The sequence below is a fragment of the Micromonospora sp. BQ11 genome, assembly GCF_052068135.1.
In the GTDB taxonomy this organism is placed as follows: domain Bacteria; phylum Actinomycetota; class Actinomycetes; order Mycobacteriales; family Micromonosporaceae; genus Micromonospora.
The window spans coordinates 55909-113175 of sequence record NZ_JBQHDB010000016.1; the positions used below are offsets into that span (position 1 = coordinate 55909).

Consider the following 57267-nt stretch of genomic DNA (forward strand, 5'->3'; position numbering starts at 1 on the left):
GCCGGTCGACCCCGTCCACCTCGTGCGGGCGACGGGGCCGGGTGGTGGCCGGTACCGGGACCCACACGGACGGAGAACGCGCCCGGACCGACTCGACGACACTCTCCCTGCCGGAACCCGAAGGTCCGGTGAGGACAGTGAGCCGAGCCGCCGGGCGCGCCCTGTCATCCGTGCTCACTGCTTGTTTCTACACGCTGCCGGCCTCAGTTGGCGGCGAACTCACCAAGCAGTGCCTTGCGCTGCTGCTCGCCGAGGCCACGCAGGCGACGGCTGTCAGCGATCTTGAGCTTCTCCATGATCTGGGTAGCCCGGATCTTGCCGATGCCCGGCATCGCCTGGAGGACGGCGGACACCTTGAGCTTGCCGACGACATCGTCGGACTCGGCACGCTCGAGGACGGCTCCGAGGGTGGTCTTGCCCTGCTTGAGCTGCTCCTTCAGCTCAGCACGGGCCTTGCGGATCTCCGCGGCCTTCTCAAGCGCGGCCGCGCGCTGCTCGGGGGTCAGTGACGGGAGCGGCACCAGTTCTCCTCAGGTCCCTATCGCGGCGGGCGGGGCGCACCGCCGCATCTGTGAAACGTGGTGTCGCTGTGAACCAAGGGGTCAATGGTTCCCAGCGCGGGGAAAACTAGCGGTCAACGGAGCTTTCGGCAACGTGGGCGCGCGTCGGTCGAACGAAAGTGACCGAGCCGTCAGTCAGTCAACGGGCAGCCAGAGCGGCCCGGCACTCGGTCAGGACGCGGTCCGCGGCGGCTCGCAGGGCGGCCGGATCCGGACCCGCGCCGAGCACCTCGCGGGAGTACGACGGCAGCACCGCGGGCAGGCTCGACCCGAACACGACGCGCAGGTCCGCAGCCGTGGCACCCTGCGCACCGAGGCCCGGTGCGAGCAGCGGACCGTTCACCCCGGTCAGGTCGTGACCGGTGTCTCCGACCGTCGCACCGACCACGAGACCCATGCTTCCCAGCGGCTGCGCACCCGCGTTGAGCTGCGAAATCTCGTCGATGACGGTCTGCGCGACGGTCCGCCCGTCGGCCGTCCGGGCACGCTGGACGGCCCCGCCCTCCGGGTTCGACGTCAATGCCAGCACGAAGACGCCGCCGCCGTGCCGGGCCGCCAGTTCGAACATCGGGGCGAGCGATCCGACCCCCAGGTACGGACTGGCGGTCACCGCGTCCACATACAGCGGACTCGATGGGTCGAGGTAGGCCGAGGCGTAGGCGGCGACGGTCGAGCCGATGTCCCCACGCTTGACGTCGGCGACAACGAGCGAGCCAGCGTTACGTAACTGTCGGATAGTTGACTCAAGGACCGCCACACCTCGGGATCCGAACCGTTCGAAAAAGGCCGACTGGGGCTTGACCACCGCGACCCGGTCACCGAGGGCTTCGGTGACGGTTCCGGCGAACCGGTCGAGCCCGCGTACGTCGTCGTCGAGGCCCCAGCGGGCCAGCAGACCCGGATGCGGGTCGATGCCGACGCAGAGCGGCCCCCGCTCGCTCATGGCCCGGTGCAGCCGGGCGCCGAAGGTCTCCATCGCAGTGCCTTTCCTCTCCGCGTACCCGGCGCAGGCCCGCCCGGGCACGGTGCTCGTGCGGGCGACGCACGCCGCCCGCGTACGGCCGCTCAGCCCGTTCTGGCGGCGGCGGCGACCCCGGCGGCGATCCTCGCCAGGTCGGCGTCGTCGGTGACGTACGGCGGCATGGTGTAGACCAGGTCCCGGAACGGCCGCAGCCAGACGCCCTCGCCGACGGCGGCGGCGGTGGCCGCCGCGATGTCCACCTCGTGGTCCAGCTGCACGACGCCGATCCCGCCGAGCACGCGTACGTCGCGCACGCCGGGCGCACCCCGCAGGGGCTCCAGGCCGGCCCGCAGCCCGGTCTCCAGCCGGGCCACCTGCCCCGACCAGTCCCCCGTCCGCAGCAGGCCGAGGGAGGCGCTGGCGACCGCACAGGCCAGCGGGTTGCCCATGAAGGTGGGGCCGTGCGCCAGCACACCGGCCGCGGAGATGCCCCGGGCGACCTCCGGTGTGCAGAGCGCGGCGGCCAGGGTGAGGTAGCCGCCGGTCAGCGCCTTGCCGACGCAGAGCACGTCCGGGGTGACCCCGGCGTGCTCGGCGGCGAACATCCGACCGGTCCGGCCGAAGCCGGTGGCGATCTCGTCGAAGATCAGCAGCACGCCGTGGGCGGCCGTCACCTCCCGCAGCACCCGCAGGTAGTGCGGATGGTGGAACCGCATCCCGCCGGCACCCTGCACCACCGGCTCGACGATCACCGCCGCCAGCTCGTGCGCGTGGCGCTCGACCGCCTCCACCAGCGCCGCGCAGTAGGACTCGTCCGGCTCCGCGTCGAAACCGGCCGGCGGCACCGGGGCGAAGATCTGCCGGGGCAGCACGTCTCCCCACAGGTGGTGCATCCCGCCCTCGGGGTCGCAGACGCTCATCGGGTGGAAGGTGTCGCCGTGGTAGCCGCCGCGCCACGTACCCAGCCGACGGCGTTCCGGACGGCCGGTGGCCCGCTGGTACTGCAGGCACATCTTCACCGCCACCTCGACGGACACCGACCCGGAGTCGGCCAGGAACACGTGCTCCAGGCCGTCCGGGGCCAGCTCGACCAGCGTGCGCGCCAGGGTGACCGCCGGGGCGTGGGTCAGCCCGCCGAACATCACGTGGCTCATCCGGCCGAGCTGGTCGGTCACCGCCGCGTCCAGCACCGGGTGCCGGTAGCCGTGGATCGCCGCCCACCAGGACGACATCCCGTCAACCAGCTCCCGGCCGTCGCCCAGGCGCAGCCGTACGCCCTGCGCCCCGTCCACCACGTACGGCGGTGACGCGGGTGGCAGCGCAGCGTACGGGTGCCACACGTGCGCCCGGTCCCCCGCCAGGATCTCCTCGGGTGTCATCCGCTCCGCGTCCTAGATCGACGCCGGGGTGGCCGGCGACGGGCGGGAGGTGGCCGCGGCGCGGGCGGCGGCGCGGACCAGCGCCGGACCCCGGTAGATGAACCCGGTGTAGAGCTGGACCAGGGCCGCTCCGGCGTCGAGCATCCGGGACGCGTCGTCCGGATCGAGGATCCCGCCCACGCCGATCACGGGCAGCCGGCCCGCGGTCTCGCGGTGCACGAAGGACACCACCTCGCGGGCACGCGCGGCCAGCGGCCGGCCGGACAGTCCGCCGGTCTCCGCGCCGCGCTCCCGGTCGGCCGGGGCCAGCCCGTCGCGGGCCAGCGTCGTGTTGGTGGCGATCACCCCGGCCGCGCCCCGCGCCAGGCAGACCTCCAGCAGCTCGGCGATGGCCGGCTCGGTCAGGTCCGGAGCGATCTTCACCAGCACCGGCTTCTCCCCCACCAGGGCGGCGAGCAGCGCGTCCAGGTGGGACTTGTCCTGCAACGAGCGCAGGCCGGGCGTGTTCGGTGAGGAGACGTTGACGGCGAAGTAGTCGCCGTGGTCACGCAACGCCCGGTACGAGGCCAGGTAGTCGGAGACCGCGTCCTCCAGCGGGGTCACCTTGGACTTGCCCAGCGAGATGCCCAGCGGCACCCCGATCGGGCGGGGCAGCGCCGCCAGGCGCACGGCCAGGGCCTGCGCACCGCCGTTGTTGAAGCCCATCCGGTTGACCACGGCCTCGCTGCCGCGCAGCCGGAACAGCCGGGGCCGGGGGTTGCCCGGCTGGGCGTGCGCGGTGACCGTGCCGACCTCGACGAACCCGAAGCCCAGCGCCGGCCAGGCCGGCAGCGCGACGCCGTCCTTGTCCATCCCGGCGGCGAGCCCCACCGGGTTCGGGAACTCCACCCCGAACACGGTGCGCGGGGCTCGCACCAGGTAGCGGGCCCGCAGCGCCGCGAGCGCCGCCGGGCGTGCGGACAGCGCCGCGAGCCGGTGCAGCGTCCACTCGTGCGCCGCCTCGGCGTCCCCGCCGCCGATCCGGAACAACCCCGGGCGTACGACCCGCTCGAAGAGCACGCTCGTCACTTCGCGGCCCGCAGGGCGGCGTGGAGGTCCTGGAGGGGACGGACCTGCATGTCGCCACGGATGCGCGCCTCGATGCCCATCACCGCCGCCGCCGCACCGGGAACCGTGGTGATGCACGGGATGTCGGCCGTCACGGCGGCGCTGCGGATCTCGTAGCCGTCCGAACGGGCGCTCGCGCCGGAACCCTGCGGGGTGTTCACCACCAGGGCGACGTCGCCGCCCAGGATCAGCGACACGGCGTCCTCGCCCGCGCCCGACTCGTAGTGCTTGCGGATCTGCTCGCACGCGATGCCGTGCCGGCGCAGCACCTCGGCCGTGCCGGTGGTGGCCACGATCTCGAAGCCCAGGTCGGCCAGCCGCTTGATCGGGAAGATCATGCCGCGCTTGTCCCGGTTGGCGACCGACACGAAGATCTTCCCACCGGTCGGCAGCGAGCCGTACGCGGCGGACTGCGACTTGGCGAAAGCGTGTCCGAAGGACGTGTCGATGCCCATCACCTCGCCGGTCGACTTCATCTCCGGGCCGAGCAGCGAGTCGATGCCCTTGCCGGAGCGGGTGCGGAACCGCTTGAACGGCAGCACCGCCTCCTTGACCGCGATCGGGGCGCTGTCCGGCAGCGAGCCGCCGTCCCCGGTGGCCGGGAGCAGCCCCTCGGCGCGCAGCTCGGCGATCGTGGCGCCCAGTGCGATCCGGGCCGCCGCCTTGGCCAGCGGCACCGCCGTGGCCTTGGAGACGAACGGGACCGTACGCGAGGCGCGCGGGTTGGCCTCCAGCACGTACAGCATGTCGTCCTTGAGGGCGTACTGGACGTTGAGCAGGCCCTTCACACCCACGCCGCGCGCGATCGCCTCGGTGTAGCGGCGCACCTGGGCCACGTGCGAGCCGGCCAGGGTGATCGGCGGCAGCGCGCACGACGAGTCGCCGGAGTGGATGCCGGCCTCCTCGATGTGCTCCATGACACCACCGAGGTAGACCTCACCGTCGGCGTCGCAGAGCGCGTCCACGTCGATCTCGATGGCGTCGTCGAGGAAGCGGTCCACCAGCACCGGGTGGTCCGGGCTGATGTCGGTGGCCCGGCCGATGTAGTCGCGCAGCGTGGCGTCGTCGTAGACGATCTCCATGCCCCGCCCGCCGAGCACGTACGACGGCCGGACCAGCACCGGGTAGCCGATCTCGTCGGCGATCGCCTTCGCGTCGTCGTACGAGGTGGCGGTGCCGTGCGCCGGGGCCCGCAGGCCGGCCCGCGCCAGCACCGCGCCGAACGCGCCGCGCTCCTCGGCCAGGTGGATCGACTCCGGGCTGGTGCCGACGACCGGCACGCCGGCGTTCTTGAGTCGCTGGGCGAGACCCAGCGGCGTCTGCCCGCCGAGCTGCACGATCACCCCGACCACGCCGGGACCGCCGGCCGCCCGGCCGGAGGTGTCCTCCGCGTGCCAGACCTCCAGCACGTCCTCGAAGGTCAGCGGCTCGAAGTAGAGCCGGTCGGCGGTGTCGTAGTCGGTGGACACCGTCTCCGGGTTGCAGTTGACCATCACGGTCTCATAGCCGGCGCCTTCGGTGCCGGAACCGGTCGCAGCGGCTCCGCGGATCGGCGCGCTTCGCAGCGCCTGGACCGCGTGCACGCACGAGTAGTCGAACTCGATGCCCTGCCCGATGCGGTTCGGTCCGGAGCCGAGGATCAGCACCTTCGGCCGGTCCGACCCGACGACCTCGGTCTCGGCGTCGTACGACGAGTAGTGGTACGGCGTGGTCGCCTCGAACTCGGCGGCGCAGGTGTCCACGGTCTTGTAGATCGGCCGGATGTCCAGCCGGTGCCGCAGCGTACGGACGCCGTCCTCGGCGGCCAGTTCTGGGCGCAGCGCGGCCAGCTGCCGGTCGGACAGGCCGGCCCGCTTCGCCCGGCGCAGCAGGTCCGCGTCGAGCACCGGGGCGTCCACGATCTCGGCGCGCAGCTCGACCAGGGCGGCGATCTGGTCCAGGAACCAGGGGTCGATGCCGCCGGAGGCGGCGGCGACCTCGGCGATCGACGCGCCCAGCCGCAGCGCCCGCTCCACCGTGTAGAGCCGGCCGTCGTGCGGCATCCGCAGCGCGGCGAGGGTGTTCTCCCTCGTCGCGTCGGCCGGGTCCGGCAGGGTCCAGAAACCGGCGGCCTTCGTCTCCATCGAGCGCATGGCCTTGTTCAGCGCCTCGGTGAAGTTGCGGCCCAGGCTCATCGCCTCGCCGACGGACTTCATCGTGGTGGTCAGCTCCGGATCCGCGCCGGGGAACTTCTCGAAGGCGAACCGGGGGATCTTCACCACCACGTAGTCCAGCGTCGGCTCGAACGCCGCCGGGGTCTTGAGGGTGATGTCGTTGGGGATCTCGTCCAGCGTGTAGCCGATGGCGAGCTTCGCGGCGATCTTCGCGATCGGGAAGCCGGTCGCCTTCGACGCCAGGGCGGAGGAGCGGGACACCCGCGGGTTCATCTCGATCACGACGATCCGGCCGTCGGCCGGGTTGACGGCGAACTGGATGTTGCAGCCGCCGGTGTCGACACCGACCTCGCGCAGCACCGCGATGCCCAGGTCGCGCAGGCGCTGGTACTCCCGGTCGGTCAGCGTCATGGCCGGCGCCACGGTGACGCTGTCGCCGGTGTGCACGCCCATCGGGTCGATGTTCTCGATCGAGCAGACCACCACGACGTTGTCGTGCCGGTCGCGCATCAGTTCGAGCTCGTACTCCTTCCAGCCGAGCACGCTCTCCTCGATGAGCACCTCGTGCACCGGGCTGGCGGCCAGGCCGTCGCCGGCGATGCGGGCCAGGTCCTCGGGAGTGTGCGCCATGCCCGAGCCGAGGCCGCCCATGGTGAACGACGGCCGGATCACCACCGGCAGGCCCAGCTCGGCGACGGTCGCCTCGACCTCCTCCATGGAGTGGCACACCCGCGAGCGCGGCACCAGGCCGGTCGGGTCCTCGACACCCAGGCGTACGCCGGCCTTGGCGACGATGTCCTTGAACAGCTGGCGGTCCTCGCCGCGGTTGATCGCGTCGATGTTCGCGCCGATCAGCTCCACGCCGTACTTCTCCAGCACGCCCGCCTCGTGCAGGGCCACCGCGGTGTTCAGCGCGGTCTGCCCGCCCAGGGTGGGCAGGATCGCGTCCGGACGCTCCTTGGCGATGACCAGCTCGACGAACTCCGGGGTGATCGGCTCGACGTACGTGGCGTCGGCGAACTCCGGGTCGGTCATGATCGTGGCCGGGTTGGAGTTGACCAGGCTGACCCGGATGCCCTCGCTGCGCAGCACCCGGCAGGCCTGGGTGCCGGAATAGTCGAACTCGCAGGCCTGACCGATGACGATCGGCCCGGAGCCGATGACGAGGATGTGCTTGAGATCCGTGCGCTTAGGCATTCTTTCCGCCCTCACTGTGGTTCCGGTCGAGGCCGCGGCCCTCGATCAGCTCGGCGAAGCGGTCGAAGAGGTAGTCCGCGTCGTGCGGGCCGGCCGCCGCCTCCGGGTGGTACTGGACGGTGAAGGCGGGCACGTCGGTGGCCCGCAGCCCCTCGACCACGTTGTCATTGAGGCAGACGTGCGACACCTGGACGCCGCCGAATTCGGTCTCGATCACCTGGTCGGGGACGACGGCGCCGTTCCCGGCGCCCGGCACCTGCACGGCGAAGCCGTGGTTGTGGCTGGTCACCTCGACCTTGCCGGTGGCCCGGTCGAGCACCGGCTGGTTGATGCCGCGGTGGCCGTAGCCGAGCTTGTAGGTGCCGAAGCCCAGTGCCCGGCCGAGGATCTGGCTGCCGAAGCAGATGCCGAACAGCGGCACCTTCCGGCTGAGCACCTCCCGGGCCAGCGCCACCGGACCGTCCGCGGTGGCCGGGTCGCCCGGGCCGGGCGAGAAGAACACCGCGTCCGCGCCGGTGGCCAGCAGGTCGTCGATGGTGGAGTGGGCGGGCAGTACATGGGTGGTGACCCCGCGCGCGGCGAGCCGGCGCGGCACGTTGCGCTTGATGCCCAGGTCCAGGGCGGCGACGGTGAACCGGTGCGCGCCCTCCGCCTCGACGACGTACGGCTTGTCGGTGGTCACCTCGGCGGACAGGTCCGCGCCGACCATCTGCGGCGACTGGCGGACCCGGGCCAGCAGCGCCCGGGGGTCGGTCTCGACGCTGGAGATCCCCACCCGCATCGCGCCGCGCTCGCGCAGGTGCCGCGTCAGCGCCCGGGTGTCCACGCCGCTGATGCCGACCACGCCCTCGGCGGCGAGCCGGTCCTCCAGGCCACCGGTGGCGCGCCAGTTGGAGCCGATCCGGGCCGGGTCGCGCACCACGTACCCGGCGACCCAGATCCGGCCGGACTCGTCGTCCTCGCCGTTGACGCCGGTGTTGCCGATGTGCGGCGCGGTCTGTACCACCACCTGCCGGTGGTAGGAGGGGTCGGTGAGGGTCTCCTGGTAGCCGGTCATGCCGGTGTTGAAGACCGCCTCACCGAAGGTCTCCCCGACGCTGCCGTACGCCTCGCCGTGGAACGTGCGCCCGTCCTCCAGGACGAGGATCGCGTTTCTCCGCTTCGCCATTTACTTGACAGCCTTTCCGTCCAGGACCGTCGGCTCGCCGCGCAGGAAGGTCGCCACGATGCGACCCGGCAGCGTCATGCGGGCGTACGGGGTGTTGCGACTGCGGCTGGCCAGCTCCGCGGGCTCGATGACCCGGCGGGCGGCCGGGTCGACCAGGGTCAGGTTGGCCGGCACGCCGGGCGCCGGGTCGACGCCGTGGCCGTCGAGGCCGGCGATCCGGGCCGGCGTGCGGGACATCCGCTCGGCGATCAGCTCCCACTCGGGACCCAGCACGTCCAGGGCGATCGACAGGGCCGTCTCCAGACCGAGCATGCCCGGCCGGGCGTACGCCCACTCGCACTCCTTGTCCTCCACGGCGTGCGGGGCGTGGTCGGTGGCGATGACGTCGATGACGCCGTCGGCGAGCGCGGCGCGCAGCGCGGCGATGTCGGTGGCGGTGCGCAGCGGCGGGTTGACCTTGAAGACCGGGTCGTAGGCGCCCGCTGGGCTCCAGTTGTTCGAGAGTGCGGGGCTCGCAAGCTCACTCATCCCGCTCACGACCTCGTCGGTCAGCAGCAGGTGGTGCGGGGTCACCTCGGCGGTCACCCGGACGCCGCGGGCCTTGGCCTGGCGCAGCACCTCGACACTGCCGGCGGTGGAGACGTGACAGACGTGCAGGCGGCTGCCGACGTGCTCGGCGAGCAGCACGTCCCGGGCGATGATCGCCTCCTCGGCGACCGCCGGCCAGCCGGTCAGCCCGAGGCGGGTCGACACCTCGCCCTCGTGCATCTGGGCGCCCTCGGTGAGGCGGGGCTCCTCGGCGTGCTGGGCGATGACCCCGTCGAACGCCTTGACGTACTCCAGGGCCCGGCGCATCAGCTTCGGGTCGGCGACGCAGTGCCCGTCGTCGGAGAAGATCCGTACCCGGGCGGCCGAGTCGGCCATCGCACCCAGTTCGGCCAGCCGCTCGCCGGCCAGGCCGACGGTGACCGCGCCGATCGGCTGCACGTCGACCAGCCCGGCCTCCCGGCCCAGCCGCCAGACCTGCTCGACCACGCCGGCGGTGTCGGCGACCGGCGAGGTGTTGGCCATCGCGCAGACGGCGGTGTAGCCGCCGAGCGCCGCCGCCCGCGACCCGGTCTCCACCGTCTCGGCGTCCTCCCGGCCCGGCTCGCGCAGGTGGGTGTGCAGGTCGACCAGGCCGGGCAGGGCGACCAGCCCGGTGGCGTCGACGACGGTGGCGGCCGGCGCGGTCAGGCCCGTGCCGGTCTCGGCGACGACGCCGTCGCGGATCAGCAGGTCGGTCGGCGCGGCGCCGACGACGCTCACGTTCTTGATCAGGTACGCGGTCACCGGTTGTTCCCTCCGAGCAGCAGGTAGAGGACGGCCATCCGCACGGAAACCCCGTTGGCGACCTGTTCGACGATGGTGGAGCGGGGCGAGTCGGCGACCTCGGGCGTGATTTCCATGCCTCGGTTCATCGGGCCGGGGTGCATGACGATCGCGTGCTCGGGCAGCCGGCGCATGCGCGAGCCGTCCAGCCCGTAGCGGCGCGCGTACTCGCGGGCGGACGGGAAGTAGGAGTCGTTCATCCGCTCCCGCTGCACCCGCAGCATCATCACCACGTCCGACTGCGGCAGCACCGCGTCCAGGTCGTAGGAGACGTCGGTGCCGGGCGCGAGCGCCGAGGCGATGTCCACCGGGATCAGCGTCGGCGGGCCGACCAGGGTGACCTTCGCGCCGAGGGTGGACAGCAGCAGGACGTTGGAGCGGGCCACCCGGCTGTGCAGCACGTCGCCCACCACCGCGACCGAGAGGCCGGCCAGTCGTCCCAGCCGGGAGCGCATCGTGTACGCGTCGAGCAGCGCCTGGGTCGGGTGCTCGTGGGTGCCGTCGCCGGCGTTGACCACCGACCCGTCGACCCAGTCGGCGAGCCGGTGCGGAGCTCCGGAGGCGGGGTGCCGGACGACGACCGCGTCGGCGCCCATGGCCTGGAGGGTGAGCGCGGTGTCCTTGAGGCTCTCGCCCTTGGCGACGCTGGAGCCCTTGGCGGAGAAGTTGATGACGTCGGCGGACAGCCGCTTCGCCGCCGCCTCGAACGAGATCCGGGTGCGGGTGGAGTCCTCGTAGAAGAGGTTCACCACGGTCCGCCCGCGCAGCGCGGGCAGCTTCTTGACCTCGCGGCCGGCGACGGTGGCCATCTCGGCGGCGGTGTCGAGGATCTCGGTGGCGGTCGCGGCGTCCAGGTCGGCGCCGGAGAGCAGGTGGCGGATCATGCGGCGGTCCCCCCGTACAGCTTGACCTCGTCGGCGTCGTCGGTCTCGGCGAGGGTGACCTTCACGCTCTCCGCGAGGGAGGTCGGGATGTTCTTGCCGACGTAGTCGGCGCGGATCGGCAACTCCCGGTGGCCGCGGTCGACCAGCACGGCGAGCTGCACGGACGCCGGGCGGCCGACGTCGTTGAGGGCGTCGAGGGCGGCCCGGACGGTACGGCCGGAGAAGAGCACGTCGTCGACGAGGATGACCCGCTTGCCGTCGATGCCGCCCGGGGGGAGCTGCGTCGGACCGACCGCGCGGGTGGCGTGCCGGCGCAGGTCGTCGCGGTAGAGGGTGATGTCGAGCACACCGACCGGTACGGCGACGTCCTCGAAGGCGCTGATCCGGGCGGCGAGGCGCCGCGCGAGCGGTGCGCCCCGGGTCGGGATGCCGAGCAGCACGGTCTGCTGGGCGCCCTGGGTCTTCTCCAGGATCTGGTGGGCGATGCGGTCGACCACGCGCTGGACGTCGGCGCTGGCGAGGATCACCTTCACCGAGGGTTGCCGCGCGGGCGGCGACTGGGCAGCCGGTGGGTAGGCCACGGCGGACCTCCTTCCCCGCCTCACGGGACGGGTCGTTAAAGGACGTCGGATGACCGGTGGCGGGCCGCGAGCGGCCCGGACCGGGGCTTCACGCCACGTTACCAGTGGTCACCGGGCCGCCCGTCGCCGGCCACTGATTCCCTGGTCAGCGCCATGAAGAGGGGACGAACGGCCCGGTGCGGCCCGATGGGAAGGTCATCACCACTTGACCACGTGTCGCAATCCCCGTACCGTCACGCTCCGTAGCGATCGACGGGAGAACCCCGAGCAGCACTGGGAGTGTCCGAATGCCCTCTGAATACGCCAAGTCTCTGGGCGCCCGCCTGCGCTCCATCCGCCAGCAGCAGGGCCTGTCCCTGCAGGGCGTGGAGGAGAAGTCGAACGGCCGCTGGAAGGCGGTGGTGGTCGGCTCGTACGAGCGCGGCGACCGCGCCGTCACCGTGTCCCGCCTGGCCGAGCTGGCCGACTTCTACCGTGTTCCCGTCTCGGAGCTGCTGCCCGACGGCAGCGGCGTGCGCCACGAGCCCACCAGCAAGATCGTGCTGGACCTGGAGCGGCTCTACGACGAGGCGTCCGAGGACCTGGCCTACGTGGCCCGGTACGCGCGCGCCATCCAGCAGCAGCGCGGCGACTACAACGGCCGGGTGCTCTCCATCCGCGCCGACGACCTGCGGGCCCTCGCGATCGTCTACGACGCCTCGCCGTCGGGCCTCATCGAGCGGCTGACCGAGCACGGCGTGCTGGTCGCCGACCCGCGGGCGTTCTTCGCCTCCTGATCCACCGAACGACGAGGGCCCGTGCCGGACGGCACGGGCCCTCGTCGTGGTTCCGGTCGTTCCCGCCGGCGTCCGGTCAGCGGGTGGCGTACTCGGCGATGCGGCCGAGGATGCCGTTGAGGAAGCGCGGCGAATCGTCGGTGGACATCTGCCGGGCCAGCTCCACGGCCTCGCTGATCGCCACCGCGTCGTCGATCTCGTCGACGTAGAGCAACTCGTAGACGGCGATCCGGGCGAGGTTGCGGTCGACCGCCGGCATCCGGTCGAGCGTCCAGCCCTCGGCGTAGCTGGCGATCAGCTCGTCGATCCGGTCGAGGTGGCCGGCGATCCCCTCGACCAGGCTGACCGTGTACCCCAGGTGCTCCGGGCGGGGCTTCTCGATGCGCTCGATGTACCCGGCGAGCACCTCGACGGGCGGACGGTCCCGAAGGTCGGCCTCGAAGAGCACGTCCAGCGCCCGCTTGCGCGCCTTGCGGCGCGCCGGCATCTGCTGCTTGGGACCCTCGGCCATCAGGCGCGGCCGAGGTAACGGCCGTCGCGGGTGTCGACCTTGATCTTCTCGCCGGTGGTGATGAAGAGCGGCACCGGCACGGTCGCGCCGGTCTCGACGGTGGCCGGCTTGGTGCCGCCGGTCGACCGGTCGCCCTGCAGGCCCGGCTCGGTGTAGGTGACCTCCAGCACGACGGAGGTCGGCAGCTCGATGTAGAGGGGGACGCCCTCGTGGGTGGCGACGGTGGCCTCGGCCTCGGGGAGCAGGTAGTTGGCCGCCTCGCCGACGGTGCCGCCGGGGACGGTGATCTGGTCGAACGTCTCCAGGTCCATGAAGACGTAGTCCTCGCCGTCGGCGTACAGGTACTGCATCGTGCGCTTGTCCACGGTCGCGGTCTCGACCTTGGTGCCCGCGTTGAAGGTCTTGTCGACCACCTTGCCGGACAGCACGTTCTTCAGGGTGGTACGCACGAACGCACCACCCTTACCGGGCTTGACGTGCTGGAACTCGACGACGGCCCACAGCTCTCCGTCGAGGTTGAGTACCAGGCCGTTCTTCAGGTCGTTGGTGGTGGCCATTTCCTGCCTTGATCATCAATTGGCGGACAGACTGAGCAAGTCTACTAGCTGCGACCGGCTCCGCCGCCCGCCGGAGTCTTTCGGGTACCCACCGCCACATCCGACCTGCCGCGACGCCGCCACGGCGGCCCGAACCTCCGCCCACTCCGATGAGCCGTCTCCTGACGGAGCGTGACGCCACCGATCCCACTGCCCTGCGACCGCCCGCCACTTTGCTCTGCACCCCGATACGCGCCAGGCACCGAGCGTGACGTCCGCCCGGAGACCTACCTCGACATGATCCTCCGTTGCCGCAGCTCAGCGGCTTGGCGCGGATAGGGGTGCAGAGCAAAGGGGGCGAGCGCCCTCCCTGCCGGTCGGCGAGGAAACCACACAGCGTGACCGAAACCGCGCGACCGGAAATCGTGACGCACGGTAACCACGTGACCGTGACCTGCCGGAACGGACCGCCGGGGTCAGGAGGCGCGGGCGGCCAGGTGGTGCAGGGCAAGGCGGTAACCGTCGACGCCCAGTCCGCAGATCACACCGGTGGCCACCGCCGAGACCACCGAGTGGTGCCGGAACTCCTCCCGGGCGTGGATGTTGGAGATGTGCACCTCGACCAGGGGCGCGCGCAGCATCGCGCAGGCGTCCCGGACCGCGATCGAGTAGTGCGACCAGGCCGCCGGGTTGAGCACCACCGCGGCCTCCTCGTCGGCCGCGGCGTGCAACCAGCCGAGCAGTTCGTGCTCGGTGTCGGTCTGCCGCACTGTCACGTCCAGGCCCAGCTCCCGCCCGGTCGCCTCGCAGAGCGCGACCAGGTCGGCGTACGTGGTGGCGCCGTACACCTCGGGCTGCCGGGTGCCCAGCCGGCCGAGGTTGGGACCGTTCAGCACGTACACCCGGCGGGACCGAACCGGCGCGGTGCCGGCGCTCACGCCGCCACCTGCTGGTAGGCGGCGTGGAGCAGCGCGTCGTCGGGACCCTCCAGCATCGCCGGACGGGCCAGCCCGTCGAGCACCACGAAGCGCAGCCGGCTGCCCCGGGCCTTCTTGTCCACCCGCATGGCGGCGAGCAGCTGCGGCCAGGCGTCGGCCAGGTAGCTGGTCGGCAGCCCGAGCGCGGCGACGGTGTCCCGGTGCCGCGCGGCGGTGGCCTCGTCTAGCCGGCCGGCGAGGCGGGCCAGGGCCGCCGCGTACACCAGGCCGACGGCGACCGCGTGCCCGTGCCGCCAGCGGTAGCCCTCCACCTTCTCGATCGCGTGGGCGAGGGTGTGGCCGTAGTTGAGGACCTCCCGGACGCCCGACTCGCGCAGGTCGCCCGAGACGACGTCGGCCTTGACGCGGATCGCCCGCTCGATCAGCTCCCGCGCCACCGGGTCGGTGGGATCGGTGGCGGCCGCCGCGTCCCGCTCGACCAGGTCGAGGATCACCGGGTCGGCGATGAAGCCGCACTTGACCACCTCGGCCAGCCCGGCGGCCAAATCCGCCGGGGGCAGGCTGTCGAGCGTGGCGAGGTCGGCGAGCACGCCGACCGGCGGGTGGAACGCGCCGACGAGGTTCTTGCCGGCCCCCGTGTTGATGCCGGTCTTGCCGCCGACCGCGGCGTCGACCATGCCCAGCAGCGAGGTCGCCACCGGCACCCACCGGACGCCGCGCAGCCAGCAGGCCGCCACGAAGCCGGCCAGGTCGGTGACGGCGCCGCCGCCGACCCCGACCACCGCGTCGGTACGCGTGAAGCCCGCCTCGCCCAGCCGGTCCCAGCAGGCGGCGGCGACGTCGATGTGCTTGCCCGCCTCGGCGTCCGGCACCTCGATCGGCAGCGGGGCGACGCCCGCGGCGCGCAGCCGGTCGCCGAGTGCGTCGGCCAGTGCCTTGAGCGGGGGCGCGTACAGCACCGCGACGCGGTCGGCGCCGGGCAGCAGACCGGGCAGCCGGTCCAGCAGGTCACGTCCCACCAGCACGTCGTACGGCCGTTCGCCGCCGACCGGGATCCGGGTCACGTCGTCCATCGCGGGCAGCCTAGTCCAGCACCGGGGCACGACGGGGGAACCGTCCACGGACAGGGACGGTCAGCGTCGCGCCCAGTCGGCGAGCCGCGCGGCATGGGCGGCCACCTCGTCGCGCAGTGCGTCCGGGGCGACCACCGTGAACGGCCAGCCCAGTCCGGCCAGCAGCGCGGCCATCCCCTCCAGGCGCTCGACGCGGGCACGGAGCAGCACCCCCTCGGCGGTGGCGGTCAGCTCGGCCACGCTGGGCGGGAGCCGTCGCCGGGCGGTGGCCAGGTCCGTCTCCAGCAGCACCTCGACCTCGTGCGCCCACGGCACGGCGGCCAGGGAGCGGCTCACCTGCGCCACCGGGTCGAAGCCGTCGGGCGTCGTGAAGGTCCCCTCCCCCGCCGTCACCGCACCGATCCGGTCCAGCCGGAACGTGCGGACCTCGCCGCTGCGGTGGTCGTGCCCGCTCACGTACCAGCGCCCGGCGTGGAAGACCAGGCCGTACGGGTCCAGCTCCCGCTCGGAGGTGGTGCCGGAGCGGGAGCGGTACGCCATCCGTACGCGCCTCTGCTCACGGGCCGCCGTGGCCAGCACGAGCAGCGTGCCGGTTGCCGGGCGGGCGTCCGGCTCGACCCGGCGCAGGGTGAAGGCGAGGTGCTCGCGGACGGCCGCCAGCCGGTCGGCCAGCGCGGCCGGCAGCACTCGACGGATCTTGGCGGCGGCGGTGGCGGCGGCCGGCTGCTCGGTGCCCAGACCGAGCCGTTCGGCGGCGACCAGTCCGAGCAGGACGGCCACCGCCTCGTCGTCGGTCAGCATCAGCGGAGGCAGCTTGTACCCGGGGAGCAGCCGGTAGCCGCCGTACCGACCCCGGTCGGCGGTGACCGGGATGCCCAGGTCGAGCAGTGTGGCGGCGTAGCGGCGCACGGTGCGCTCGTCGACGCCGAGCCGGCCGGCCAGCTCACCGCCGGTGAGCCGGTGGTGGCCTTGGAGCAGTTCCAGCAGCCCGAGGACCCGCCCGGCGGGATGCGACACAGGACACTCCTTCAAAGCGGGCGGAACCTGTCCGGATTCGATCGTACGGTCGTGGTGACGACGACACGTGAGGGGATCGCAGATGGCGACGTTCGTACTGGTGCCGGGTTTCTGGCTGGGTGGTTGGGCGTGGCGGGAGGTCACCAGGGACCTGCGCGGGCGGGGGCACGAGGTGTACCCGCTGACGCTCACCGGCGTCGCGGAGCGGGACCACCTCGCCGGCCCGGAGGTCGGGCTGGAGACGCACACCCGGGACGTGCTCCGGCTGCTGGAGGTGGAGGACCTGCGCGACGTGCTGCTGGTCGGGCACTCCGGCGGCGGGCTGCCGGTCACCCAGGCGGCGGACCGGGCGCCGGACCGGATCGGCCGGGTGGTCTACGTGGAGAGTGGGCCGATGCCCGACGGCCTGTCGCAGTTCGACAGCATCGAGCCGGAGGAGCAGGAGCGGCTGCGGGAGCGGATCGGCGACGGGCACCTGCTCCCCCCGCCCGAGTGGGATCCGGCGTCGGACCCGCAGAACCTGGCCGGGCTGGACGACGCCACGCTGGCCCTCCTGCGGGCACGCGCCACGCCGCACCCGTTGCGCGCCGCCACCGATCCGGTCCGGCGCACCGGCGGGCGGGCCGTGCCGACCGCCCTGGTCGCCAGCACGTTCCCGCTCGACGTGGTGGAGCAGATGATCGCGCAGGGGCACCCGTTCTTCGCCGGTCTGGCCGGCGGCCAGGTACACGCGCTACCCACCGGGCACTGGCCGATGCTCAGTGAGCCGAAGGCGCTGGCCGACGTGCTCGACCGGATCGCCCGCGGCTGACCGGCGTCACCGCTTCAGCAGAGACGCGATCTCGTCGACGATCGAGTCGAGGTCGCGCCCGTCGGTGACCACGGTCGCGGTGGCCACCTCGGCGTAGAGCGGTCGGCGCTGGTCCATCAGGTGCTTCAGCGTCGCGCGCGGGTTGATCGCCAGCAACGGGCGACCGGCGCCGAGACCGACGCGCTTGACCGCGTCGGGCAGCTCGACGGAGAGGTGCACGACCCGGTGCCCGACCAGCGCGGCGCGGTTCTCCTCGGCGAGGACCGCGCCGCCGCCGAGGGCGAGCACCCCGGAGCAGGAGGCCAGGGCCGCGGCCACCGCGGCCCGCTCCAGCGTACGGAAGTGGGCCTCCCCCTCGTCGATGAAGAGCTCCGGGATCGGCTTGCCGGCCATCCGCTCGATGTCCAGGTCGGTGTCCCGGAACTCGACGCCGAGCACGTCGGCGAGCGCCTTCCCGACCGTGGTCTTGCCGGAACCGGGCGCACCGACCAGGACGCACACCGGCGCCATCAGCGGATCACCAGGGCGTCGAGGTAGCCGGCGAGGTTGCGGCGCATCTCGTCGACCGAGTCACCGCCGAACTTCTCCACCGCGGCCTCGGCGAGTACCAGCGCGACCATCGCCTCGGCGACCACGGCGGCGGCGGGCACCGCACAGACGTCGGAGCGCTGGTTGATGGCGGTGGCCGGCTCCCCGGTGGTCACGTCGACGGTGGCGAGGGCCCGGTTCAGCGAGGAGATCGGCTTCATCGCGGCCTTCACCCGCAGCGGCTCACCGGTGGTGATGCCGCCCTCCAGGCCGCCGGCCCGGTCGGTGATCCGCCGGACGCCGGTGGCGGTGGGCAGGATCTCGTCGTGCGCCTCGGAGCCGCGCGAGCGCGCCTGCTGCCAGCCGTCGCCGATCTCCACGCCCTTGATGGCCTGGATCGACATCAGCGCGGTGGCGAGCCGGGCGTCGAGCTTTCGGTCCCACTGGACGTGGCTGCCCAGGCCCGGCGGCACCCCGTACGCCAGCACCTCGACCACGCCGCCCAGCGTGTCGGCGGCCTTCTTCGCGGCATCGACCTCGGCGACCATCCGCACGCTGGCCTCGGGGTCGAGGCAGCGCAGCGGGTCGGCGTCGATCCGCTCGGCGTCCTCCGGCCGGGGCCGCAGGCCCGGCTTCGCGGCCACCGGTCCCAGCTCGACCACGTGCGAGACGATCTCGATGCCCAACGCCTGCCGCACGAGGGCCTTGGCGACCGTGCCGACGGCGACCCGGGCGGCGGTCTCCCGGGCACTGGCCCGCTCCAGGATCGGGCGGGCGTCGGTGTGGCCGTACTTCTGCATGCCGGCGAGGTCGGCGTGACCGGGCCGGGGACGGGTCAGCGGCGCGTTGCGGGCCTGACCGGCCAGCTCGTCGGGGTCGACCGGGTCGGCGGCCATCACGGTCTGCCACTTGGGCCACTCGGAGTTGCCGACGCGGATGGCGACCGGGCTGCCGATGGTGCGGCCGTGCCGGAGCCCGCCGATGATCTCGATCTCGTCCTGCTCGAAGGCCATCCGGGCACCCCGGCCGTAGCCGAGCCGGCGCCGGGCCAGCTCGCCGGCGATCTCGGTGGTGGTCACCTCGATCCCGGCGGGCACCCCCTCCAGGAGCGCGACGAGGGCGGGGCCGTGCGATTCACCTGCAGTCAACCAGCGCAACACAGCGGTCAGTCTGTCACGGCGGGTGGCCGGGCCGGAGCGGTGCCCGCCCCGTCCCGCCCTGCGGACGCGCTCCTCGCCGGTGCGCCACCAGTTCTTGCGGGAACGCGGGGAACCCGTACGATCATGGCGGCGCGCCGGGAAGTCTGGTCGGCAACTCCTTCGTCGACCCCGTCGGGAGCTTCCGGTGCTGCTCTTCGCGTTCGCGGCCGTGCTGCTGCTGGCCGTCCTGCTCTCCAGCCTGGCCCACCGCACGATCCTGTCCACGGCCGTGGTCTTCCTGGCCGCCGGGGTCCTCCTCGGCGCGGAGACCACCGGGGCCCTGGACATCACCGCGGACAGCCCGATCGTGGCGACGCTCGCGGAACTGGCGCTGTTCACCGTGCTCTTCACCGACGGCATGCGGGTCGGTTTCGCGGACCTCCGCTCGGCCTGGCGGCTGCCCGGCCGGGCCCTCGGCTGGGGCCTGCCGCTGACCCTGCTGATCACCGCGCTGCTGGCGCACTACGTCGCCGGACTCGACTGGCCGGAGTCCCTGCTGCTGGGCGCGGTGCTCGCCCCGACCGATCCGGTCTTCGCCGCCGCGCTGGTCGGCAACGAACGGGTGCCCGGGCGGCTGCGGCACCTGCTCAACGTCGAGTCCGGCATCAACGACGGCCTGGCGTTGCCGTTCGTCATCCTCTTCATCGCGGTGGCGTCCGGCTCCGACGACCTGCACCTGGACGAGCTGGGCACCGAACTGCTGCTCGGAATGGTCATCGGGGTGGCGGTGCCGTGGCTGGCACTGCGGCTGGAGCGCAGCCGGTTCTTCTCCGCCTCCACCCAGTACGAGCCGCTCAACGGGGTGGCGATCGGCCTGCTGGTGCTGGCTCTGGGCCAGGTCACGCACGCCAACCTCTTCCTCGCCGCGTTCGCCGCGGGCATCACCGTGGCGACCTTCGGCAACCGGCAACGGGAGAGCTTCGAGCACTTCGGCGAGCTGGTCGCGGAGCTGTTCAAGCTGGCCGCCCTGCTGGTGTTCGGCGCCCTGATCTCGGTGGAGTTCCTCGGCGAGATCGCCTGGACGGGCTGGGTCTTCGCGGTGCTGGCCATCGTGGTGGCCCGCCCGGTGGCGCTCGCCCTGTCGTTCCTCGGGTCGGGGCTGAGCCGCACCGAGCAGTTCGCCGCGATGTGGTTCGGCCCGAAGGGCTTCGCGTCGGTGGTGTACGGGCTGCTGGTGCTCCAGGCCGGAATCGTCGCCGGTGACGAGATCTTCCACCTGGTGGCGCTGACCATCGTGCTGTCGATCCTCGCCCACTCGTCCACCGACATCGTGATCGCCCGCATCTTCGACCCGGCCACCACGCCGCACTGGTACTCCCGACTCCGTCAGGCGTCGACCGAGCGACGGGAACGCCGCCAGGAACGGCGGGGCTGAGGCCAGGAAGGGTCAGCGGCGGGCTGCCGCCAGAGCCTCGCGCATCGCGTCGACCGGGGCGGCCACACCGGTGAAGTGGACGAACTGCCCGAGTGCCTGGGCGAGGAGCAGGTCGAGACCGGAGACGACCGGGCAGCCGGCTGCCCCGGCGGAGGCGGCCAGCGGCGTCGGCCACGGATCGTAGACGGCGTCGAAGTAGACCGTTCCCGGCCGCCAGTCGACCTCCCCGGCCAGCGGGTCGGCGACACCCTTCGGAACGGTGGAGACCACCACGTCGGTCCGCATCCGGTCCGCCGCAGCCGACCAGTCGGCGCCGGTCAGCGTGATTCCCAGCGCCTCCGCCACGGCCGCCAGGTCGTCGACCGCCGCCGCCCGCCGGGCGACCGCGACGACGGAGGTGCAGCCGAGCCGGGCCGCCGCCGCGACCGCAGCCCGAGCGGTACCGCCGGCGCCGAGCACGGTCACCGTCGCACCGGGGCGTACGCCCGCGCCGGTCAGCACGTCGACCATGCCGGCGACGTCGGTGTTGTCCGCGTACCAGGAGCCGTCCGGCCGGCGTACCAGCGTGTTGGCCGCGCCGACGGCGGCGGCGACCGGCGAGGCCTCCGCGGCCACCGCGAGCGCCGCCTCCTTGCAGGGCATGGTCACCGACAGCCCGGCCCACTCCGGGCCCAGGCCCGCGACCAGGTCCGGCAGCTCCGATGCCGCGCACTCGATCCGGGTGTACGACCAGCCGGTGAGCCCCGCCGCCGCGTAGCCGGCGTTGTGGATCACCGGGGAGAGGGAGTGCGCGATGGGCTTCCCGAGCACCGCCGCCCTGTGCGCCGCCATCAGATGATCCCGGCCTCCCGGGCCTTGTCCTCGTTGCGCTTGTGCTGCTCGTAGGTCTCCGCGAACTCGGAGTGGCCCTCCTTGTCGATCGCCACGAAGAACAGCCAGTTGCCCTTCGGGGGCGCCATAGCACCGGCCAGCGCGTCCTTGCCCGGGTTGTTGATCGGCGTGGGGACCAACCCCTGCAGCTTCCGGTTGTACGGGTTCCTGGGGTTGTTCAGGTCGGACTCGGTCATCTCCTTGGAGCTCTTGGTCTTCTGACCGGTCAGCTCCAGGTAGTAGTTGACGGTGACGTCCATCTCCAGACAGCCGCAGTCGAAGTTGCCCTTGTAGACGCGGTTGTAGGCGACCCGGGCGACCTTGCCGAGGTCGTCCTTGTTACCCGCCTCCGCCTGGGCGAGCGACGCCACGATCAGCGCCTCGTACGGGCTGACGCCCCCCAGGTCCTTCTGCACCTTGTCGGCGAACTGCATCTCGCTGGTGACGGTGAGGAAGTTCTCCACCATCTGCTTGAGGATCGTCTCGGCGGTCGCCTTCGGCGGAATCTCGTACGTGTCCGGGTAGAGGAAGCCCTCGATCGACGGCTTGACCGTCTTGCCGTCCTCACGCTTGAACCACCAGTTCGGCACGCCCAGCGCCAGCGGGTTCTTGGCCGCGGCCTCGAAGTCCTTGGCCGGGATCTTGGTCTTCTCGCTGAGCACCTTGTAGATGTTCTTCGCGGTGCGCCCCTCGGGGATGGTCACCCCGTTGACGATCTTGTTCTTCGGGTCCAGCATCGCGGTGATGGCGTTCGCGGCGCTCATCTGCTTGCGCAGCTTGTACGTGCCGGCCTGGATGTTCTTGCTGAGCGAATTCTCCTCGGCGGCCTCGATGAACGCCTTGGTGCTTTTCACCACGCCGGCCTCGTAGAGGGTGAGGCCCATGTCGGCGAGCAGCGTGCCGGCCTTGATCTCGACCTGCACCTCCTCGGTGCCGGCGCCGTCGTAGTCCGGGGTCACGAAGTAGCTCTGCACCCGGTCGAAGCCGTAGAAGGCTCCGCCCCCGATGCCGCCCAGCAGGACGAAGGCGAGCAGGAGAGCCAGGACGGTCTTGCCCCGCCCGCCACCGGAACCACCGTTGCGCTTACGCGCGTAACCGCGCCGGTGCCGGCCCTTCTCCCCCCGATCCTGCTCGTCGAACCCCAGGTCGAGATCGTCGATCATCGCGTCCGCCTCCGCTGCGCGTCCAGCCAGCTCTGCAGAATCTCCACCGCGGCGGCCTGGTCGACCACCGCCCGTTGTCGTCGTCCTCGGACGCCGCGCTCGGCAAGCCTACGAGAAGCCACGACCGTGGACATCCTCTCGTCGGTGAGCGTTACCGGAACGGGCGCTATTACATCGGCCAGTTGGTCAGCGTACGCCTGCACGTGGACCGCCGCCGGACCGTGCTTGCCGGCGAGGTTGACCGGAAGGCCGACGACGACCTCGACCGCCTCGTGCTCCGCCACGAGGGCCGCGAGCTGGGCGAGGTCGCTCGGCACCGTGTCCGGCGCCGCCGTCAGGTCCCGGGCAAGGGTGACCAGCGGGGTGGCGAGCACCCCGTGCGGATCGGACCGGGACACCCCGACCCGCACCTGACCGACGTCGACACCGAGGCGGACGCCACGCGGCAACTCAGTCACCCAACGTCACTCTCCTCGGATGACGAACCAGGGCGGACCGTGCGGTCCGCCCTGGTCGCGTCGAGTCGTCCATCACGCCTCGGCGATCGCCTTCTCGACCGTCAGCAGGAGCGTGGGCGCTTCCGCCGCCGGCAGGCCGCCGCCCTGGGCGAGGTCGGGACTGCCGCCACCGCGTCCGGAGAAGGCGGCCTTCACCAGGTCCGACGCGGCCAGGCCGCGGGCACGGGCCGCCGGGTTGACGGCCACCACCAGCGACGCCTTGCCGTTGGCCCGCGCCGCCACCGCGACCACCGCCGGCCGGGCCGGGTCGATCCGTCCACGGATCTCCTGGGCCAGGGTCCGCACGTCGTTGCCGGCCGCACCCTCCGGCGCCTCGGTGCCGACGTACGCGACCCCGTGCACGTCCTTCGCCTGCGCGGCGAGGGCCGACGCGCCGCCGAGGACGAGCTGGGCGCGCAGCTTCTCCAGTTCCTTCTCCGCGTCCCGCAGCTGCGTCACGGTCTGCTCGACCCGGTCGGCGACCTGCTCGCTGGGCACCCGGTACAGCTCGGCGAGCCGGGAGACCAGAAGGTGCTCGCGGGCCAGGAAGTTGAACGCGTCCATGCCGACCAGCGCCTCGACCCGGCGGACGCCGGAGCCGATCGACGACTCGGAGAGGATCTTGACGAGGCCGAGCTGGCCGGAGCGCGCCACGTGGGTGCCGCCGCACAGTTCCCGCGCGTAGTCGCCGACCTCGACGACCCGCACCTCCTCGCCGTACTTCTCGCCGAAGAGCGCCATCGCGCCGATCCGCCGCGCCTCCTCCAGCGAGGTGATGAAGGCGTGCACCTCGAGGTCCGCCAGGAGCACCTCGTTCACCTGCTGCTCGACGTCGCGCAGCACGCTCGGCGCCACCCCGGTGGGGGTGTTGAAGTCGAACCGCAGGCGGCCGGGCGCGTTCAGCGAACCGGCCTGGGTGGCGGACTCACCGAGGAAGTTGCGCATCGTCTGGTGCACCAGGTGCGTCGCCGTGTGCGACCGGGAGATCGCCCGCCGGCGACTCGTGTCGATCTCGGCGTACCCGGTCTCACCGGCGCGCACCTCGCCCCGCACCACCCGGGCCCGGTGCACGATCAGCCCCGGAACCGGCTGCTGCACGTCGAGCACCTCGACCTGGCCGCCGCCCACGGTGATCATGCCCTGGTCGGGCTGCTGCCCACCGCCCTCGGCGTAGAACGGGGTGGCGTCGAGCACCAGCTCGATCGTGTCGCCCTCGACCGCTGCCCGGCGCGGGCCGTCGACGCCGAGCACCGCCCGGACGGTCGACTCCCGCGACACCTCGCCGTAGCCGGTGAAGGTGACCGGGCCACCGGCGTCCAGCACCGACCGGTACGCCGACAGGTCGGTGTGCCCGGTCTTGCGCGCGTGCGCGTCGGCCTTCGCCCGCGACCGCTGGTCGGCCATCAGCCGCCGGAAGCCCTCCGCGTCGACCGACAGGCCCTGCTCGGCCGCGATCTCCAGGGTCAGGTCGATCGGGAAGCCGTACGTGTCGTGCAGCTGGAACGCCTTCTCCCCGGACAGCGCCCTCCCCCCGGCCGTGCGGGTCTCGGTGATCGCGGTGTCCAGGATCGTGGTGCCCGCCCGCAGGGTGGAGAGGAAGGCCTCCTCCTCCGCGTACGCGTAGTCGGCGATCCGGTCGAAGTCGGTGGCCAGCTCCGGGTACGACGGGGCCATGCAGTCCCGGGCCACCGGCAGCAGCTCGGGCAGCGCCCGGTCCTGCCAACCGAGCAGCCGCACGGAACGGATCGCCCGGCGCATGATCCGGCGCAGCACGTAGCCGCGACCCTCGTTGCTCGGGGTCACGCCGTCGCCGATGAGCATCAGGGCGGTACGGACGTGGTCGGCGACCACCCGCAGGCGCACGTCGTCCGGGTGCGATTCGCTGGCCACGTGGCCGGAGTTCGCGCCGTAACGCTTGCCCGTCAGCTCCGCCGCCCTGTCGAGGATCGGCCGGACCTCGTCGATCTCGTACAGGTTGTCGACACCCTGGAGGATCGACGCCATGCGCTCCAGGCCCATGCCGGTGTCGATGTTCTTCGCCGGCAGGTCCCCCAGGATCGGGTACTCCTCCTTGCCGGTGCCCGGGCCGCGTTCGAACTGCATGAAGACGAGGTTCCAGAACTCCATGTAGCGGTCCTCGTCGACCGCCGGGCCGCCCTCGCGGCCGTACTCCGGACCCCGGTCGTAGAACAGCTCGGAGCAGGGGCCGCACGGGCCGGGAATGCCCATCGACCAGAAGTTGTCCGCCTTGCCCCGGCGGACGATCCGTTCGGCCGGCACGCCGACCGACCGCCAGATCTCGAACGCCTCGTCGTCGTCGAGGTAGACCGTGGGCCAGATCCGCTCCGGGTCCAGGCCGAAGCCGCCCTGCTCCTGCGACCTGGTCACCAGGTCCCAGGCGAGCGGGATCGCCCCGTCCTTGAAGTAGTCACCGAAGGAGAAGTTGCCGTTCATCTGGAAGAACGTGCCGTGCCGGCTGGTCTTGCCGACCTCGTCGATGTCCGGGGTGCGGATGCACTTCTGCACACTGACGGCCCGGCGGTACGGCGGCGTCTGCTGCCCCAGGAAGTAGGGGACGAACTGCACCATGCCGGCGTTGACGAACAGCAGGTTCGGGTCGCTGATGGCGGGCAGCGGAGCGGACGGCACCACGGCGTGGCCGTTCGCCTCGAAGTGCGCGAGGTACCGCCGCTTGATCTCCGCCGTCTTCATCGCTGGTGTTCCTCCGGAAAGATTTCTCGATCGCCGATCCGCGGGTCCTCCCGCAGCTCGGCGAACTGGTCGTCGAACGCCTCGCCCCGGGCGAACGCCGCGTGGATCTCCTGCTCGCGTTCGGCCATCCCGATCCGGACGTCCTCCACGAAGCTACGCAGCTCCTCCACCAGCCCGCCAGCGGATTGCGACAGGGTGCTGGCGATGCCGGCCGGGGTGTACGACTGCGCGGTGCGGGTCGCCTTGCGCACCACCACCACGCCGACCGCCAGACCGATGCCCAGCCAGAACAGTCGCCTCATGCTCGTACCTCCTGCTCGCCGGCGGGGTCAGCGGTTGCCGCGCCGGGCGGCCCGACGCTGCTGCTTGATCGTGTCGCGCACCTCGCGCTCGGTCTCCGCGTGCCGGCGGGACGCCGCGGCCCGGCGGACGCCGTAGCCGAAGGCCGCCACCTTCACCAGCGGGTTCGCGGCGGCGGCCGACACGACGGTGGCCAGGTTCGCGACGTTGGCGGTGACGTTCTGCGCGTGGCTGGTCATGGTGTCGACCTTGGCCAGCTGGAGGTTCACGCCGTCCAGCGACGTCTGCACCTGCTCCAGCGCGACGTTGACGTTCTTGACCGTGGTGTTGACGTCGCCGAGCAGCGGGGCGCTGCGGTCGTTGAGGTCGTTGATCATCCGGGTGGCGGCGTCCACGGTGTGCCGCAGCCGCAGGATGGGCAGCGTCAGGATCAACACCAGCATCGCGAACGCGATCGCCGCGATCAGGGCCGCGACCTCTCCAAACTCCACGCCTGTCCTCCTCAAACAGAGTTACGCGGCAACCGGCGTCCCCGGTTCACGCGATCGTCTCGTCCACTGATACCGCTCGGCGACCCGTGCCGGGTCAGCGGGAGCAGGCGGGCCTGCCAGCCCCAGACCCTACCGTCCGTGAGCGAAACCGGCTCAGGACGGTGAGGGTGTCAGCTCGCCGAGCGGATCCTCACTGAGCGTCGGGTATGGATCCTCGCCGGTGAGTGACGGGTCGGTGCTCGGTTGTGGCCGGGTCCGCTCGTCGTCGATCGCGTTGCGTACCTTCACCGACACCAACGAGCCGGCGCACTCCTGCGCTGCGGCCGACGGGGCGGGTGCTGGCACGGCCGCCGGTTCACCCTCGACCGGAGGCGGGACGCACGTCGGCTCGCGTACCCAGAGGTCGAGGGTCAGCTCGTCCCGCCGCCAGCAGGTGTAGGTGCCCTTCTCCTCCTTCTCGGGGCACCGGGCCACCTGCCACCGCTGCCAGCCGTCCCGGGCCAGCGCCGCCTCGTACGCCTGCGCCGTCTCCTCCGGCGGGCGCTCCGACGTGACCGTGCGCTCCCGCAGCCGGCAGTCCAGCAGGCACCACCGGCTGCCGCTGACGTCGTCGACCGTCCGGACCGTTGCCCAGCTCGGCACGTCCAGGTCGTCGAGGGAGTCGAAGACGGGGTCCCGGCTGAGCGTACGCAGACCGAAGAAGAGCGGGATCGCGCCCAGCAGCACCACGCTGACCAGGACGAGCACCCCCAGCCGCAGTCGATTCTTCTCCCGCGTCTGCCGGCGCAGCTCCGACCGGGCGCCGCCCTCGGCCGGCGGGTCGTCGTCAGCACCGCCCGGGCCGGCGGCCCTTCGCAGGGCCGGCCCGTCCGCGGGATCCGGAGCGGACCGGACCGGGCCGGTGGAATGCGGCACGACGGCGGCACGCGCCACCGCCGGTTCGGCGGGACGGCCCGGCGGGGGCGGGACCGGGGAGACGCCGGACGGCTCCGGACGGCCCGGGTCGCGGTGCGGTGGGGCAGCGCGTCCCGCCGACCGGTCGTCGGCGCGCGGGCCCGGCGCGGGTACGCGGGCCACGCCCGGCTGGCCCGGCGGCACCGGGGGGAGACCGCCGCCGGAGGTCGCCTCGGAGCGGCCGGCCTCGTCCGCCGGCGGGCGCGCCGGGCCGGGACCCGGGTGCGGGCCGCGGTGGCGCGGATCGACCGGCCGCGCCGTACCGGCGGGCGGTCCGGCCGGTGCGCCGTCGGGACGGAGGGCTCCGGGCGGCACGGCGGCGCCACGGATCGGGCCGGTGCCGGGCCGCGCGGCGCCCCGCGCCGGCCCCTCGGGCGGGCCGTCGGGTCGGGCGCGGCCGGCCGACCGCGCGTCGGGAGCCGGGCCACCGGCACCCACCGGCGGAACCGGTCGGCCCGCACCGGGCGGAGCCGCGGGTCCGGGCGGGGGCCCGTCGGTGGGCCGGGGCGGTTCGGCGCCGGGACGGGGACGGTCGGTGGACGGTCGACCTCCGCCGGCACCCGTTCCGGGGCGTGGCGGGCGTCCACCGGGACCGGCGGTCGGCCGGCGCGCGGCGGCGGGAGCGTCCGGGTCACCCGGCGCCCGATCGGGCGCCGACGGTGGGCCGCTCGTCGGGGTGGACGCCGCCCGTCGGGTCACCGTGGGCAGCTTGGGATCGGTGTGGGTGCCCCGGCCGGCCTGGCGGAGCCAGTCGGCGGGCCGTTCCGGCCGGTCGCGCCGGGGCGTGCCGGCAGCGCCGGACGGCGCCGGGGGGCGCGGTGCAGCGGAGTCCCCGCCGTCGGCGGCCGCACGTCGGCCCCGGCCGGTGCCGTCCCCGTCGTCGGGCAGGGCACGTCGACCGCGCGCCGGAACGTCCGCGTCGCCGGGCTCGGGACGGGCGCGCCGGCCCCGCCGGCCGCTGTCGGTGTCGTCGGGAAGGGCACGCCGTCCGCGTGTGCCCGGGTCCGTCTGGTCCGGGGCGGCCCGCCGGCCGCCTGTGGGGGCATCGTCGTCCGGGGCGGCACGGCGACCCCGGACCGGCCCACCGCCGTCGGTGCGGGGCTCCGCGCCGGGCAGCGGGGGCGCGTTGCCGCTGCGGGGCACCACGGGCTGTTCCGTCTCCGGCACCCGGCGCCGACCGGCGCCGGGAACCGTCTCCACACCGGACATCCCGGGGACGGCCGGCGCAGCGCCGCCGCCCGGCACGTCGCCGCCGCGCGGCACCGGCGGGGCGTTGCGGCCGCGCGGTCCGGCCGGCGCGTTGCCGCCGCCGGGTGTGGGCGGCTCGCCTCCGGTCGCCCCGCGACGCCGACCGGCGACGGCGTCCGGGTAGGCGCCGGGGCCGGCGGGACCATCGAGCCTGCGGCCACGGCCGGTCGTGTCGTCGACGCCGGCCGGCGGACCGGGACGGTTCCCCGGGGCACGCCGACCGTCAGCCGCGCCGTGCGGAGGTGGCACGTCGGTGGGTACGCCGGGGCCGGGGCGCGGCCCGGCCGGGGCGTTGCCGGTCGGCTGGGCTCCCGGCGGAGGCACGCGAACCCGTCCCGCGGAACTCCTCAGGTCACCCGAGCGGTTCAGGTCCGGCCCGTCAACCGACCCCCGGACCCGCTCCGCCGAACCCCGCAGGTCACGCGACCGGTTCACATCCGGCCCGTCAACCGGCCCCCGGACCCTTTCCGCGGAACCCCGCAGGTCACGCGACCGGTTCACATCCGGCCCGTCAACCGACCCCCGGACCCGCTCCGCAGAACCCCGCACATCACCCGAGCGATTCAGATCCGGCCCGTCAACCGACCCCCGGACCCGCTCCGCAGAACCCCGCAGGTCACGCGACCGGTTCACATCCGGCCCGTCAACCGACCCCCGGACCCGCTCCGCCGAACCCCGCAGGTCACGCGACCGGTTCACATCCGGCCCGTCAACCGACCCACGAGCCCGCTCCGCAGAACCCCGCAGGTCACGCGACCGGTTCAGGTCCGGCCCGTCCTCCCGACCGACCGACCCCCGGACCCGTTCCGCGGAACCCCGCACGTCACCCGAGCGATTCAGATCCGGCCCGTCAACAGACCCACGGACCCGCTCCGCAGAACCCCGCACATCACCCGAGCGATTCAGATCCGGCCCGTCAACCGACCCCCGGACCCGCTCCGCAGAACCCCGCAGGTCACGCGACCGGTTCACATCCGGCCCGTCAACCGACCCCCGGACCCGCTCCGCCGAACCCCGCAGGTCACGCGAGCGATTCAGATCTGGCCCGTCAACCGACCCCCGGACCCGCTCCGCAGAACCCCGCACATCACCCGAGCGATTCAGATCCGGCCCGTCAACCGACCCACGAGCCCGCTCCGCAGAACCCCGCACATCACCCGAGCGATTCAGATCCGGCCCGTCAACCGACCCACGAGCCCGCTCCGCAGAACCCCGCAGGTCACGCGACCGGTTCAGATCCGGCCCGTCCTCCCGGCTCGCCGTGCGCGCGTCCCGGAGCCCCTGCAGTGGCCCGGGGGGCGGACCCGACGGTGCGCCGCGCGGAGGTCCGGCGGGCGGATCCGCCGGATGACCGGGCTGCGACCGGCCGGCCGGCGGCATCTGCGGTGCCGGCGGGCCGGGCACGGGTCCCGGTCGGCGGTCCGGGCCGTCCGGGGGGCCCTGCGGCCAGCCGCCGCCGGGAGCCGCTGGGCCGGCCGGGCCGGGGCGCTGGGCGGGTGGGCGGGCGTCGACGCGGCCCGCCGGGCCGGACGGCTCCGGGGAACCGGGCCAGGGCCCGTCGACCGGGCGCGGGCGCGGCGGCTCCGCCTCGCCCCGCCGTACGGGTGGTGTCGCGGCGGGACCGGGACCTCGCCGGCCGGGCGCGTCCGGGCCGGGCCGCTCTGCCGCGGGACGACCGCCGGGCGCCGGTACGCCACCGGGCCCCAGCTCGCCCCGGTCCTGCTTGGCCGTCCGCAGCTCGTCGATCCAGCCGAACTCCTCGCCGCTGACCGCCTCCTCCGGCTCGGGCTCGGCCTTGCCCCGCCCCCACCGGCGGCCCTTGGGGCGGGAGTCACGCCGCTCCTCGGGACCGTCCTCGGGTCGCTCCCCACCACGTGGTTTCACTGCTGACCCTCCCCGGCGGCGTCGTTGCCGCTCTCGTGCGCCCCGTTGTCGCCCGTACCCCCCGGGCGGTCGCCGTCGTCGGCGCTCCCGGTCCCGGCGGCCGGCGCCGAGGGGCGCGGAGCCGGGGTGGGAAGCCCACGCACGATACGGCGCAGCAGCGGCAGCCGGGTGGCGACCGAGCGTTCGGCGCCGTGCTGACTGGGCCGGTAGTAATCGGTCCCGACGAGATCGTCGGGCACGTACTGCTGGGTCACCACGCCCCGCTGGTCGTCGTGCGGATAGCGGTACCCGGTGCCGTGACCGAGCCCCTTGGCGCCGGCGTAGTGCGCGTCGCGCAACCCGCGCGGCACGGAGCCGCCCCGGCCGGCCCGGACGTCGGCGATGGCCGCGCCGATGGCCGTGGTGGCCGAGTTGGACTTCGGCGCGGTCGCCAGGTGGATGACCGCCTGGGCGAGGTTGAGCTGGGCCTCGGGCAGCCCGACGTACTCGACGGCGTGGGCGGCGGCGGTGGCCACGCCGAGCGCGGCCGGGTCGGCCATGCCGACGTCCTCGCTGGCGAAGATGACCAGGCGTCGGGCGATGAACCGGGCGTCCTCACCGGCCACCAGCATCCGGGCCAGCCAGTGCAGGGCGGCGTCCACGTCCGAGCCGCGCATGCTCTTGATGAACGCGCTGGTCACGTCGTAGTGGGCGTCGCCGTCGCGGTCGTACCGGACCGCCGCGGTGTCGACCGCCTGCTCCGCGGTGGCGAGGTCGATCCGGCCCGCGCCGAGGGCGGTCGCCGAGGCCGCGGCCGCCTCCAGCGCGGTGAGCGCCTTGCGGACGTCGCCGGCCGCGAGGCGGACGAGGTGGTCCTCCGCCTCCGGTTCGAGGGTGAGGACGCCGGCCAGGCCGCGCCGGTCGGCGACCGCGCGCCGCAGCAGGCCGCGCACCGCCTCGTCGTCCAGCGGCTGGAGGGTGAGCAGCACGCACCGCGAGAGCAGCGGCGAGATGACCGAGAAGTACGGGTTCTCGGTGGTCGCCGCGAGCAGCGTGACCGTACGGTCCTCGACGGCGGCGAGCAGCGAGTCCTGCTGGGTCTTGCTGAACCGGTGCACCTCGTCGATGAAGAGCACGGTCTGCGGGCCGCCCGAGCGGCGCTGGCGGCGGGCGGTCTCGATGACCGCGCGGACGTCCTTGACCCCGGCGGAGAGCGCGGACATGGCGACGAACCGGCGGTCGGTGGCGCGGGCCACCAGGTGCGCGATCGTGGTCTTGCCGCTGCCGGGCGGCCCCCAGAGGATGACCGACATCGGTGCGGCGGCGGAGACGAGTTGCCGCAGGGGTGCGCCCGGCGCGAGGAGATGATCCTGACCGACCAGCTCGTCGAGGCTCGCGGGGCGCATCCGGACCGGCAGAGGTGAGTCCTCGCGGACCGGGGTGAAGCCGTCCACACCGGCGGGGCCCGTGGGCGCGGCGGGCGCACCGGCGGGTTCACCGAGGGTGAAGAGGGCGTCGGACTCCATCACGGGAACAGTACCGGGCCCGGCCGATGGCGCCGAACCAGCGCCACCGACCGGGCCGTCGATGATCGGATCCGGTCAGCCCCGGCCCGGGCGCCGACCGCGGTACCAGCGACCGCCACCGCCGCCGCGCGGGCCGCTGCCGACGCCGGCGAGGTAGAGGGAGAGCAGCAGCAGGCCGATGAGCATCAGGGTGAACCGCTCGAACAGGTCCGGAGCACCGAAGTTCGTGTTGAGCAGGTCGATGAGCAGGGCGAAAGCGAAGACGATTGCCGCGAGAATGGCGAGCATGTCGTTCCTCCGGTGGGGGTTCCCAGTAGGTCGGCCCGGGATGTACCCAATCGGTCCGCGCGCCAATCTCCACCGTGGATGAGGTGCCTCCGGCCCGATGCCCGACGCCACCGGCGTTCTAGGCTGAGGGCATGATCATCGCGGCTGACGCCCTGGAGGGGCGGGACGCCATCCTGGCGGCGACCGGTCACCACCCGTACGCGCGGTTCGCCCTCTGGCACGACGACCAGCCACGCGGCTGGCGCCGGGGCGACGCGGTCGGATGGCTGCTGCCGGACGGGCAGGGCCCGGCGGGTGCCGTGATCGGCGCGCCGGAGCCGGCGGTCGATCTCGTCGCCGACCTCGTCGCCGACGGCGCACTCGGCCCGGACCGGTGGCTGCACCTGCCCCACCTGGACCCGGCGCTGCTGGCCGGTCGGATCGCGGTGGACCTGCACCACGAGTGGGACTTCCTCTGGGCCACCGCTGCGCCGCCCCACCAGCCGGAGGAGGAGCGGGTGGTCCGCCTCACCGACGCGGACCACCCGGCGCTGACCGCGCTGATCGACTCCTCGTTCCCGAGCACGACGTCACGTCCCGACGACCCGCGGATCGTCGACTGGTACGGCATCCGCGACGGCGACCGGCTCGTGGCCTGCGGCGCCGACCGCAGCCGGGGCGACATCGGCTTCGTCGCCGGGCTGACCGTCGCGCCGGACCGCCGGGGCCGTGGCCTGGGGGCCGCCCTGACCGCGGGCATGACGCGCGCCCTGTCCGCCCGGCACGACACGGTCGCGCTCGGCGTCTACACCGACAACGTGGACGCGATCCGTCTCTACCGCCGCCTCGGCTACACCGGCACCCTCGGCCGCACCTCGGTGCACCTGACGTGACCGGCGGGCGGCCCGCCAGGAGGGCAGGTAGCCCAGGGCGGCGAGCGCCAGGGCGGCCGCGCCGGCCAGCATCGCGGTGCTCACGCTCGCCCGGTCGGCCACCGCGCCGAGCACCACGCCACCGGCCGCGGCGGAGGGCATGGCCACCATCGAGGTGAGCGACAGGACGCTGGTGCGGTGCGGACCGTCGACCTGCCGGTGCACCAGCCCCTGGTAAACCGGGTTCGCCGCGCCGTGCATGGCGTAGCAGAGGAAGTAGGCGACCAGCACGCCGACCGGACCGGCGAGCAGGGCCATGCCGACCACGGTGACGCCCTGCACGACGTGCAGCAGCACGGCACTGGCGGGCGCGCCGAGCCGGCGGGTCAGCAGCGGGACGAGCGCCGCGGCACCGGCCGAGGCGAGCCAGGCGACCGTGCTGGCCGGCCCGAGCAGCGCCGCCGCCCGGTCGGGGTCGCCGACGACCTCGGCGAGGCGGACCGGCAACAGGCTCTCGAAGGAGATCATGCCGAAGCCCCAGAACAGCTCGACCGTCACCAGTGCGGCCAGCACCCGCGAGCGGCGGAGCAGCCCGAACGCCTGACCCACCATCCGGGGCACCTCGGCCACCGAGGAGCGCAGCGCGCCGCTCCCGGCGGCGGGACGGGTCTCGACCAGCAGCGTCAGTAGCGCCACCAGGGACACCAGCTGAAGTGCGACCGCCACGAGGACCGGCGTGGTCAGGGCGCTGACCGGCCCGATCGGCCCGAGCGCGACCAGGCCGCCGCTGAGCAGGGCGCCCGCGGCGATGCACAGGCCGAGGACCGTCCCGCCCCGGGCGAGCCCCTTCTCGTACGCGGCGTCGGGGTCGGCGGCGAGGGTGGTGTCGACGTACCAGGCTTCGAGGGGGCCGCTGTCCAACGCCCGGTAGACGCCCTGCAACGCCCAGACGGCGATCAGCAGCGCGAAGGTGTCCGCCACCACCAGCAGGCCGGTGGAGGCGAGGTTGACCACGGCGGCGACCACCAGCACGGGCCGCCGGCCGAGGGCGTCGGCGAGGCCGCCGGTGGGCAGCTCCAGGGCGAGGACCAGCAGGCCCTGGGCGGCGAAGGCCAGGCCGATCTGGGTCAGCGACAGGCCGCGCTCCTGCATGAGCAGGATGGTCACCGGGATGACCAGCCCGACCGGCAGCCAGCGCAGGCCGTGCAGGACGAGGTAGCGCCGCCGGACCTGGTGGACGGTCAGGGTGCTCATCGGTCCTCCACGCGGGGGAACGCGGACAGGAAGACGTGCACGGCGCGCGCGTCCGGGCCGGGGGGCAGCGACTCGTCGCGGTAGCGCATCAGCACCGCCCACAGTTCGTCGTTGAGCGCCCGCAGGCGGGCCGGGTCGAGGGCCAGGACCAGGTCGCCCATGCCGGCGGCGTCCCGCCACGCGCGGTCGTGGTCGGCGGCGACGGATCGCCACCGCTGCGCCGCCTCGACGAGGTGCCGCACCTGGTCGGCCATGATCCACTCCACGGCGGCCCGGGCGTCCGGGTCGTCGTCGAAGTCGGTGGGCTCGAAGTTGCTGATGTCGTGGACGGCCCGCCACCAGCGCTGCCGGCCGGTGCCGAGCTCCGGGTCCTCGGCCACCAGGCCGACCTCGGCGAGCTGGCGGAGGTGGTAGCTGGTCGCGCCGGTGTTGGTGTGCAGCTTCTCGGCCAGGGCGGTGGCGGTGGCCGGGCCGTCCAGCCGCAGGGAGCCGAGCAGGCGCATCCGCAGAGGGTGCGCCAGGACACGCACCTGCCGACCGTCGAGGTGGACCTCCCGAGCCTCGGACGGTGGTGACGAGGGATTCTCCATGGACGCACACTATCTCTGCACACTTTCTGTGCACAATAGTTGTGCACAGAAAGTGTGCTTGCTTCTTGACGATCCGGCGGCGGGATCAGGCCAGGATTTCGACCACACCGCGCAGGCGGGTCCGCAGCAGCCCGGTGGCGCGGGTGGAGTCGAGGCGTACCTCGGTGGGACGGTGCAGACCCGACGCCGCACTGGTGGTGGTCTTCAGGCCGGCCGGGTCGAGGCCCTCCCGGCGCGCCACCAGCAGGCCCAGCTCGGCGCGGCTCACCGCGTCCGGCCCGGCCACGTTGAGCGGGCCGGCGTGGTCACCGTCGACGAGTTCGAGGACGGCGGCGGCCAGGTCGGTCACGTCGATGGGGCAGCGGAACTCGTCGCTGAACAGGGCGGCCCGGCCGGCGAGGGCGTCCCGGCAGAGCTGGATCTGCTTGCTGCCCTCACCGACGATCAGCGAGGTACGCACCAGCGCCGCGCCCGGGTCGACCGCCCGTACCGCGGTCTCCGCCGCCGCCTTCGCCGCGCCGTACGGGAAGATCGGCGTGGGCGGGTCGTCGTCGGAGTACGGCGTCGGGCGACCGGCGTGCAGCGCGTCGCTGGACAGGTGCACCAGGCGTGCCCCCACCTCGGCGGCCGCGTACGCGACGTGGGCCGCCCCGTCGGCGGTGACGGCCCAGTCGTCGTACCGGTAGGGGGTGGCGACGACGGCGTCGGGGCGTACCTCGGCCAGGAGCGCGCGCACGGCGGCCCGATCGGTCACGTCGAGCCGACGCACGACGACGCCCGCCACCCCCACGGACCCGCCGTGACAGGTTCCGACCACCGCGCGCCCGCCGGCAACCGCCTGCCGACACACCTCCCCACCAAGAAACCCACTGGCTCCCACCACGAGCAGCGTCATCCCCACCCCTCCCCCTTGTTGATCAAGAGGTTTGCGTCAATCGGAGGCCCGATCATGACGCAAACCTCTTGATCAACGGGACCGGCTGGGGGGCCGGGGGGTGGGGTGGGGTCAGGTGGGGTCGGCTACCGGGGCGGTCGGGCCGGCGGTGCCGGTGTGGGGGGTTGCCTGCGGCTTGGGCTTGGCGTCGATGCCGGCCTCGGTGCGCTGCTGGGCCGTGATCGGGGTGGGCGCGCCGGTCAGCGGGTCGAAGCCACCCCGGGTCTTCGGGAAGGCGATGACCTCGCGGATCGAGTCCGCGCCGGCCAGCAGCATGCAGACCCGGTCCCAGCCGAACGCGATGCCGCCGTGCGGCGGGGCGCCGTACTTGAACGCCTCCAACAGGAAGCCGAACTTGTCCTGCGCCTCCTCCGGCGTGATGCCCAGCAGGTCGAAGACCCGCTTCTGCACGTCACCCCGGTGGATACGGATGGAGCCGCCGCCGATCTCGTTGCCGTTGCAGACGATGTCGTACGCGTACGCGAGCGCGCGGTCCGGCGCCTCCTCGAAGCGGCCCACCCAGTCGGCGTTCGGCGAGGTGAACGGGTGGTGCACGGCCGTCCAGCCACCCTCGTCGGTCTTCTCGAACATCGGCGCGTCGACCACCCAGCAGAACGCCCAGGCGCTCTCGTCGACCAGGCCGGCCCGCTTGGCGATCTCGATCCGCGCCGCACCGAGCAGCTCCTGCGCCTCGCGCGTGTCCGGGCTGGCGGCGAAGAAGACCGCGTCGCCCGGCTTGGCGCCGACCGCGTCGGCCAGCCCGGCCAGGTGCCCCTCGGAGAGGTTCTTCGCCACCGGGCCGCGCGGCGCACCCGTCTCGGCGTCGAGCACCACGTACGCGAGGCCCTTGGCGCCCCGCGCCTTGGCCCAGTCCTGCCAGCCGTCCAGCTCCTTGCGGGTCTGCGACGCACCGCCCGGCATGACGACCGCGCCGACGTACCCGCCCGCGTCGATCGCTCCGGCGAACACCCGGAACCCGGTGCCGCGCAGGTAGTCGGTCAGCTCGGTCAGCTCGACGCCGTAGCGCAGGTCCGGCTTGTCCGAGCCGTACCGGGCCATCGCGTCGTGCCAGGTGATGCGCGGGATCGGCCGGGAGATCTCGTGCCCGGCCAGGTCCTTCCACAGCGCCGAGACGATCGCCTCGCCGAGGTCGATCACGTCGTCCTCGGTGACGAAGGACATCTCGATGTCGAGCTGGGTGAACTCCGGCTGCCGGTCGGCGCGGAAGTCCTCGTCGCGGTAGCAGCGGGCGATCTGGTAGTACCGCTCCATGCCGCCGACCATGAGCAGCTGCTTGAACAGCTGCGGCGACTGCGGCAGCGCGTACCAGCTGCCGGGCTGCAGCCGCACCGGCACCAGGAAGTCCCGGGCGCCCTCGGGCGTCGACCGGGTCAGGGTCGGGGTCTCGATCTCCAGGAAGTCCCGCTCGTGCAGCACCGCGCGGGCGAGCTGGCTGGCCCGCGACCGCAGCCGCATCGCGTTCGCCGGGCCGCTGCGGCGCAGGTCCAGGTAGCGGTAGCGCAGGCGGATGTCGTCGCCGGCCTCGACCTGGTCGTCGACCGGCAGCGGCAGCGGCGCCGCCTCGGAGAGCACCTCCAGCGCGGTCGCGGTCACCTCGATCTCGCCGGTCGGCAGCTCCGGGTTCTCGTTGCCCTCGGGGCGGCGGGTCACCTCGCCGGTGACCTTCACGCAGAACTCGTTGCGCAGCGCGTGCGCGTCCTCCTCGCGGAAGACGACCTGGACGACGCCGGAGCCGTCGCGCAGGTCGACGAAGATGACACCGCCGTGGTCGCGCCGGCGGGCCACCCACCCGGCGAGCGTCACCGTGGTGCCGGCGTCCGTCGCGCGCAGGCTGCCGGCGTCATGGGTACGGATCACGACTTGCGTCTCCTCATCTGCTCCTACGTCTGCTTCACCCGCATTCTGTCAGCCTCCCCCCGCGCCCGGTCGCTGGGTAAGGAAGGGCCCCCTCTTAACGCCTGCGGTAGAGGAGGGGTCCCCGCTTAACGCCCGCAGACCGGCGCGCGCCGGTCCGCGTACGGTGTGCCGAATGCGCGTACCCCCGTGGGCCCTGCTCTCCGCGACCGCCGCGCCGGTCCTGCTGATCGGCGGCTGGACGCTCGCCGCCGCCCGCCAGCCGGGCGGCTTCGACCAGGTCGCCGGCACGATCAGCGCGCTCGCGGCGCGCGACGCCACCGACCGCTGGATCATGACGCTCGCCCTGGTCGGCCTCGGCCTGTGCCACTGCGTGACCGCCGCCGGGCTGCGGTCGCTGCGCCCGACCGGCCGGGCGCTGCTGGCCCTCGGCGGCGCGGCCACGGTCGCGGTCGCGGCCTTCCCGCTCCCCGCCGAACGCGGCTCCTCGGCGCCGCACGGGCTGGCCGCCGCCGTCGCGTTCGGCGCCCTGGCGCTGTGGCCGGCGCTCGCGGCGGTCCGACGCCGCGCGCCGTCACCGTCCGCCGGCCTTCCACCGCGCGGGGGTACGACCGCAGCGGCGGTGCTGCTCGTGGCGGTGGGATGGTTCGTGGTGGAACTGGTCACCGGAGGTCCCCGGATCGGGCTGGCCGAGCGGGTGGCCGCCGGCGCCGAAGCGCTCTGCCCACTCGTGGTGGCGCTGGCTCTGCACCGCCGTCCGGACAGGTAGGTGTTAAGAGGGGCCCCCTGCTCTACACGAGGCGTTAACGGGGGGCCCTTCCTTGCACGCGGGCGGGCCGCCGGTTGCCCGACGGCCCGCCGTGTGGTGCGTACGGATCAGTAGACGGCCACGCCGTAGCGGCTCAGCACCTCGGGGACCGGCTGGAAGAACGTGGTGCCGCCGGTACGGCAGTTGCCGCTACCGCCGGAGGTGAGGCCCAGGGCGGTGCCGCCGCTGAACAGCGAGCCGCCGCTGTCGCCCGGCTCGGCGCAGACGTTGGTGCGGATCAGGCCGGAGACGGAGCCCTCGGCGTAGTTGACCGTGGCGTTGAGCGCGGTGACGGAGCCGCTGCGCAGGCCGGTGGTGCTGCCGGAGCGCTGCACCGACTGGCCGACGAAGGCGTTGCCGGAGCCGGTGATGTCCCGGAAGCTGCCGTTGTAGAGGGAGACGTTGCCCGGCTGCGTGGTGGTCTGGTTGCTGTACCGGACGATGCCGTAGTCGTTGCCCGGGAAGCTGGTGCCGGTACGGCTGCCCAGCAGCGAGGTCTGGGCGGAGTTCGAGTACCAGTTCGCCGCGATGTTGGTGCAGTGCCCGGCGGTGATGAAGAACTTTTCGCCGGCGCTGTTGCGGACGTTGAAGCCGAGCGAGCAGCGGCCACCACCCTGGGCGTAGATGGCCTGGCCGCCGGAGATGCGGGTGCTCAGCACGCCGGCCTCGGACTCGATGCGCACCGCGCCGCCGGTACGCGCGGCGGCGGCCTTGACCTGCTCCAGCTTGGCGCCGGTGACGGTGCTGTCGACGGAGACGACCACCTGGTTGGTGGCCGGGTCGGTCCACCAGGCGGTGCCGGGGATCTTCGCGGTGCGCTCCAGCTCGGCGGTGGCGCGGTTCAGCTCGGCGGCGCCGCGCTCGACGATCTTCGGGGTGGCGCCGGCGGCGGCGACCTGGCGCGCGGCGAGGGCGTCGGTGACCGCGACGACCATCTTGCCGTTGGCGCCGGCGTACGTGCCGGCGGCGCGGTCGCCGAGGCGCTGGGCGAGGGTGGCGGCGGCGTCCGGCGAGGCGGCGGAGGCGGCCTGGGCCGGGGCGCCGATGAGTCCACCGGCGACCAGGGTTCCGGCCGCGACGATCGTGGCGGCACGGCGGAACGTTGACCTCGTGGGTCGCATGTAACAACCTCCGGGAGAGGGGGCTACGGCCCGCGCCGGGGGTGGCGAGAGCCAGGGGCAACCCGGCCGAGCTGGGGGAACCGGTCGGGTGAACTGAAGTATTCACATACTTAAGATCGTAGGCAAGACCTGGATTCGTCCGAATTCACCCGAGCTTGATCCGTCACAGCCATGCAACACTGTGGATACATTCCCCGGCGGCCACCGTCACACCGGGAGAGAGACCACATATGCACGATCGCCGATACACCTACGCCCGCGGGAACGGCACGCGGGCGCCCCCTCGGGGCGTACGCCCGGAGGGTCGTCGGCGTCAGTCGGCCCGGCGGCGCGCCCCGGGACCCGGACGCGGCACCACGTCGCGCGGACCGGCGACCTCGTGCCCGCGCGCGCAGCACAACTCGACGCGGACCTCGCCGCCGCACTCGCGGTGGGCGACGGTGAGCGGGGAGCCCTCCGGGTCGGCGAGGTAGCGGTCACCCCAGCCGAGCACGGCGACCAGCACCGGCCACAGGTCGAGTCCCTTGTCGGTCAGGCGGTACTCGTGCCGGACCCGGCTGCCCGGCTCGCGGTACGGCTCGCGGCGCAGCACCCCCTGTTCCACGAGGGTGGCCAGCCGGTTGGTGAGCACCTGCCGGGGGATGCCGGTGCGGACCCGCATGTCGTCGAAGCGGCGTACGCCGTTGAAGACCTCGCGCAGCACCACCATGGTCCACCGCTCACCGAGGACCTCCATCGCGCGGGCGATGGTGCAGTTCTCGATCGACCAGTCCAGTGCCGGGGGTCTCATACCAGCCAAGGCTAGGTCTGATTGACAGACTCAGCAACGCGGTGCAGGCTGAGTCCATGACGCAGACGCAGGACCCGGTGCGCAGCCGTACGTTCTCCTGGTCCGACCCGGGCATCAACGCGGCCCACCTCGGGCGACGCAGCGGCCTGGAACTGCTGCGGGCGATGATCGCCGGCGAGCTGGCCGCACCGCCGATCATGCACCTGGTGGACATCGCCCGGATGGAGGCCGACGAGGGCCGCGTCGCCGTCGAGCTGATGCCGCAGGAGTTCCACTACAACCCGCTCGGCACCGTCCACGGTGGGGTCATCTCCACGCTGCTGGACACCGCCGCCGCCTGCGCGGTGCACACCACGCTGCCGGCGGGCGTCGGCTACACCTCGCTGGACCTGAACGTGAAGTTCCTCCGGCCGGTCACCGTGGACTCGGGCATCCTGCGCTGCGAGGGCACCGTGCTCCAGCGCGGTCGCCGCACCGCCCTGGCGGAGGCCCGCCTGACCGACACGAAGGACCGCCTGGTAGCCCACGCCACCTCGAGCTGCCTCCTCTTCCCCCTCGACTCCCCCGCCTGACCCCCGAACCATCCCCGCCCCGCCCCTCCGCGCCCCCCGCCCAACCCCACCCCTCCCCGCGGCGATCTTGCACTTTTGGTCGCTGTTTCGCGGCTTGTGCGGCTTTCGTCGGGGCAGGAAGTGCAAGATCGCGGGAGCGGGGAGCGGGGGCGGGGAGCGGGGAGCGGGAGGCGGGAGCCGGGAGCGAGCTGCCCCGGGCGCGGTCGTCGTCAGAGAGAGCCAGCGACGGTCGCGCCCGGGGTACCCGGGTCAGCTCCTCGTGGCCAGGCGGGCGGCGCGGGCGTCGCGCTTCTCCTCGAAGCGCGCGGCGTTGCGCTCCAGGGCGTCGAGGTGTCCGGCGATCTCGTCCCGGGCGGCCTCGCCGTCGGCGTCCAGGCCGGTCACGCTGAACACGTCCCACTGCCGCAGCACCGGCATGACCACCTCATCGCGGTGCTGCCGCAGGTCGTAGATGCCGGCCAGAGCGATCGTCACGGACTTACGGGCGAAGCCGTCGATGCCGGCGCCGGGCATCTGGAAGTCGGCGAGCACGTCGGCCACCGCCCGCATCGCCTGGCCGGGCGCCAGCTCGAACGCCGCCGCGAGCAGGTTGCGGTAGAAGACCATGTGCAGGTTCTCGTCGGCCGCGACCCGCGCCAGCAGCGCCTCGCAGGCCGGATCGCCGGTCACCCGCCCGGTGTTGCGGTGCGAGATCCGGGTGGCCAGCTCCTGGAACGAGACGTACGCCAGGGAGTGCAGCACCTCGTCGTCGTGCACGTTGTGGTACCCGGCCGACATGTGCGTCATCCGGGCCCGCTCCAGGGCCACCGGGTCCACCGCCCGGGTGACCGTCAGGTAGTCGCGGATGGCGGTGCCGTGCCGACCCTCCTCGGCGGTCCACCGGTGCACCCAGGTCCCCCAGGCGCCGTCGCGGCCGAAGAGCGTGGCGATCTCGTGGTGGTACGAGGGCAGGTTGTCCTCCGTGAGGAGGTTGACGATCAGCGCGGTACGGGCCACCTCGGGGATGGTGCTGTCCTGCTCGGACCACGCCTCGCCGCCGAGCGGCCCGTCGAAGGTACGTCCCTCGCTCCACGGCACGTACTCGTGCGGGAACCACTCCTTCGCCAGGGACAGGTGCCGGTCGAGGTTCTTCTCCACGACCGGCTCCAGCTCGGTCAGCAGCGCGGTCTGGCTCAGTGTGGTCACGACGATCTCCCTACGGTGACGTAACTTACGCCACCGTAGGTCCGATCGGCCGTACGCGCCAGTAATGTCTCAGCTGACCAGAGGCTTGAGGTCCACCGCGGGCGGCATCCAGGTGCCGGCCGCCGCGGCCACCTGCTCGCCGGAGCGGATGTCCTTCACCTGGTCACCCTCCGCAGCGGGGAACCAGACGTACGGGATTCCGCGCCGCTCGGCGTACCGGATCTGCTTGCCGAACTTGGCGGCGCTCGGCGACACCTCGGTCGGGACACCCCGCGACCGCAACGCCTCGGCGACGGCGTTGCTGGCCGACCGCTCCTCCTCGTTGGTGACCGCGACCAGGACGCAGGTCGGCACGTCCCGCGACACCGACAGCGCACCGGCGCCGAAGAGGAGCCCGAGCAGCCGGGTCACCCCGATCGAGATGCCGACACCCGGGAAGCGGACATTGCCGGAGCTGGCCAGGTTGTCGTACCGGCCACCGGAGCAGACCGAGCCGAACCGCTCGTACCCGGCGAGCTGCGTCTCGTAGACGGTGCCGGTGTAGTAGTCGAGGCCGCGGGCGATGCGCAGGTCGGCCACGCAGAGCCCCGGGGAGTGCGCCGCGGCGGTGTCGACCACCCGGACCAGCTCCTCGATGCCCTCGTCGAGCATCGGGTCGGTCACCCCGAGGGCCCGGACCGCGTCGGCGAACGAGGCGTCCGGCGCGGAGATCTCGGCCAGGGCCAGGCACGCCTTCGCCTGCGCCTCGCTCGCCCCGGCCGTCTCGGCCAGCAGCTCGGCGACCTTCGCCGGGCCGACCCGGTCCAGCCGGTCCACCGCGCGCAGCGCCGCGGCCGGGTCGGTCAGGCCGATCCCCCGGTAGAAGCCCTCGCAGATCTTGCGGTTGTTGACCTGGATCGTCACCGGCGGGATCGGCAGCGAGCGCAGCGCGTCGCCGATCACCAGCGGCATCTCCGCCTCGTAGTGCGTCGGCAGGGTGTCCCGGTCGACGATGTCGATGTCGGCCTGGACGAACTCGCGGTAGCGGCCCTCCTGCGGGCGCTCCCCCCGCCACACCTTCTGGATCTGGTAGCGGCGGAACGGGAACTGCAGCTTGCCGGCGTTCTCCAGCACGTACCGGGCGAACGGCACGGTCAGGTCGAAGTGCAGGCCGAGCGCGTCGTCACCGGCCGGGCCGTCGGTGTCGGCCTGCAACCGGCGGATCAGGTAGACCTCCTTGGAGGTCTCCCCCTTGCGCAGCAGCTGGTCCAGTGGCTCCACCGCGCGGGTCTCCAGCGGCGCGAAGCCGTACAGCTCGAAGGTGGCGCGGATGCGGTCCAGGACGTACTGCTCGATCATCCGCTGGGCGGGCGTCCACTCCGGGAAGCCGGAGATGGGCGTGGGCTTGCTCATGACGTACTCCTTGAACGCCGCGCGGACCGCGCGGTGAGGTCGTGGGTCGCGGCGGTCCTACAGACCGCGGGTGGGCGCAGCCGGGCGGGCGGCGCCGGCCCCCGCCACCTGGGCGAGGTACGGGTTGGTCGCGCGCTCGCGGCCGATGGTGGTCGCGGGGCCGTGGCCGGGCAGGACGACGGTGTCGTCGGCGAGCGGGAGGATCTTGTCCCGCAGGCTGGTCATCATCGTCGAGAGGCTGCCGCCCGGCAGGTCGGTGCGGCCGATGGAGCCGGCGAACAGGACGTCACCGGAGAGACAGAGCTGATCCGACTCCCACGACGAGCCCGCGGCCGGCAGCCGGAACAGCACCGACCCGCCGGTATGGCCGGGGGCGTGGTCGACGGTGATCTCCAACCCGGCGAGGCTCAGGGTGGCGCCGTCGGCCAGCTCCGCCACGTCCTCGGGCTCGGTGTACGGCAGCCGGCCGCCGAACAGCGCGGCGAGGTCCGCGGACAGCCCCTTGGTCGGGTCGGCGAGCATCTCCCGGTCGCCCGGGTGCACGTACGCGGTGATGCCACGGGCGCCGCAGACCGGCGCGACCGAAAAGGTGTGGTCGAGGTGGCCGTGCGTCAGCAGCACGGCGGCCGGGTGCAGCCGGTGCTCGGCCAGGAGCGCGTCGAGCCGGTCGAGCACCCCGATCCCGGGGTCGACCACCACGCACTGCTCCCCCGGCGCCGCGGCGACCACGTAGCAGTTGGTGCCGAAGGCGTCCGCCGGAAAGCCGGCCACGAGCACGTCCGCTCCCCTTCCGTCGAGATGTCCGTCCCCGTTCAGAAGCCTAACGGGCGGGGCGACCGGATTCGCCGGCCCCGCCGCAGACGCACCGCTCACCGGACAGTGACACGTTCCGATAGCCGCAGCCCGGACCTCGTACACCACATCCACAGGCCGTGGCCGTACACTCTGGCGGCGTGTGGCGTGGCGCACCTGCCACCTGCGCGGGCGCGCGGCGCCCGACCGCCACGGACCAGGGTAGAGGAAGGGGAGCACGGGTGGCTTCCAGCAGGGACCGGCAGCGCAAGCTCGCGCGGGCCAAGGTCGACCGTCAGCTCGTCCGACGAGCGGCCGCGGCCCGGCGTCGGCGGCAGATCCAGGCCGGGGTCGGCGCGGCCATCGTCCTGGCGCTCGTCGTGGCCGGTTCGGCGTGGGCGCTGGGCGCCTTCGACTCCGACCCGAAGCAGAACACCGCCGCCGAGGACGTCTGCCTCTGGACCCCGCAGGACGCCACGGCGAACACCAACCTCCGCGACGTCGGCACGCCGGCCACGACCGGCCTGCCCACCGAGGGCACCCGGACGATGACCGTCGTCACCAACCAGGGCGCCCCGATCACCGCCGAGCTGGACCTGGCGTCGGCGCCCTGCGCGGCGGCCAGCATCGCGTACCTGGCCAGCAAGTCGTTCTACGACAACACCAAGTGCCACGAGATCACCACCGAGGGCGCGGTCCGCTGCGGCGACCCCAGCGGCACCGGGCTCGGCGGCCCGACCTACTCCCTCTACGACGAGAACGTGCCGAACCCGGCACCCTCGGCGAGCCCGGCACCCGGCGCGCCCGCGACGTACCCGAAGGGCACGGTCGCCATGGTCTCCACGCCGCCGGGCGTCACCGGCAGCCAGTTCCTGATCTTCTTCAAGGACTCCACCCCCGCCGACCCCAAGTACTCGATCGTCGGGCGGGTCACCGGCGGCCTGGCCACGGTCGAGAAGATCGGCGCCCTGCCGACCGTGGACAATGGGGCTGGAGCCAAGGTCAAGCCGAAGGACGACGACGTGGTCGTGCAGAGCCTGACCGTCACCGAGCCGGCCTCCGCCGAGGTGACGCCGACCCCGGCCTCGTCGGCGTCGGGCTCCCCGGCGGCCAGCCCGAGCGCCGGCTGACCGGCCACCCCACCGTGAGCGGCACCCACCGCGCCCGAAAGCCCAGGAGGATCCAGGCGTGACGTCCACCAGAGAGCGGCAGCGCGCGGCGGCCCGCGCGCGGCTCGAGAAGGAGATGGCCGAGCGGGCCGCCCGGGCCCGCCGGCGGCGGCAGACCCAGGCCATCGTCGGGGCCGGTGCGGCCCTGCTGCTCGTGGTCGCCGGCACGGTCTGGCTGGTGTCCGCCCTCGGCGACGACGATCCGACCGACACCGCGGCGACTCCGCAGGGCGCCGCCCAGTGCGCGTTCACCGAGATCCCGGCCGACCAGCGGACCCCGCAGATCAAGGACGTCGGTCTGCCGGGCAACCAGCAGCCCAACACCGGCACCCAGACGCTGACGCTCGAGACCAACCTCGGGCCGATCATCGCCAAGGTCGACCGGTCCAAGGTGCCGTGCACCGCGGCGAGCTTCAACCACCTGGCGGAGAAGAACTTCTTCGACAACAGCAAGTGCCACCGGCTCGTCACCGAGGGCATCAAGGTGCTCCAGTGCGGCGACCCGAGCGCGACCGGCAAGGGCTGGCGGGAGACCGACGGCACCGGCGGTCCGAGCTACCGGCTCACCGAGGAGAACCTCCCCACCGACCAGCGTCCCCCGTACCCGGAGGGCGTGATCGCGATGGCCAACTCGGGCCAGCCGGGCAGCACCGGCAGCCAGTTCTTCATCGTCTACGGGGACTCGCCGCTCGACCCCAACTACACCGTCCTCGGCACGATCACCGGCGGCATGGACATCGTCAAGCAGGTGGCGGCGGCCGGCGACGACAAGGCGTTCGCCCAGCAGGCCGGTGGTGGTCACCCGAAGAAGGAGATCACCATCAACAAGCTCACCATGAGCGCCCCGCAGGGCTGACCCCTGACGTACGCGAAGCGCCCTCCGGCCGTCGGCCGGAGGGCGCTTCGTCGCGTGGTGGCCGGTGGGTCAGCCCCCCAGGTCGCGCCGCTGGTAGCGCGCCACCCCCACCACGCCGAGGAGCACGGCCAGCACGACCATGACCACGCTGGCCGCGATGTCCGGAGCGCCGTCCGGGACGGCGGCGAGGTGGCGGAACGGTGACATGCCGGCCACCCACCGCGGCGCGCCGACGCTGTCCGCGACCACCTGCCAGAGGAACCCGCCGGCACCGGGCAGGACACCGACCGCCAGCACCGCACGGGGCGTCCAGCCGAGGGCGAGGATTGCCGCGCCCAGGCAGAGCAGCACGATCGGCGCGACGTTCGCGGTGCCGGCGAGGGCCGCGGCCAGCGGCAGGTCCGCTCCGACGGTCGCGGCACCGCACCAGGTGGCCACCCCGGCGACCGCGAGGAGCGCCGCCACCCCGGCGAGCGTGGCGAGAACCTCCGCGCCGAGCAACCGGTCCCGGGTGATCGGCTGCGCGTGCAGCGGGGTGAGCCGGCGATCGGTCTCCGCCGCCGCGAACGCCGCCACGCGTACCGCGGCGAAGGCACCGACCGGGACGGCGAGCAGCGCGAACAACGCCGCCGCGTAGCCCCGGACGCTGCCGAGCGCCCCGAAGCCGGCCTCCGCGGCGAGCGCGGCGAAACGGGGGTTGTCGGTCAGGAAGGCGGTCATCTCGGTGGCGAGCACGCCGATCAGCAGGAAGTACGCGGCGATCCCGGCCGACCAGCCGGCGAGCGGGCGCAGCAGCCGTCGTACCGCGAAGGCGTCGACCGAACCGAGCAGCCACCGTCGGGGCCGCCGCCCGGCGGACGCCGGCAGCAGCCCGCCGCGCACGTCCCGCCGGCCGGCCAGGACCAGCGCGGTCACGGTCACCCCGACCACGGCCGTCGCCAGCACCACCAGCGGGACCGGCCGGTCGTCGTGGTAGGGCCGGGTCAGGGCGAGCAGACCGTACGGGGACAGCCACCGCAGCCACCCCAGCGCGGTCGACCCGTCACCGACCATGCGGGCCAGCAGGCCGAGGCCGAGCACCGCCACCGCGGCGCCGCTGGCCCCGGACCGGGTGGGAAACACCTGGGCGGCGAGGGTCGCCAGCGCGACGGCGAACATGCCGACCAGGGCGAGGCCGCAGCCGTGCAGGACCGCCCCGACCAGCGGCGTGCCGACGGCGACGAGCGCCCCGGTCACCCCGGTCGCGATGACCGCCATGGCGGCCACCAGGACGATCAGGTGCCGGCGTACCACGGCCGGCAGCCCGAGCCGTCCGGAGAGCACCAGGTCCCACCGGCCTGCGTCCTCCTCGCCACGGGTGATCCGGGTGGCCGCGAGCAGCCCCCACACCGACACCAGGACGGCGAGGGCGGCACCGGTCCGCCAGACGGTGAAGCCGCCCGGGGTGTCGAGGGCGACCGGCTCGCCGAACAGGGTTCGGACGGCCGGATTCGCGGCCAGCGCGGCCAGCGCGGCGGCGTCGAGGGCGTCACCCGCGGTGCGCTCGTACGTGACCGCGACCAGGGCGGACATGCCGGTGGTCACGGCGAACACGACCATGGCGCCGCGGCGGACCTGTCGGAGGGCGAGCCGACTCACCGTCCGCCCGGCGTGGTGGGCGGGGGTCGCCACCCGGGTGGTGTACGCGGCGGTCACCGGTCCGTCTCCCCGTAGTAGTCGAGGAAGATCTCCTCCAGCGTGGGCTCCCGCACGGTCAGGGCGGTGACGTCGGCCGCCGCGAGGGCCCGCAGGGCCGGCCCGGGCGGCCCGGTGAACGTGAACCGCAGTGTGGATCCGCCCTCGCGCGCCACCTCCTCCACCCCCGCGACGCCGTCGAGGTCCGGCCCGTCCCCTGTGTGGCGGACCAGCACCTCGGCGCGGTGCAGCCGGCGCAGGTCGGGCACGGTGGCGACATCGACCAGCCGGCCGGCGCGGAGGATGGCCACCCGGTCGCACACGGCCTCCACCTCGGCCAGTTGGTGCGAGGACAGGAAGACCGTGCGTCCGTCGTCCCGGGCCTCGACGACCGCGCGACGGAACTCGCGTTCCATCAGCGGGTCCAGCCCGCTGGTGGGCTCGTCGAGCACGAGCAGCGGCGCGCGGGTGGCGAAGGCCGCGACGAGCGCCACCTTCTGCCGGTTGCCGGTGGAGTACGTCCGGGCCGGCTTGGACAGGTCGAGGTCGAACCGCCGCACGAGCTCGTCGCGGTAGGCGCGGTCGACGCCCGGGCCGGTGGCGGCGAGCAGGTCGAGGGTCTCGGCGCCGGTGAGCTGCGGCCAGAGCGCCACGTCGGCCGGCACGTACGCCAGCAGCCGGTGCGCCCGTGCCACGTCGCCGGCGTCCGTGTCGAAGATCCGGGCCCGGCCCGCGGTCGGGCGGGCCAGCCCGAGCAGCAACCGGATGGTGGTGGACTTGCCGGCCCCGTTGGGCCCGAGGAAGCCGAAGACCTCACCGCGGGCGACGGTGAGGTCCAGGTCGTCGAGCGCTACGAGCCGCCCGTAGCGCTTGGTGAGGTGTTCGGTGCGGATGGCGGGTGGCTGCACGGCGGCCTCCGGGGCGACGTCGAATGAGGACCGCCGACCAGACTTCCCGGCACACCGTGGACACCGTAACGGACGGCGTCAAGCGCCGGCAGCCGCGCGGCGCCCACCTGGCCGCGGCCAACCGCTCGACCTGGCCCCGAGGGCGTCGCTCAGGCGCCGGAGGTGACCCGGTAGGCGTCGAAGACGCCGTCGACCTTGCGGACCGTGGCCAACAGGTGACCCAGGTGCTTGGGGTCGGCCATCTCGAAGCTGAACCGGCTCACCGCCACCCGGTCGCGGGTGGTGGTGACGGTGGCGGAGAGGATGTTGACCCGCTCGTCGGAGAGCACCCGGGTGACGTCGGCCAGCAGCTTGTGCCGGTCCAGTGCCTCGACCTGGATGGCGACCAGGAAGGTCGAGGCGGAGGTCAGCTTCCAGCTCACCTCGACCACCCGCTCGTTCTGGGCGCGCAGGTCCTCGGCGTTGGCGCAGTCGTCCCGGTGCACGCTCACCCCGCCGGAGCGGGTGACGAACCCGAACACCGAGTCCGGTGGGACCGGTGTGCAGCACCGGGCGAGCTTGATCCAGACGTCGCTGACGCCCCGCACGACCACACCCGGGTCGGCGCTGCTCTGGCGGCTGCGCGGTGGCCGGGTGGCGACGGCGGTCTCGGCGATGTCTTCCGCCGCGCCCTCCTCGCCGCCGTACGTGGCCATCAGCTTCTGCACCACGGACTGCGCGGAGACCTGACTGTCGCCGACGGCCGCGTACAGCGACGCCACGTCGGCCAGGTGCAGGTCCCGGGCGATCGCCATCAGGTTGTCGGAGGTCAGCATCCGCTGCAGGGGCATGCCCTGCTTGCGCATCGCCTTGACGATCGCGTCCTTGCCGGCCTCGATCGCCTCCTCGCGCCGCTCCTTGTTGAAGTACTGACGGATCTTGGTGCGGGCGCGCGGACTCTTGACGAAGCCCAGCCAGTCCTGCGTGGGGCCGGCCGTGTCCGACTTCGACGTGAAGATCTCGATCACGTCGCCGTTGGACAGCGTCGACTCCAGCGGCACCAGCTTGCCGTTGACCCGCGCACCGATGCACTTGTGCCCGACCTCGGTGTGCACCGCGTACGCGAAGTCCACCGGCGTCGACCCGGTCGGCAGCGGGATGACGTCACCCTTGGGGGTGAAGACGTACACCTCCTGGCTGGACAGGTCGAAGCGCAGCGCGTCGAGGAACTCGCTCGGGTCCGCCGCCTCCCGCTGCCAGTCCAGCAACTGCCGCAGCCACGTCATCTCGTCGATGTGCGCGGGCGGGCCGACGATCTGCGTGCCCTTGTGCTCCTTGTACTTCCAGTGCGCGGCGATGCCGAACTCCGCGGTGCGGTGCATCGCGTACGTGCGGATCTGCATCTCCACCGGCTTGCCGGTGGGCCCGATGACCGTCGTGTGCAACGACTGGTACATGTTGAACTTGGGCATCGCGATGTAGTCCTTGAACCGGCCCGGCACCGGCTGCCAGTTGGCGTGGATGACACCCAGCGCCGCATAGCAGTCCCGCACCGTGTCGACCAGGATCCGCACCCCGACCAGGTCGTAGATGTCGTTGAAGTCGCGACCCCGCACGATCATCTTCTGGTAGATCGAGTAGAGGTGCTTCGGCCGGCCGGTCGTCTCCGCCTTGATCTTGGCGGCTTTCAGGTCGGTCGAGACCTTCTGGGTCACCTGGCGCAGCAGGGCCTCGCGCTGCGGCTGGTGCTCCCCGATCAGCCGGTTGATCTCCTCGTAGCGCTTCGGGAACAGCGTCCCGAAGGCGAGGTCCTCCAACTCCCACTTGATCGTGTTCATACCGAGCCGGTGGGCCAGTGGAGCCAGGATCTCCAGGGTCTCCTTGGCTTTCTGCTCCTGCTTGGGACGCGGCAGGAAGGTGAGGGTCCGCATGTTGTGCAGCCGGTCGGCGAGCTTGATCACCAGGACCCGGGGGTCCTTCGCCATCGCCACGACCATCTTGCGGATGGTCTCGGCCTTGGCCGCGTCGCCCAGCTTGACCTTGTCCAGCTTCGTGACGCCGTCGACCAGCAGGGCCACCTCGCCGCCGAAGTCGGCACGCATCGCGTCGAGCGTGTACTCGGTGTCCTCGATCGTGTCGTGCAGCAGCGCCGCGACCAGCGTCGTCGTGTCCATCCCCAGGTTGCCCAGGATGGTGGCCACCGCGAGCGGGTGGGTGATGTACGGGTCGCCGGACTTGCGGTACTGGCCGGAGTGCCAGCGGGCGGCGGTGTCGAAGGCGCGTTGGAGCAGCCGCGCGTCGGCCTTGGGGTGGGCGTCGCGGTGGGTCGAGATCAGCGGTTCGAGCACCTCGCTGACCTGGGAGGTCTGCCAGGGCGCGTTGAACCGCGCCAGCCGCGCCCGAACCCGACGGCCGGTAGGCGCGTTGGACAGGGCGAAACCACCGCTCGGCGAGGGGTCGACGGACATCTCGGCGGAGATCCCGGTCGCGGCCGGGTCGCCGGTGCCGTCGGGAACGCCGGCCGTGCGGGTGCCGCCGGAGGCGACGCCGCCGGGGTCGGAGGAGCCGTTGCCGGCCACCGTCGCCCGACTGGTCGCGTCAGAGTTCCGACCGGTCACCGAGCCGTCCGTGTCGCCTGTCGGGTGCACCGCGCCCTCCACCGGAGGGACGACATCGTGGGACACCGGCCTCCTCACCGCTCGCCGGGTTGCGCCGGCCGTCCGGCCGACGTTCCTGTCAACCGGCCGCCGGGCCGGCGTGTTCCGCGCCGGTCCCCGCACCGGTCCTCGCCCACCGTCGGGAGCCCCCGCCGGTCAGCAATGGGCAATGCTACCCGTACGCATGGTGCCCCGCCGCTCCGCCGGACGGACCGCGCCGGGGCCGACCGGACGGCCCTGCGGGCTCAAACGGTCAACAGGGCATGCACCGGACGCGGCGCCAGCCGCTTCCGGCCGCCGAGGAAACCGAGCTCCATCAGCACGGTGAAACCGGCGACCGTGCCGCCCGCCCGCTCCACCAGGTCCAGGGTGGCCTCGGCGGTGCCGCCGGTGGCCAGCACGTCGTCGACCACCAGCACCCGGTGCCCGGCGGTGAACGCGTCCTGGTGCACCTCCAGGGTCGCCTCGCCGTACTCCAGGGCGTAGGAGGCCGAGTACGCGGGGCGGGGCAGCTTGCCGGCCTTGCGCACCGGCACCACGCCGACCCCGGTCGCGTACGCGATCGCGGCGGCGATCACGAAACCGCGCGCCTCGATGCCCACCACGGCGTCGAACGAGTCCCGCCCGTGGTGGGCCACGATCCCGTCGACCACCTCACGGAACACCGCACCGTCGGCGAACAGCGGCATCAGGTCCTTGAACAGGATGCCGGGCTTCGGGAAGTCCGGTACGTCCAGCACCCGGCTGGACACCAGGCGCGCCACCTCGGGGCCGCTGTCTCCGCGCGCTCCGGTGCTGTGGGTCTCCGTCACGGCAGTTCCGTTTCCCTTCCACGACGACGGCGTCCTCCATGCTGCTCGCACAGCATGAAGGACGCCGTCAGGCCGATTCCTACCGGGTCGCCCCGGGTGGGTCAGCGCCGCTTGGCGCCGCCCGGTCGGTTGCCGCTGCCGCCGGCGGGACGACCGCCGCGGGCACCGGTGGGCCGCTTGGCGGCCGGGCGGGCACCCACCTTGGGCGCGGCGCCGGCCAGGGCGGCGGACTCGCCGTCCACCGCCTCCTCCGCGTCCTCGTCCGCGCGGGGCGCCGGCTTGCCGGTCGTCTCGCCCCGGGCGATCGAGGACCGCCGGGCCGCCACCCGCTTGTTGTGCGCCTGGATCCGCGGGTCGCGGTTCTTCAGCAGCACCAGCAGCGGGGTGGCCAGCAGGATCGAGGTCAGGAACGCCACCGCCATGCCGACGAAGAGCACCAGACCGAGGTCCTTCAGGGTGCCCGCGCCGAGCAGGAAGGCGCCGATGAACAGGATCGAGCCGACCGGGAGCAGCGCCACGACGGAGGTGTTGAACGAGCGCATGAGGCTCTGGTTCAACGCCAGGTTGGCCGCCTCGCCGTACGTCTGGTTGCTGTTGGCGGTGATCCCCCGGGTGTTCTCCTGCACCTTGTCGAAGACCACCACCACGTCGTAGAGCGCGAAGCCCAGGATGGTGAGGAATCCGATGACGGTGGACGGGGTGACCTCCAGACCGACCAGCGAGTAGATGCCGGCGGTGAGGACCAGGTTCATCACCAGCGACGCGATGGCCGCCACGGCCATCTGCCACTCGAAGCGCAGGACCAGGTAGATCGACACGACCGCCAGGAAGATGACCAGACCCAGCAGGGCCCGGTCGGTCACCTGGTCACCCCAGGCCTTGCTGACCCGGTCGCCGGAGATCTGGTCGACGTTGATCCCGTACGCCTCGGCCAGCCCGGCCCGGGCGGCACGGTCCTGCTCCTGGTCGAGCTGGGTCGTCTTCAGCTCGTACACCGCGCCGCCGGTCTCACCACCGACCTCCTGGGCGGTGACCACCTTGGCCTCCGCACCCAGGCCGGAGAGGATCGTGCCGGTCCGGGCCTCGACGTCCTCCAGCGTGCCGACGCTCGTCGGCACCCGCAGGACGTTGCCGCCGGCGAACTCGATACCGGGGTTGAACCCGCGGATCAGGAAGCTCGCGAGGGCCAGGAGGACCAGCGCCCCGGCGACGGTGAACCACAGCTTGCGCCGACCGACGACGTTGAGACCGGCCTCGCCCCGGTAGAGGCGGTTAGCCAGACTGCTTCCAGCCATCTCAGGCCTCCTTGACGCGCGGGTTGCGGGGCTTCGCCTGCTCGGTGCGGGACGGAAGCACGCGGCCGAGCCCGCTGACCCGTGGGGACAGGAACGCCCGGGTACGGGCGAACATGGTCATGATCGGGTGTCGGAAGAGGAAGACCACGACCAGGTCGAGCACGGTCGCCAGGCCGAGCGCGAACGCGAAGCCCTTCACGGTGCCGACCGAGACGATGTAGAGCACGACCGCCGACATGATGGTGATGGCGTTCGCCGAGATGATCGTCCGGCGGGCCCGGATCCAGGCGCGGGAGACCGCGCTACGCGGGCTGCGCCCCTCCTGGATCTCGTCCTTGAGGCGCTCGAAGTAGATGACGAACGAGTCCGCCGCCACACCGAGTGAGACGATCATGCCGGCGATGCCGGCGAGGGTCAGGGTGAAGCCGATCTGCCGGCCGAGCACCACCAGCGCGCCGAACACCAGCAGCGCCGACAGCACCAGGCTCAGGAAGATGACCGAGCCCAGCAGGCGGTAGTAGAAGAACGAGTAGATGACCACCAGCAGCATGCCGATGCCGGCCGCGATCAGGCCCGCGCGCAGGTGGCTGGCGCCGAGGGTGGCGGTGACGTTCTGCTGCTCGGCGGCCTCGAAGGTCAGCGGCAGTGCGCCGAAGCGGAGCTGGCTGGCCAGCTTGCTGGCGTCGGCGTTGGTGAAGTTGCCGGTGATCTGCGAGTTGCCGGTCAGCACACCCTGGATCTCGGGCGCGGAGACGATCTGGTTGTCCAGCACGACGGCGACCAGGCACTTTCCGCTGTCACCGAGCGCGGCCGGGTCGCACGCCTGACCCTCGTTGTTGAACGCCTCGCCGGTCAGCTTGGTCCACTTCTCCTGACCGTCACCGGTGAAGTCGAGGCTGACGACCCACTGGTTGGTCTGGTCGAGCACCGCGTTGGCGTCGTCGACGTCGGTGCCGAGCACCTTCGCCTGGTCGAGCAGGTACTTCGCGGCGCCACCCTGACAGGCGACGACCTGCTGGTCGGGAGGGGAGATCGACGCCGGCGGGCGGTCGTCGAGCTGCGCGCAGGTGATCTGCGGGACGTTGAACTGCATCTGCGCCGGCAGCACCGCGACCTCGCGGCCGGTGAGGCCGGCGAACGGCTTCAGCTTCTCGGCCAGCGACGGGTCGGTCGCCAGGTCGGCCGGGGCCTGGAGGGCACTGGCGGCGGCCCACGCCGCCGCGCCGACCTTGGCCTGGACGGCCTTGCGCTGCTCCTCGATCCCGGCCGGCGCCGGCTCGGCACTGGCCGACGGCGCCGCGGCGCTCGGGGAGGCCGACGGGGAGGCGCTGGCGCTCGGCGCCGGGGCGCCACCACCCTGGCCGCCGGACGGCGACGCGGTGGCCTTGACGCTCGCCGACGGCGACGGCTTCGCGCTGCCGGACGGCTTCGCGCTGCCGGACGGGGCCGGGTTGGCGCTGCCGGACGGGGCCGGGTTGGCCGTCGGCGGGGTCGCGGACGCGCCGCTGCCGTCGGCGATCTTGAGGACCTTCCGGAAGCGCAGTTCAGCGGGTTCGCCGACCTCGTCGAGGTTCCGGTTCTCGCCGGGCAGGGAGACCACGATGTTCCGGTCGCCCTCGGTGACCACCTCGGCCTCGGCCACGCCGAACGCGTTGACCCGGCTCTCGATGATCCGGCGGGCCTCCTCCAGGCTCTCGGAGTTGGGGGCCCGGCCGTCGACGGTGTTGGTCGCCTCCAGTGTGAGCCGCGTCCCGCCGACCAGGTCGAGGCCGAGGCGCGGCTCCAACCGGTCCTTCCAGCCACCGCTGGCATTGCCCCCGAAGAACACCAGAAGGTAGAGGACCACGAAGATGAACCCGAGCACGGCCAACTGCCGTCCGGGGCGCATCTGTCCCTGAGGTGGTGCCACGGCTGTCCTGTCTCCCTGTACGGTCGCGCCGCTACCACAGCGGCGAGGTCGGGACGGTCTCCCGGCCGACGGTTTACCGGGACCGACGTCGCGAGCGGCACCGCCGGCGGCCCGGGCGACGCACAGGCGTCGACGGTCGTGCCGGCGTGCCGACGCCGGGCGTCGGCCCCACTATCCAATTTTGTCGCCGCTCCCGCTGCCCCGTGGGCGGCCCGGCCGGATCCCCCGCGGGACGGCCGTCCGCACCCGGACGGGTACGGCGGTCACTCCTTGACGGTGTCCGCGTCCTCGGTGACGGGCTCCTCGACGCGCTCGACCTGGCTGACCACCCGGGCGATGGCCGGGCGGGCGTAGCGGGTCTGCACGCCGGGGGCGACCTCGAGCAGGACGGTGTCGTCGTCGACGCCGGTCACCGTGCCGTAGAGGCCGCCGATGGTGACGACCTCGTCGCCCGGGGAGAGCGCGGACTGCATGGCCTCGGCCTCACGGCGCCGCTTCTGCTGGGGGCGGATCATCATGAAGTACATGACGCCGAAGAGCAGAGCGATCATGAGGATCGGCGTGAAACCGCCGGCGCCGCCTGCGGATTGTGCGTGCAGCACGTTGTTGACCTTCCCATTGGCCTCCGCCGGCACGAGGGGCGCCGGAGCGGAGGCGGATTCTCACGTCCTGTACAGACCGGCGCGAGTCTAATCCCTGCGCCTGGGAAATCGCCCGTGAGGTGCAGATCACGTTCGGATCACGGCTGATCGGGCGCACTGGAGAACAGATCAGGCACGGAAGGGGCATCCGTACCAAATGTACCATTAGGGGGCGTACGGCCCAGGTGGCGCCAGGCCGCCTCGGTCGCCACCCGACCCCGGGGCGTACGGGCCAGCAGGCCGGCGCGCACCAGGAAGGGCTCGCAGACCTCCTCCACCGTGTCCGGCTGCTCCCCCACCGCCACCGCCAGGGTGGACAGGCCCACCGGCCCGCCCCGGAACGAGTCGACCAGGGCGGTGAGCACCGCCCGGTCCAGCCGGTCCAGGCCGAGCGCGTCCACGTCGTACACGGTCAGGGCCGCCCGGGCGGTCTCCAGGGTGACCACACCCTCGGCCCGGACCTCGGCGAAGTCCCGCACCCGGCGCAGCAGCCGGTTGGCGATGCGGGGGGTGCCCCGGGAGCGACCGGCGATCTCCGTCGCGCCGTCGTCGGTGATCGGCACGCCGAGGATGCGGGCCGAGCGGTGCAGCAGCGTCTCCAGGTCGGCCGGCGAGTAGAAGTCCAGGTGTGCGACGAACCCGAACCGGTCCCGCATCGGACCGGTCAGCAGGCCGGAGCGGGTGGTCGCACCGACCAGCGTGAACGGCTCCACGTCCAGCGGGATGGCGGTCGCGCCCGGCCCCTTGCCGACGATCACGTCGACCCGGAAGTCCTCCATCGCGCTGTAGAGCAGCTCCTCGGCCGGCTTGGCGATGCGGTGGATCTCGTCGATGAACAGCACGTCGCCCTCGGCGAGGCTGGTGAGGATCGCGGCCAGGTCACCGGAGCGTTCGATCGCCGGGCCGCTGGTGACCCGGATCCCCGCACCCAGCTCGGCGGCGACGATGTTGGCCAGGCTGGTCTTCCCGAGGCCCGGCGGCCCGGACAGGAGGATGTGGTCCGGCGGGGAGCCACGCCGCATCGCGCCCTGCAACAGCAGGTCGAGCTGGTCCCGGACCCGGTCCTGGGCGATGAACTCCGACAGCCGCTTCGGGCGGACGCTGACCTCCGCGTCCCGATCGGCGTCGTTGACGTACGCGGAGACCAGGCCGCCGTCCGGACCGGT

At 73.0% G+C, this 57267-nt stretch carries 49 protein-coding genes and 2 pseudogenes (2 of these 51 cut by a window edge); 8 read left to right on the plus strand and 43 right to left on the minus strand.

Annotated elements, in window-relative coordinates:
- The 10 genes from ACTMSW_RS26885 to pyrR form a co-directional block, all read right to left on the minus strand.
- Positions 1 to 178, minus strand: the 5' end (the start) of a protein-coding gene (locus ACTMSW_RS26885) for a guanylate kinase (protein ID WP_441183479.1). It extends 356 nt beyond the left edge of the window; only the first 178 of its 534 coding nucleotides appear in the window; the start codon lies at positions 176 to 178; its stop codon lies off the left edge, out of view.
- 25 nt (positions 179 to 203) lie between these two features.
- The gene (gene mihF, locus ACTMSW_RS26890) at positions 204 to 521 is read right to left on the minus strand and encodes an integration host factor, actinobacterial type (protein ID WP_007458370.1); all 318 of its coding nucleotides are present in this window, start codon (positions 519 to 521) and stop codon (positions 204 to 206) included.
- Between the two features lie 178 nt (positions 522 to 699).
- On the minus strand, positions 700 to 1536 hold the full coding sequence (pyrF, locus tag ACTMSW_RS26895) for an orotidine-5'-phosphate decarboxylase (protein WP_441183480.1): 837 nt from the start codon (positions 1534 to 1536) through the stop codon (positions 700 to 702).
- 89 nt (positions 1537 to 1625) lie between these two features.
- Positions 1626 to 2900 carry an adenosylmethionine--8-amino-7-oxononanoate transaminase gene (locus ACTMSW_RS26900; protein ID WP_441183481.1) on the minus strand — a complete coding sequence of 425 codons (1275 nt, stop codon included), beginning with the start codon at positions 2898 to 2900 and terminating at the stop codon, positions 1626 to 1628.
- A gap of 12 nt (positions 2901 to 2912) precedes the next feature.
- Positions 2913 to 3959: a quinone-dependent dihydroorotate dehydrogenase gene (locus ACTMSW_RS26905; protein ID WP_441183482.1), complete on the minus strand. Its 1047-nt coding sequence runs from the start codon at positions 3957 to 3959 to the stop codon at positions 2913 to 2915.
- A gap of 5 nt (positions 3960 to 3964) precedes the next feature.
- Positions 3965 to 7357 carry a carbamoyl-phosphate synthase large subunit gene (gene carB, locus ACTMSW_RS26910; protein ID WP_441183483.1) on the minus strand — a complete coding sequence of 1131 codons (3393 nt, stop codon included), beginning with the start codon at positions 7355 to 7357 and terminating at the stop codon, positions 3965 to 3967.
- Positions 7350 to 8525 (minus strand): glutamine-hydrolyzing carbamoyl-phosphate synthase small subunit, encoded by a 1176-nt coding sequence (carA, locus tag ACTMSW_RS26915; protein ID WP_441183484.1) that lies wholly within the window; start codon positions 8523 to 8525, stop codon positions 7350 to 7352. Before carA ends, carB begins: the two co-directional genes overlap by 8 nt.
- Entirely contained in the window at positions 8526 to 9857 is a 1332-nt protein-coding gene (locus tag ACTMSW_RS26920) for a dihydroorotase (RefSeq protein WP_441183485.1), read from the minus strand. It lies immediately after the preceding gene.
- Positions 9854 to 10780 (minus strand): aspartate carbamoyltransferase catalytic subunit, encoded by a 927-nt coding sequence (locus tag ACTMSW_RS26925; protein ID WP_441183486.1) that lies wholly within the window; start codon positions 10778 to 10780, stop codon positions 9854 to 9856. Before ACTMSW_RS26925 ends, ACTMSW_RS26920 begins: the two co-directional genes overlap by 4 nt.
- The gene (gene pyrR / locus ACTMSW_RS26930) at positions 10777 to 11361 is read right to left on the minus strand and encodes a bifunctional pyr operon transcriptional regulator/uracil phosphoribosyltransferase PyrR (protein ID WP_441183487.1); all 585 of its coding nucleotides are present in this window, start codon (positions 11359 to 11361) and stop codon (positions 10777 to 10779) included. Before pyrR ends, ACTMSW_RS26925 begins: the two co-directional genes overlap by 4 nt.
- Positions 11362 to 11648: 287 nt before the next feature.
- On the opposite strand from pyrR, the gene bldD reads away from it, so the two are divergent.
- Positions 11649 to 12137, plus strand: a complete 489-nt coding sequence (bldD, locus tag ACTMSW_RS26935; RefSeq protein WP_013285505.1) for a transcriptional regulator BldD — start codon at positions 11649 to 11651, stop codon at positions 12135 to 12137.
- A gap of 76 nt (positions 12138 to 12213) precedes the next feature.
- Here bldD and nusB read toward each other — a convergent pair whose 3' ends face one another.
- The 5 genes from nusB to ACTMSW_RS26960 form a co-directional block, all read right to left on the minus strand.
- Positions 12214 to 12624: a transcription antitermination factor NusB gene (gene nusB, locus ACTMSW_RS26940; RefSeq protein WP_441183585.1), complete on the minus strand. Its 411-nt coding sequence runs from the start codon at positions 12622 to 12624 to the stop codon at positions 12214 to 12216.
- Between the two features lie 23 nt (positions 12625 to 12647).
- Entirely contained in the window at positions 12648 to 13205 is a 558-nt protein-coding gene (gene efp, locus ACTMSW_RS26945; RefSeq protein ID WP_357034378.1) for an elongation factor P, read from the minus strand.
- 455 nt (positions 13206 to 13660) lie between these two features.
- The gene (gene aroQ / locus ACTMSW_RS26950) at positions 13661 to 14122 is read right to left on the minus strand and encodes a type II 3-dehydroquinate dehydratase (RefSeq protein ID WP_441183488.1); all 462 of its coding nucleotides are present in this window, start codon (positions 14120 to 14122) and stop codon (positions 13661 to 13663) included.
- Entirely contained in the window at positions 14119 to 15195 is a 1077-nt protein-coding gene (gene aroB, locus ACTMSW_RS26955) for a 3-dehydroquinate synthase (RefSeq protein ID WP_441183489.1), read from the minus strand. The genes aroQ and aroB overlap by 4 nt, the downstream gene beginning before the upstream one ends.
- A gap of 60 nt (positions 15196 to 15255) precedes the next feature.
- Complete coding sequence (locus ACTMSW_RS26960; protein ID WP_441183490.1) at positions 15256 to 16212, minus strand: helix-turn-helix transcriptional regulator; 957 nt, start codon at positions 16210 to 16212, stop codon at positions 15256 to 15258.
- Positions 16213 to 16294: 82 nt separating this feature from the next.
- Between ACTMSW_RS26960 and ACTMSW_RS26965 the strand changes: the two genes are divergently transcribed.
- On the plus strand, positions 16295 to 17023 hold the full coding sequence (locus ACTMSW_RS26965; protein WP_441183491.1) for an alpha/beta fold hydrolase: 729 nt from the start codon (positions 16295 to 16297) through the stop codon (positions 17021 to 17023).
- A gap of 6 nt (positions 17024 to 17029) precedes the next feature.
- On the opposite strand, the gene ACTMSW_RS26970 is transcribed toward ACTMSW_RS26965, so the two are convergent.
- On the minus strand, positions 17030 to 17533 hold the full coding sequence (locus ACTMSW_RS26970; protein WP_441183492.1) for a shikimate kinase: 504 nt from the start codon (positions 17531 to 17533) through the stop codon (positions 17030 to 17032).
- Positions 17533 to 18711, minus strand: a complete 1179-nt coding sequence (aroC, locus tag ACTMSW_RS26975) for a chorismate synthase (protein WP_441183493.1) — start codon at positions 18709 to 18711, stop codon at positions 17533 to 17535. The genes ACTMSW_RS26970 and aroC overlap by 1 nt, the downstream gene beginning before the upstream one ends.
- Positions 18712 to 18895: 184 nt before the next feature.
- Between aroC and ACTMSW_RS26980 the strand changes: the two genes are divergently transcribed.
- Positions 18896 to 20125 carry a cation:proton antiporter domain-containing protein gene (locus ACTMSW_RS26980; RefSeq protein ID WP_441183494.1) on the plus strand — a complete coding sequence of 410 codons (1230 nt, stop codon included), beginning with the start codon at positions 18896 to 18898 and terminating at the stop codon, positions 20123 to 20125.
- Positions 20126 to 20137: 12 nt separating this feature from the next.
- Here the strand turns inward: ACTMSW_RS26980 and ACTMSW_RS26985 are convergent, their stop codons facing one another.
- The 9 genes from ACTMSW_RS26985 to ACTMSW_RS27025 form a co-directional block, all read right to left on the minus strand.
- Positions 20138 to 20956, minus strand: coding sequence for a shikimate dehydrogenase (locus ACTMSW_RS26985; protein WP_441183495.1), 819 nt, complete (start codon positions 20954 to 20956; stop codon positions 20138 to 20140).
- Complete coding sequence (mltG, locus tag ACTMSW_RS26990) at positions 20956 to 22158, minus strand: endolytic transglycosylase MltG (RefSeq protein ID WP_441183496.1); 1203 nt, start codon at positions 22156 to 22158, stop codon at positions 20956 to 20958. The genes ACTMSW_RS26985 and mltG overlap by 1 nt, the downstream gene beginning before the upstream one ends.
- Positions 22155 to 22616, minus strand: a complete 462-nt coding sequence (gene ruvX, locus ACTMSW_RS26995) for a Holliday junction resolvase RuvX (protein WP_441183497.1) — start codon at positions 22614 to 22616, stop codon at positions 22155 to 22157. The genes mltG and ruvX overlap by 4 nt, the downstream gene beginning before the upstream one ends.
- 72 nt (positions 22617 to 22688) lie before the next feature.
- Positions 22689 to 25367: an alanine--tRNA ligase gene (gene alaS, locus ACTMSW_RS27000; RefSeq protein WP_441183498.1), complete on the minus strand. Its 2679-nt coding sequence runs from the start codon at positions 25365 to 25367 to the stop codon at positions 22689 to 22691.
- Positions 25364 to 25669, minus strand: coding sequence for a hypothetical protein (locus tag ACTMSW_RS27005; RefSeq protein ID WP_396717574.1), 306 nt, complete (start codon positions 25667 to 25669; stop codon positions 25364 to 25366). Before ACTMSW_RS27005 ends, alaS begins: the two co-directional genes overlap by 4 nt.
- A gap of 27 nt (positions 25670 to 25696) precedes the next feature.
- Entirely contained in the window at positions 25697 to 26158 is a 462-nt protein-coding gene (locus tag ACTMSW_RS27010; RefSeq protein WP_441183499.1) for a DUF948 domain-containing protein, read from the minus strand.
- Between the two features lie 153 nt (positions 26159 to 26311).
- Positions 26312 to 27016: a hypothetical protein gene (locus ACTMSW_RS27015; protein WP_441183586.1), complete on the minus strand. Its 705-nt coding sequence runs from the start codon at positions 27014 to 27016 to the stop codon at positions 26312 to 26314.
- A 3224-nt stretch (positions 27017 to 30240) separates the two neighbouring features.
- Complete coding sequence (locus ACTMSW_RS27020) at positions 30241 to 31749, minus strand: replication-associated recombination protein A (protein WP_441183500.1); 1509 nt, start codon at positions 31747 to 31749, stop codon at positions 30241 to 30243.
- A gap of 75 nt (positions 31750 to 31824) precedes the next feature.
- Positions 31825 to 32037, minus strand: a complete 213-nt coding sequence (locus tag ACTMSW_RS27025) for a hypothetical protein (protein ID WP_441183501.1) — start codon at positions 32035 to 32037, stop codon at positions 31825 to 31827.
- Positions 32038 to 32168: 131 nt separating this feature from the next.
- Between ACTMSW_RS27025 and ACTMSW_RS27030 the strand changes: the two genes are divergently transcribed.
- Positions 32169 to 32909 carry a GNAT family N-acetyltransferase gene (locus tag ACTMSW_RS27030; RefSeq protein ID WP_441183502.1) on the plus strand — a complete coding sequence of 247 codons (741 nt, stop codon included), beginning with the start codon at positions 32169 to 32171 and terminating at the stop codon, positions 32907 to 32909.
- On the opposite strand, the pseudogene ACTMSW_RS27035 reads toward ACTMSW_RS27030, so the two are convergent.
- The 4 genes and pseudogenes from ACTMSW_RS27035 to aspS all read right to left on the minus strand — a co-directional run.
- Positions 32802 to 34142: pseudogene (locus ACTMSW_RS27035) on the minus strand (MFS transporter); the annotation flags it as partial. The gene ACTMSW_RS27030 and the pseudogene ACTMSW_RS27035 overlap by 108 nt on opposite strands.
- Positions 34139 to 34732: a helix-turn-helix domain-containing protein gene (locus ACTMSW_RS27040; protein ID WP_441183503.1), complete on the minus strand. Its 594-nt coding sequence runs from the start codon at positions 34730 to 34732 to the stop codon at positions 34139 to 34141. The pseudogene ACTMSW_RS27035 and the gene ACTMSW_RS27040, both read right to left, overlap by 4 nt.
- 85 nt (positions 34733 to 34817) lie before the next feature.
- Positions 34818 to 35627 carry an SDR family oxidoreductase gene (locus tag ACTMSW_RS27045; protein ID WP_441183505.1) on the minus strand — a complete coding sequence of 270 codons (810 nt, stop codon included), beginning with the start codon at positions 35625 to 35627 and terminating at the stop codon, positions 34818 to 34820.
- Positions 35628 to 35738: 111 nt separating this feature from the next.
- Complete coding sequence (gene aspS / locus ACTMSW_RS27050) at positions 35739 to 37544, minus strand: aspartate--tRNA ligase (RefSeq protein ID WP_441183506.1); 1806 nt, start codon at positions 37542 to 37544, stop codon at positions 35739 to 35741.
- 172 nt (positions 37545 to 37716) lie between these two features.
- On the opposite strand from aspS, the gene ACTMSW_RS27055 reads away from it, so the two are divergent.
- Entirely contained in the window at positions 37717 to 38310 is a 594-nt protein-coding gene (locus ACTMSW_RS27055) for a DUF998 domain-containing protein (protein WP_441183507.1), read from the plus strand.
- 107 nt (positions 38311 to 38417) lie between these two features.
- Here ACTMSW_RS27055 and ACTMSW_RS27060 read toward each other — a convergent pair whose 3' ends face one another.
- Both ACTMSW_RS27060 and ACTMSW_RS27065 read right to left on the minus strand, forming a co-directional pair.
- Complete coding sequence (locus ACTMSW_RS27060) at positions 38418 to 39470, minus strand: S1 family peptidase (RefSeq protein ID WP_441183508.1); 1053 nt, start codon at positions 39468 to 39470, stop codon at positions 38418 to 38420.
- A 313-nt stretch (positions 39471 to 39783) separates the two neighbouring features.
- Positions 39784 to 40260, minus strand: coding sequence for a winged helix-turn-helix transcriptional regulator (locus ACTMSW_RS27065; RefSeq protein WP_441183509.1), 477 nt, complete (start codon positions 40258 to 40260; stop codon positions 39784 to 39786).
- A gap of 56 nt (positions 40261 to 40316) precedes the next feature.
- Between ACTMSW_RS27065 and ACTMSW_RS27070 the strand changes: the two genes are divergently transcribed.
- Positions 40317 to 40832: a PaaI family thioesterase gene (locus ACTMSW_RS27070; protein ID WP_441183510.1), complete on the plus strand. Its 516-nt coding sequence runs from the start codon at positions 40317 to 40319 to the stop codon at positions 40830 to 40832.
- Positions 40833 to 41081: 249 nt separating this feature from the next.
- On the opposite strand, the gene ACTMSW_RS27075 is transcribed toward ACTMSW_RS27070, so the two are convergent.
- From ACTMSW_RS27075 to ACTMSW_RS27085, 3 genes are all read right to left on the minus strand, one after another.
- Positions 41082 to 42017, minus strand: coding sequence for an acyl-ACP desaturase (locus ACTMSW_RS27075; RefSeq protein ID WP_441183511.1), 936 nt, complete (start codon positions 42015 to 42017; stop codon positions 41082 to 41084).
- 69 nt (positions 42018 to 42086) lie between these two features.
- Entirely contained in the window at positions 42087 to 43409 is a 1323-nt protein-coding gene (gene hisS, locus ACTMSW_RS27080) for a histidine--tRNA ligase (protein ID WP_441183512.1), read from the minus strand.
- 57 nt (positions 43410 to 43466) lie between these two features.
- Positions 43467 to 44186 (minus strand): MBL fold metallo-hydrolase, encoded by a 720-nt coding sequence (locus ACTMSW_RS27085; protein ID WP_441183513.1) that lies wholly within the window; start codon positions 44184 to 44186, stop codon positions 43467 to 43469.
- 257 nt (positions 44187 to 44443) lie between these two features.
- Between ACTMSW_RS27085 and ACTMSW_RS27090 the strand changes: the two genes are divergently transcribed.
- Both ACTMSW_RS27090 and ACTMSW_RS27095 read left to right on the plus strand, forming a co-directional pair.
- Positions 44444 to 45331, plus strand: a complete 888-nt coding sequence (locus ACTMSW_RS27090; RefSeq protein ID WP_441183514.1) for a peptidylprolyl isomerase — start codon at positions 44444 to 44446, stop codon at positions 45329 to 45331.
- Positions 45332 to 45389: 58 nt separating this feature from the next.
- The gene (locus ACTMSW_RS27095) at positions 45390 to 46226 is read left to right on the plus strand and encodes a peptidylprolyl isomerase (RefSeq protein ID WP_441183516.1); all 837 of its coding nucleotides are present in this window, start codon (positions 45390 to 45392) and stop codon (positions 46224 to 46226) included.
- 69 nt (positions 46227 to 46295) lie between these two features.
- Here the strand turns inward: ACTMSW_RS27095 and ACTMSW_RS27100 are convergent, their stop codons facing one another.
- The 8 genes and pseudogenes from ACTMSW_RS27100 to ruvB form a co-directional block, all read right to left on the minus strand.
- Positions 46296 to 47921, minus strand: a complete 1626-nt coding sequence (locus ACTMSW_RS27100; protein WP_441183517.1) for an ABC transporter permease — start codon at positions 47919 to 47921, stop codon at positions 46296 to 46298.
- Positions 47918 to 48808 (minus strand): ABC transporter ATP-binding protein, encoded by an 891-nt coding sequence (locus ACTMSW_RS27105; RefSeq protein WP_441183519.1) that lies wholly within the window; start codon positions 48806 to 48808, stop codon positions 47918 to 47920. The genes ACTMSW_RS27100 and ACTMSW_RS27105 overlap by 4 nt, the downstream gene beginning before the upstream one ends.
- Positions 48809 to 48957: 149 nt before the next feature.
- A pseudogene (locus ACTMSW_RS27110) lies at positions 48958 to 51237 on the minus strand (RelA/SpoT family protein); the annotation flags it as partial.
- 452 nt (positions 51238 to 51689) lie between these two features.
- On the minus strand, positions 51690 to 52256 hold the full coding sequence (locus ACTMSW_RS27115; protein ID WP_441183520.1) for an adenine phosphoribosyltransferase: 567 nt from the start codon (positions 52254 to 52256) through the stop codon (positions 51690 to 51692).
- Between the two features lie 101 nt (positions 52257 to 52357).
- Entirely contained in the window at positions 52358 to 53551 is a 1194-nt protein-coding gene (gene secF / locus ACTMSW_RS27120) for a protein translocase subunit SecF (protein WP_441183521.1), read from the minus strand.
- Position 53552: 1 nt separating this feature from the next.
- Positions 53553 to 55460, minus strand: coding sequence for a protein translocase subunit SecD (gene secD / locus ACTMSW_RS27125; RefSeq protein WP_441183523.1), 1908 nt, complete (start codon positions 55458 to 55460; stop codon positions 53553 to 53555).
- A gap of 263 nt (positions 55461 to 55723) precedes the next feature.
- The gene (gene yajC / locus ACTMSW_RS27130; RefSeq protein ID WP_441183524.1) at positions 55724 to 56062 is read right to left on the minus strand and encodes a preprotein translocase subunit YajC; all 339 of its coding nucleotides are present in this window, start codon (positions 56060 to 56062) and stop codon (positions 55724 to 55726) included.
- Positions 56063 to 56199: 137 nt separating this feature from the next.
- Positions 56200 to 57267 carry the 3' portion of a Holliday junction branch migration DNA helicase RuvB gene (gene ruvB, locus ACTMSW_RS27135; protein ID WP_441183525.1) on the minus strand. 3 nt of this gene lie beyond the right edge of the window, so only the last 1068 of its 1071 coding nucleotides appear in the window; its start codon lies off the right edge, out of view; its stop codon occupies positions 56200 to 56202.

What these genes read in the sequence shown, in the direction of transcription:
- pyrF (WP_441183480.1), bottom strand. Translation starts at nt 1,536, where the DNA reads ATGGAGACCTTCGGCGCCCGGCTGCACCGGGCCATGAGCGAGCGGGGG.
- ACTMSW_RS26900 (WP_441183481.1), bottom strand. Translation starts at nt 2,900, where the DNA reads ATGACACCCGAGGAGATCCTGGCGGGGGACCGGGCGCACGTGTGGCAC.
- carB (WP_441183483.1), bottom strand. Translation starts at nt 7,357, where the DNA reads ATGCCTAAGCGCACGGATCTCAAGCACATCCTCGTCATCGGCTCCGGG.
- carA (WP_441183484.1), bottom strand. Translation starts at nt 8,525, where the DNA reads ATGGCGAAGCGGAGAAACGCGATCCTCGTCCTGGAGGACGGGCGCACG.
- ACTMSW_RS26925 (WP_441183486.1), bottom strand. Translation starts at nt 10,780, where the DNA reads ATGATCCGCCACCTGCTCTCCGGCGCCGACCTGGACGCCGCGACCGCC.
- bldD (WP_013285505.1), top strand. Translation starts at nt 11,649, where the DNA reads ATGCCCTCTGAATACGCCAAGTCTCTGGGCGCCCGCCTGCGCTCCATC.
- nusB (WP_441183585.1), bottom strand. Translation starts at nt 12,624, where the DNA reads ATGCCGGCGCGCCGCAAGGCGCGCAAGCGGGCGCTGGACGTGCTCTTC.
- efp (WP_357034378.1), bottom strand. Translation starts at nt 13,205, where the DNA reads ATGGCCACCACCAACGACCTGAAGAACGGCCTGGTACTCAACCTCGAC.
- aroB (WP_441183489.1), bottom strand. Translation starts at nt 15,195, where the DNA reads ATGGACGACGTGACCCGGATCCCGGTCGGCGGCGAACGGCCGTACGAC.
- ACTMSW_RS26965 (WP_441183491.1), top strand. Translation starts at nt 16,295, where the DNA reads ATGGCGACGTTCGTACTGGTGCCGGGTTTCTGGCTGGGTGGTTGGGCG.
- ACTMSW_RS26970 (WP_441183492.1), bottom strand. Translation starts at nt 17,533, where the DNA reads ATGGCGCCGGTGTGCGTCCTGGTCGGTGCGCCCGGTTCCGGCAAGACC.
- ACTMSW_RS26985 (WP_441183495.1), bottom strand. Translation starts at nt 20,956, where the DNA reads ATGGCGGCGCACAGGGCGGCGGTGCTCGGGAAGCCCATCGCGCACTCC.
- mltG (WP_441183496.1), bottom strand. Translation starts at nt 22,158, where the DNA reads ATGATCGACGATCTCGACCTGGGGTTCGACGAGCAGGATCGGGGGGAG.
- alaS (WP_441183498.1), bottom strand. Translation starts at nt 25,367, where the DNA reads ATGAAGACGGCGGAGATCAAGCGGCGGTACCTCGCGCACTTCGAGGCG.
- ACTMSW_RS27005 (WP_396717574.1), bottom strand. Translation starts at nt 25,669, where the DNA reads ATGAGGCGACTGTTCTGGCTGGGCATCGGTCTGGCGGTCGGCGTGGTG.
- ACTMSW_RS27020 (WP_441183500.1), bottom strand. Translation starts at nt 31,749, where the DNA reads ATGGAGTCCGACGCCCTCTTCACCCTCGGTGAACCCGCCGGTGCGCCC.
- ACTMSW_RS27025 (WP_441183501.1), bottom strand. Translation starts at nt 32,037, where the DNA reads ATGCTCGCCATTCTCGCGGCAATCGTCTTCGCTTTCGCCCTGCTCATC.
- ACTMSW_RS27030 (WP_441183502.1), top strand. Translation starts at nt 32,169, where the DNA reads ATGATCATCGCGGCTGACGCCCTGGAGGGGCGGGACGCCATCCTGGCG.
- ACTMSW_RS27040 (WP_441183503.1), bottom strand. Translation starts at nt 34,732, where the DNA reads ATGGAGAATCCCTCGTCACCACCGTCCGAGGCTCGGGAGGTCCACCTC.
- ACTMSW_RS27045 (WP_441183505.1), bottom strand. Translation starts at nt 35,627, where the DNA reads ATGACGCTGCTCGTGGTGGGAGCCAGTGGGTTTCTTGGTGGGGAGGTG.
- ACTMSW_RS27055 (WP_441183507.1), top strand. Translation starts at nt 37,717, where the DNA reads ATGCGCGTACCCCCGTGGGCCCTGCTCTCCGCGACCGCCGCGCCGGTC.
- ACTMSW_RS27060 (WP_441183508.1), bottom strand. Translation starts at nt 39,470, where the DNA reads ATGCGACCCACGAGGTCAACGTTCCGCCGTGCCGCCACGATCGTCGCG.
- ACTMSW_RS27065 (WP_441183509.1), bottom strand. Translation starts at nt 40,260, where the DNA reads ATGAGACCCCCGGCACTGGACTGGTCGATCGAGAACTGCACCATCGCC.
- ACTMSW_RS27070 (WP_441183510.1), top strand. Translation starts at nt 40,317, where the DNA reads ATGACGCAGACGCAGGACCCGGTGCGCAGCCGTACGTTCTCCTGGTCC.
- hisS (WP_441183512.1), bottom strand. Translation starts at nt 43,409, where the DNA reads ATGAGCAAGCCCACGCCCATCTCCGGCTTCCCGGAGTGGACGCCCGCC.
- secF (WP_441183521.1), bottom strand. Translation starts at nt 53,551, where the DNA reads ATGGCTGGAAGCAGTCTGGCTAACCGCCTCTACCGGGGCGAGGCCGGT.